At 52.5% G+C, this 52468-nt stretch carries 44 protein-coding genes and 15 tRNA genes; 4 read left to right on the top strand and 55 right to left on the bottom strand.

The window, feature by feature from the left end; all coding sequences use genetic code 11:
• Positions 1-502: 502 nt before the first annotated feature.
• Positions 503-1930 (bottom strand): alanine/glycine:cation symporter family protein, encoded by a 1428-nt coding sequence (locus FYJ65_RS07505; protein WP_154554713.1) that lies wholly within the window; start codon positions 1928-1930, stop codon positions 503-505.
• A gap of 264 nt (positions 1931-2194) precedes the next feature.
• On the opposite strand from FYJ65_RS07505, the gene cyaB reads away from it, so the two are divergent.
• Positions 2195-2791, top strand: coding sequence for a class IV adenylate cyclase (gene cyaB, locus FYJ65_RS07500; protein WP_154554712.1), 597 nt, complete (start codon positions 2195-2197; stop codon positions 2789-2791).
• 384 nt (positions 2792-3175) lie between these two features.
• On the opposite strand, the gene ftsH is transcribed toward cyaB, so the two are convergent.
• Positions 3176-5014, bottom strand: a complete 1839-nt coding sequence (gene ftsH, locus FYJ65_RS07495) for an ATP-dependent zinc metalloprotease FtsH (protein WP_154554711.1) — start codon at positions 5012-5014, stop codon at positions 3176-3178.
• 194 nt (positions 5015-5208) lie between these two features.
• On the bottom strand, positions 5209-6822 hold the full coding sequence (gene pckA, locus FYJ65_RS07490) for a phosphoenolpyruvate carboxykinase (ATP) (protein WP_154554710.1): 1614 nt from the start codon (positions 6820-6822) through the stop codon (positions 5209-5211).
• A gap of 165 nt (positions 6823-6987) precedes the next feature.
• Here pckA and FYJ65_RS07485 point away from each other — a divergent pair, with 165 nt between their 5' ends.
• Entirely contained in the window at positions 6988-7935 is a 948-nt protein-coding gene (locus tag FYJ65_RS07485) for a LysR family transcriptional regulator (RefSeq protein WP_154554709.1), read from the top strand.
• 70 nt (positions 7936-8005) lie between these two features.
• Here FYJ65_RS07485 and FYJ65_RS07480 read toward each other — a convergent pair whose 3' ends face one another.
• From FYJ65_RS07480 to FYJ65_RS07410, 15 genes are all read right to left on the bottom strand, one after another.
• Positions 8006-9454, bottom strand: a complete 1449-nt coding sequence (locus tag FYJ65_RS07480; RefSeq protein WP_206157358.1) for an aminoacyl-histidine dipeptidase — start codon at positions 9452-9454, stop codon at positions 8006-8008.
• A 122-nt stretch (positions 9455-9576) separates the two neighbouring features.
• Positions 9577-10338 (bottom strand): class I SAM-dependent methyltransferase, encoded by a 762-nt coding sequence (locus FYJ65_RS07475; protein ID WP_235898233.1) that lies wholly within the window; start codon positions 10336-10338, stop codon positions 9577-9579.
• A 22-nt stretch (positions 10339-10360) separates the two neighbouring features.
• On the bottom strand, positions 10361-11908 hold the full coding sequence (panF, locus tag FYJ65_RS07470) for a sodium/pantothenate symporter (protein ID WP_154554707.1): 1548 nt from the start codon (positions 11906-11908) through the stop codon (positions 10361-10363).
• Positions 11898-12179 carry a YhdT family protein gene (locus FYJ65_RS07465; RefSeq protein WP_206157357.1) on the bottom strand — a complete coding sequence of 94 codons (282 nt, stop codon included), beginning with the start codon at positions 12177-12179 and terminating at the stop codon, positions 11898-11900. The genes panF and FYJ65_RS07465 overlap by 11 nt, the downstream gene beginning before the upstream one ends.
• 896 nt (positions 12180-13075) lie before the next feature.
• Entirely contained in the window at positions 13076-13720 is a 645-nt protein-coding gene (gene rpe / locus FYJ65_RS07460; RefSeq protein WP_154554705.1) for a ribulose-phosphate 3-epimerase, read from the bottom strand.
• A complete protein-coding gene (rsgA, locus tag FYJ65_RS07455; protein ID WP_154554704.1) occupies positions 13708-14577 on the bottom strand; it encodes a ribosome small subunit-dependent GTPase A in 870 nt (289 codons plus the stop codon). The genes rpe and rsgA overlap by 13 nt, the downstream gene beginning before the upstream one ends.
• A gap of 3 nt (positions 14578-14580) precedes the next feature.
• Entirely contained in the window at positions 14581-16359 is a 1779-nt protein-coding gene (gene pknB, locus FYJ65_RS07450) for a Stk1 family PASTA domain-containing Ser/Thr kinase (RefSeq protein ID WP_154554703.1), read from the bottom strand.
• Positions 16352-17095, bottom strand: a complete 744-nt coding sequence (locus FYJ65_RS07445) for a Stp1/IreP family PP2C-type Ser/Thr phosphatase (protein ID WP_154554702.1) — start codon at positions 17093-17095, stop codon at positions 16352-16354. The genes pknB and FYJ65_RS07445 overlap by 8 nt, the downstream gene beginning before the upstream one ends.
• Before the next feature lie 16 nt (positions 17096-17111).
• Complete coding sequence (gene rsmB / locus FYJ65_RS07440; RefSeq protein ID WP_154554701.1) at positions 17112-18383, bottom strand: 16S rRNA (cytosine(967)-C(5))-methyltransferase RsmB; 1272 nt, start codon at positions 18381-18383, stop codon at positions 17112-17114.
• Positions 18384-19100: a zinc metallopeptidase gene (locus tag FYJ65_RS07435; protein WP_235898232.1), complete on the bottom strand. Its 717-nt coding sequence runs from the start codon at positions 19098-19100 to the stop codon at positions 18384-18386.
• Between the two features lie 3 nt (positions 19101-19103).
• The gene (gene fmt, locus FYJ65_RS07430; protein ID WP_154554700.1) at positions 19104-20039 is read right to left on the bottom strand and encodes a methionyl-tRNA formyltransferase; all 936 of its coding nucleotides are present in this window, start codon (positions 20037-20039) and stop codon (positions 19104-19106) included.
• Complete coding sequence (def, locus tag FYJ65_RS07425) at positions 20040-20549, bottom strand: peptide deformylase (protein ID WP_154554699.1); 510 nt, start codon at positions 20547-20549, stop codon at positions 20040-20042.
• An 8-nt stretch (positions 20550-20557) separates the two neighbouring features.
• Positions 20558-22567, bottom strand: a complete 2010-nt coding sequence (gene priA, locus FYJ65_RS07420; protein ID WP_154554698.1) for a replication restart helicase PriA — start codon at positions 22565-22567, stop codon at positions 20558-20560.
• A gap of 3 nt (positions 22568-22570) precedes the next feature.
• Positions 22571-23581, bottom strand: coding sequence for an aspartate--ammonia ligase (asnA, locus tag FYJ65_RS07415; protein WP_154554697.1), 1011 nt, complete (start codon positions 23579-23581; stop codon positions 22571-22573).
• A 23-nt stretch (positions 23582-23604) separates the two neighbouring features.
• A complete protein-coding gene (locus tag FYJ65_RS07410; protein ID WP_154554696.1) occupies positions 23605-24189 on the bottom strand; it encodes an epoxyqueuosine reductase QueH in 585 nt (194 codons plus the stop codon).
• A 76-nt stretch (positions 24190-24265) separates the two neighbouring features.
• Between FYJ65_RS07410 and mnmL the strand changes: the two genes are divergently transcribed.
• Positions 24266-25168 (top strand): tRNA modification radical SAM protein MnmL/YtqA, encoded by a 903-nt coding sequence (mnmL, locus tag FYJ65_RS07405; RefSeq protein ID WP_154554695.1) that lies wholly within the window; start codon positions 24266-24268, stop codon positions 25166-25168.
• Positions 25169-25227: 59 nt separating this feature from the next.
• Here mnmL and FYJ65_RS07400 read toward each other — a convergent pair whose 3' ends face one another.
• From FYJ65_RS07400 to FYJ65_RS07275, 26 genes are all read right to left on the bottom strand, one after another.
• The gene (locus tag FYJ65_RS07400) at positions 25228-26688 is read right to left on the bottom strand and encodes an N-acetylglucosaminidase (RefSeq protein ID WP_154554694.1); all 1461 of its coding nucleotides are present in this window, start codon (positions 26686-26688) and stop codon (positions 25228-25230) included.
• A 19-nt stretch (positions 26689-26707) separates the two neighbouring features.
• On the bottom strand, positions 26708-27292 hold the full coding sequence (locus FYJ65_RS07395) for a thymidine kinase (RefSeq protein ID WP_154554693.1): 585 nt from the start codon (positions 27290-27292) through the stop codon (positions 26708-26710).
• Positions 27293-27421: 129 nt separating this feature from the next.
• Entirely contained in the window at positions 27422-30040 is a 2619-nt protein-coding gene (locus tag FYJ65_RS07390) for a rhodanese-like domain-containing protein (RefSeq protein WP_154554692.1), read from the bottom strand.
• 259 nt (positions 30041-30299) lie between these two features.
• The gene (locus tag FYJ65_RS07385; protein WP_154554691.1) at positions 30300-31040 is read right to left on the bottom strand and encodes a TVP38/TMEM64 family protein; all 741 of its coding nucleotides are present in this window, start codon (positions 31038-31040) and stop codon (positions 30300-30302) included.
• A gap of 179 nt (positions 31041-31219) precedes the next feature.
• Positions 31220-31295 (bottom strand) — tRNA-Phe (locus FYJ65_RS07380).
• Positions 31296-31315: 20 nt separating this feature from the next.
• Positions 31316-31392, bottom strand: a tRNA-Ile gene (locus FYJ65_RS07375).
• 14 nt (positions 31393-31406) lie between these two features.
• Positions 31407-31483, bottom strand: a tRNA-Pro gene (locus FYJ65_RS07370).
• A gap of 25 nt (positions 31484-31508) precedes the next feature.
• Positions 31509-31584, bottom strand: a tRNA-Trp gene (locus tag FYJ65_RS07365).
• Positions 31585-31591: 7 nt separating this feature from the next.
• Positions 31592-31685: transfer RNA gene (locus FYJ65_RS07360), tRNA-Ser, on the bottom strand.
• Positions 31686-31701: 16 nt separating this feature from the next.
• A tRNA-Ser gene (locus tag FYJ65_RS07355) sits at positions 31702-31790 on the bottom strand.
• Between the two features lie 17 nt (positions 31791-31807).
• Positions 31808-31883: transfer RNA gene (locus FYJ65_RS07350), tRNA-Lys, on the bottom strand.
• 4 nt (positions 31884-31887) lie between these two features.
• A tRNA-Gln gene (locus tag FYJ65_RS07345) sits at positions 31888-31962 on the bottom strand.
• A 48-nt stretch (positions 31963-32010) separates the two neighbouring features.
• Positions 32011-32087 (bottom strand) — tRNA-Arg (locus tag FYJ65_RS07340).
• 3 nt (positions 32088-32090) lie between these two features.
• Positions 32091-32164: transfer RNA gene (locus FYJ65_RS07335), tRNA-Gly, on the bottom strand.
• A gap of 8 nt (positions 32165-32172) precedes the next feature.
• Positions 32173-32247, bottom strand: a tRNA-Gly gene (locus FYJ65_RS07330).
• A 4-nt stretch (positions 32248-32251) separates the two neighbouring features.
• A tRNA-Tyr gene (locus FYJ65_RS07325) sits at positions 32252-32336 on the bottom strand.
• 10 nt (positions 32337-32346) lie between these two features.
• Positions 32347-32421: transfer RNA gene (locus FYJ65_RS07320), tRNA-Thr, on the bottom strand.
• Positions 32422-32437: 16 nt separating this feature from the next.
• Positions 32438-32514: transfer RNA gene (locus FYJ65_RS07315), tRNA-Asp, on the bottom strand.
• 4 nt (positions 32515-32518) lie between these two features.
• Positions 32519-32594, bottom strand: a tRNA-Val gene (locus FYJ65_RS07310).
• A gap of 126 nt (positions 32595-32720) precedes the next feature.
• Positions 32721-33359: a YigZ family protein gene (locus tag FYJ65_RS07305; protein WP_154554690.1), complete on the bottom strand. Its 639-nt coding sequence runs from the start codon at positions 33357-33359 to the stop codon at positions 32721-32723.
• Positions 33360-33361: 2 nt separating this feature from the next.
• Entirely contained in the window at positions 33362-34789 is a 1428-nt protein-coding gene (hslU, locus tag FYJ65_RS07300) for an ATP-dependent protease ATPase subunit HslU (protein ID WP_154554689.1), read from the bottom strand.
• A gap of 18 nt (positions 34790-34807) precedes the next feature.
• Entirely contained in the window at positions 34808-35353 is a 546-nt protein-coding gene (gene hslV / locus FYJ65_RS07295) for an ATP-dependent protease subunit HslV (RefSeq protein WP_154554688.1), read from the bottom strand.
• Positions 35354-35380: 27 nt separating this feature from the next.
• Complete coding sequence (gene topA, locus FYJ65_RS07290; protein WP_154554687.1) at positions 35381-37486, bottom strand: type I DNA topoisomerase; 2106 nt, start codon at positions 37484-37486, stop codon at positions 35381-35383.
• A gap of 54 nt (positions 37487-37540) precedes the next feature.
• Positions 37541-38401, bottom strand: coding sequence for a DNA-processing protein DprA (gene dprA, locus FYJ65_RS07285; protein WP_154554685.1), 861 nt, complete (start codon positions 38399-38401; stop codon positions 37541-37543).
• Between the two features lie 12 nt (positions 38402-38413).
• Positions 38414-39940 carry a YifB family Mg chelatase-like AAA ATPase gene (locus tag FYJ65_RS07280; protein ID WP_154554684.1) on the bottom strand — a complete coding sequence of 509 codons (1527 nt, stop codon included), beginning with the start codon at positions 39938-39940 and terminating at the stop codon, positions 38414-38416.
• Positions 39941-40116: 176 nt separating this feature from the next.
• Positions 40117-40449: a YraN family protein gene (locus FYJ65_RS07275; protein WP_154554683.1), complete on the bottom strand. Its 333-nt coding sequence runs from the start codon at positions 40447-40449 to the stop codon at positions 40117-40119.
• 152 nt (positions 40450-40601) lie between these two features.
• On the opposite strand from FYJ65_RS07275, the gene FYJ65_RS07270 reads away from it, so the two are divergent.
• Complete coding sequence (locus FYJ65_RS07270) at positions 40602-41585, top strand: hypothetical protein (RefSeq protein ID WP_154554682.1); 984 nt, start codon at positions 40602-40604, stop codon at positions 41583-41585.
• Positions 41586-41594: 9 nt separating this feature from the next.
• Here the strand turns inward: FYJ65_RS07270 and FYJ65_RS07265 are convergent, their stop codons facing one another.
• The 11 genes from FYJ65_RS07265 to FYJ65_RS07215 form a co-directional block, all read right to left on the bottom strand.
• Positions 41595-42428: a Cof-type HAD-IIB family hydrolase gene (locus tag FYJ65_RS07265; RefSeq protein ID WP_154554681.1), complete on the bottom strand. Its 834-nt coding sequence runs from the start codon at positions 42426-42428 to the stop codon at positions 41595-41597.
• 135 nt (positions 42429-42563) lie between these two features.
• On the bottom strand, positions 42564-44552 hold the full coding sequence (locus FYJ65_RS07260; RefSeq protein ID WP_154554680.1) for a bifunctional 4-hydroxy-3-methylbut-2-enyl diphosphate reductase/30S ribosomal protein S1: 1989 nt from the start codon (positions 44550-44552) through the stop codon (positions 42564-42566).
• A 109-nt stretch (positions 44553-44661) separates the two neighbouring features.
• Positions 44662-45192 carry a DUF6382 domain-containing protein gene (locus tag FYJ65_RS07255; RefSeq protein WP_154554679.1) on the bottom strand — a complete coding sequence of 177 codons (531 nt, stop codon included), beginning with the start codon at positions 45190-45192 and terminating at the stop codon, positions 44662-44664.
• Positions 45193-45213: 21 nt separating this feature from the next.
• Positions 45214-46029 carry a hypothetical protein gene (locus FYJ65_RS07250; protein ID WP_154554678.1) on the bottom strand — a complete coding sequence of 272 codons (816 nt, stop codon included), beginning with the start codon at positions 46027-46029 and terminating at the stop codon, positions 45214-45216.
• Complete coding sequence (locus FYJ65_RS07245) at positions 46004-47326, bottom strand: DUF5702 domain-containing protein (protein ID WP_154554677.1); 1323 nt, start codon at positions 47324-47326, stop codon at positions 46004-46006. The genes FYJ65_RS07250 and FYJ65_RS07245 overlap by 26 nt, the downstream gene beginning before the upstream one ends.
• Entirely contained in the window at positions 47316-47648 is a 333-nt protein-coding gene (locus FYJ65_RS07240; protein WP_154554676.1) for a hypothetical protein, read from the bottom strand. Before FYJ65_RS07240 ends, FYJ65_RS07245 begins: the two co-directional genes overlap by 11 nt.
• 2 nt (positions 47649-47650) lie before the next feature.
• Positions 47651-47803 (bottom strand): Flp1 family type IVb pilin, encoded by a 153-nt coding sequence (locus tag FYJ65_RS07235; RefSeq protein ID WP_154554675.1) that lies wholly within the window; start codon positions 47801-47803, stop codon positions 47651-47653.
• A 33-nt stretch (positions 47804-47836) separates the two neighbouring features.
• The gene (locus FYJ65_RS07230; protein ID WP_206157356.1) at positions 47837-48862 is read right to left on the bottom strand and encodes a type II secretion system F family protein; all 1026 of its coding nucleotides are present in this window, start codon (positions 48860-48862) and stop codon (positions 47837-47839) included.
• A gap of 17 nt (positions 48863-48879) precedes the next feature.
• Positions 48880-49623 carry a type II secretion system F family protein gene (locus FYJ65_RS07225; protein ID WP_154554673.1) on the bottom strand — a complete coding sequence of 248 codons (744 nt, stop codon included), beginning with the start codon at positions 49621-49623 and terminating at the stop codon, positions 48880-48882.
• Positions 49610-50836, bottom strand: coding sequence for a CpaF family protein (locus FYJ65_RS07220; protein WP_154554672.1), 1227 nt, complete (start codon positions 50834-50836; stop codon positions 49610-49612). The genes FYJ65_RS07225 and FYJ65_RS07220 overlap by 14 nt, the downstream gene beginning before the upstream one ends.
• Positions 50837-50975: 139 nt before the next feature.
• A complete protein-coding gene (locus FYJ65_RS07215) occupies positions 50976-51824 on the bottom strand; it encodes a hypothetical protein (protein ID WP_154554671.1) in 849 nt (282 codons plus the stop codon).
• Between the last annotated feature and the right edge of the window lie 644 nt (positions 51825-52468).

The following is a 52468-nucleotide window of genomic DNA, read 5'->3' as shown; positions in this document are numbered from 1 at the left end:
GACGATGGAATAAGGGTTTGCGAGCGGTGAAGCACCACGTCGTGCCGCTCGTATTTCCGTTCGGGGCCGTGGACGTGGTGCCCCGTGACGAAGGAATAAGGGTTTGCGAGCGGTGAAGCACCACGTCGTGCCACTCGTATTTCCGTTCGGGGCCGTGGACGTGGTGCCCCGCGACGATGGAATAAGGGTTTGCGGGTGGTGAAGCACCACGTCCCACCGCTCGAAACCCTATCCGACCCTGAGGACATGGTGCCCCATGACGAAGGAATAAGGGTTTGCGGGCAGTGAAGCACCACGTCCCACCGCTCTTCCCATTTCTATAATTTCAAAAAGAAAGAATTGACGACGAACTCTCCTTCTTCTCCCTTTCGTCGTCAATTCTAACTATATATGCAAAAAGACGGTCACCCTTGATTGATATGTACCCTCCCTCCTGGGTGTCCAGGAAAGAGGGTACATATCACTAGGGAAACCGTCTTTTCTTTTATAATGTTCAGAATTCCTATTTCCAGAAATCCGTATCCTGCTTCAGCTCGATATCTGCAGCCACGAAATGCGGATCCTTTCCTTCCGCCTTCTGCTTCTGGTAATCCCGCAGGCATTTTACCGCGGTTCCGCCCAGCAGCAAGATGGTCGGCATATTCGTGATAACCATCAAGCCCTGCATCATATCTGCGGTGTTCCATACCAGTCCCGCCGAAGCGATGGAACCCACGAATACCAGTGCGGTAGCGAAGAGACGGAATGCCAGCAGCTCGCCCGGCTTGATGTCTCTCTGAATGATGAACCGGATGCATCCTTCACAGTAGGAATAGTTTCCGATCAATGTGGTGAATGCGAACAGGCACATTGCAAATGCGATGAAAATAGGACCGAATTTTCCAAGTGTGGATGCGGTAGCCGCCTGAACGTATCCCGCTGCATCCGCACTTCCATCCGCACCCAGATAATTCTGCGGAATGATGTTGGTGCTGAGGCACATGAACGCAGTAGCGGTGCAAATCAGCATGGTATCGATGAATACGGACAGCATCTGAACCAGACCCTGCTTTGCCGGGTGGGAAACGTCCGCCGTTGCCGCCGCATTCGGTGCGGAACCCATACCGGCCTCATTGGAGTAGAGACCTCTCTTGATTCCGAACATAATGCAGGATCCCGCAAAACCGCCGAAAATTGCCTGGAAATCAAAGGCATTCTTGAAGATGCCGGCGAACATTGCCGGAACGTTTCCGATATTCAGTACCAGCACAATCAGAGAAATTGCCACATATATAATGCCCATCACCGGAACCAGAACGCCGGTTACCTTTACCAGACGGTGTGCACCGCCGATGACAACGGCACCGAACAGCGCGGCCAGGATGACCCCGATGATTGCCGGTGTGCGGTCCCCGTAGAAGCTGAACACCTTGAAGGTGGACTGCAGGTTGAACGCCGCCAGCATGTTATATCCAATCGCATAGGTGAAGATAATCAGTACGGAGAAAATCACGCCCAGCCATCTTGCGTTCAGCGCATCTCTCATGTAGAACGCCGGTCCGCCATAGCTGGAGCCGTCCGCATTCTTCTTTTTGTAGATCTGCGCCAGCGTGGACTCGATGAAAGCAGACGCTCCGCCCAAGAAGGCACTGAGCCACATCCAGAAAATCGCACCGGATCCGCCGCAGATTACCGCCGTTGCCACACCGATAATATTACCGGTACCAACTCGGGATGCGGTGGATACCATCAGCGCCCCGAAGGATGAAATGCCGTTCTCCGTCTTCGGCTTTTCCGTAACCACCCGAAGACAATCCTTGAACATCCGAATCTGAACACCGCCGGTACGAATCGTGAAATACAGTCCGCCCACCAACAGGATCACCGGAAGAATGAATGGCTGGTACAGAAAATTGCTGACCGCCAAAACCACGTTATTAATTGCTTCCATAAAATCATTCTCCTTCACATATAATTTCGAAGTAAATTGTAAAAAACAACACGTTTATTTTACATGAATCTTTTTTGTTTGTCTATAATTCTATACAAGAAATTTAAAAATTGTATGAGCAGTATACAATTTCTACCGTAATTTCACCCATTTCCCATGAAAGAAAGATTGAATCCGTCGGGTTTTCCGTTTATCCTATATATGTTGATGGGTTTGCGGGAAACTGCATTCTCCGCAATTTAAGAAAGGAAAATCGGCAATTTAATGAAAGAAATCGAACTGAAAGCACAATACGACAGCTCGAAACGACCGGAGCTGGAACAACATCTGAAGGAGCAAGGCTTCCAAGAAATCCGCGCCTTCACTCAGCAAGACGAATACTTCAACCATCCGAAACGGGATTTTAAGAAGACGGATGAAGCCCTGCGAATCCGTCGGGAACAGCATAACGATGGAACCTCCCATTGCTGCATCACCTACAAAGGTGCCAATGATTCCCACATCGGTCAGAGCCGCCGAGAGTTGGAAACCCGGGTGGAAGACGAACACAAAATGCGGCAGATTCTGCTGGCGCTGGGTTTTCGCTCCGCTGCGGAGGTGAAGAAGCGCCGGAAAGAATACAAGAAAGAGGACCTTACCGTCTGTCTGGACGAACTGGACGGACTGGGAAACTACATTGAAGTCGAGATTGTCCTTCCGGAAAACCGATTAAATGTGAAAACTGCCACAGAAAATCGCCTCCGGGAATTTCTTTCTGAACTGTCATTTATCCAACCGGTCATCGAGCCTCTAACATACCTAGAACTGGTAATGGGGTTTCGAGGGGGCTCCGCCGCCGAAAACGCCTCTCCGAACGACTAGAAATTATTTACAAAAAATGCTTTTCAACGGAAATTGTTTTCCATTGTTTTTTTCACAGCCGGGTCAAAAACTCCGGCTGTTCTTTTTTGCTCTTACCTGTTCTTTACAATTTATTAACATTCCGCAAAGTCAGTTTTTTCAACGGATTGGGAATTTTCCACAAGAATTCGAAAAATTGTATACAATCTCGTGAACAACTGATTGTGGATAACTAAAACCTCGGATACCCTTTGATATTCGCCTTTGAGCGTCTTTTTTTCTTTTGTCAAGAAAACTTTTCCACAGATTTGGAATACTTTACCTCCGTCATTTTGTTCTTTTCAAAAAGAAGGCGGATTGTTTCGATTTTGAAACAATCCGCCCTCTTTCGATTTGAAAGCGTTTCTAAATTTCAGCTGCAGGAGCCCCATCTTCATTTAGAATCTTCATAAATTCCTCGCCGGTAATGGTCTCCTTCTGGTACAGGTACCGTGCCAACTCATCTAATTTTTCTCGATTTTCCAGCAGAATACCGGCTGCCTTTTCATGCTGCTGACGCACCAGCGCTACCACCTTTTCGTCGATCTTCTTCTGGGTCTCCGCCGAGCATGCCAGGGAGGCATCTCCGCCCAGGTATTGGTTGGACACCGTCTCCAACGCCACCATATCGAAGTCCGAACTCATTCCGTATCGGGTAATCATGGCACGGGCCATCTTGGTGGCCTGCTCGATATCGTTGGAGGCGCCGGTGGTCACATCCCCGAAGACGATTTCCTCTGCTGCCCTGCCGCCGGTAAAGGTGGCAATTCGGTTCTCCATCTCCTTCTTGGTCATCAGGTAGTGATTTCCTTCCTCTACCTGCATGGTGTATCCCAGCGCTCCGGAAGTTCGCGGAATGATGGTAATCTTCTGAACCGGTGCAGAGTGGCTCTGCTTTGCGGCCACCAAAGCATGACCGATTTCATGGTAGGAGACGGTCCACTTCTCCCGATCCGTCAGAATGGCATTCTTCTTCTGATATCCGGCGATAACCACTTCAATGCTTTCCTCCAGATCCGCTTCCGTGGCAAAGTGACGCTTGTCCCGAACCGCCCGAAGTGCCGCTTCGTTTACGATATTGGCCAGCTCCGCACCGGAAGCACCGGAGGCCATCCGAGCGATTTTCTCGTAATCCACATTCGGCTCCACTTTAATCTTCTTGGCGTGAACCCGCAGAATCGCTTCTCGTCCCTTCAGATCCGGAAGTTCCACCGGTACTCTCCGGTCAAACCGTCCCGGTCTCGTCAGTGCCGGATCCAGGGAATCCGGACGGTTGGTCGCCGCCAGAATAATGACGCCGTTGTTTCCTTCGAATCCGTCCATCTCCGTCAGCAGCTGATTCAGGGTCTGCTCCCGCTCATCGTTTCCGCCAACCTGGCCCTCTCTCTTTTTACCGATGGTATCGATCTCGTCGATAAAAACAATGCACGGAGCCTTCTCCTTCGCCTGCTTGAACAAATCCCGAACCTTTGAGGCACCCATGCCTACGAACATCTCCACGAATTCCGATCCGGAAATGGAGAAGAAGGGCACATTGGATTCCCCCGCTACGGCTTTTGCCAACATGGTCTTACCGGTTCCCGGAGGACCCACCAGAAGCACGCCCTTCGGCATAGAGGCACCGATGGTCTTGTATTTATTCGGGTCGTGGAGATAATCCACGATTTCCTGTAGATTCTCTTTGGCCTCATCCTCCCCGGCTACATCGGAGAACTTGATGCCGTTGGTGGACTGCACGTATATCTTCGCATTGGACTTACCCATTCCGAACATCATGGAACCGGCACCGCCGCCGGACTTATCCATCAGGCTCTTCTGCATCCGCTTGCCCAGCCACATGAAGAGCAAGATTGGTAAAATCCACGTCAACAGGAAGCTTGCCAGCGGAGACATGGTTTCGTTAATCTCCCCGGAGAACTTGGCTCCGGATTCCGACAGCCGGTCAATCAGCTCTGGATCGTTCATCTTTGCGGTTTCGTAGATCTTGTCGTCATCCTTCAAAGTAAACACGATTTTATTTTCCTGCACCTCCACCTCTTTCACCTGCTTTTTTTCGGTCTGGGAGATAAAGGTGCTGTACTTCACATCTTGAATCTGCATCTTCTGAATATACGGTTTCAGAAAAATATTGATGCACAGAAGTACCATCAATGCACCAATCCAGAAATTAATCACCGGTTTCTTCGGTGTTTTTACCTCGTTCATAATCTACCTCATTTTCTGTGCGAATTAGCACTCTACGTATGAGACTGATAATAGCACATCGATTGCCGTAATTCCACGACTTCACCAACTCTTCATAGGAAAACTACCCAATCGACGAAGAGTAATTCTCCAACAGAAAAAGGAATCCGATTTACACCGGATTCCCCTTTCCTTATCCACCATTTGTTTTTTCGTTACATTGCGGCCGCTTCATCCTCGATGTTGTCTACATGCGGTCCGGCAGCGGCGATTTCTTTCTTCATGTCCGGATACTTTTTTTCAAAGTTGTCCTGGAACATTTTCGCCAATTCTCTGGCCTGAAGATCGTACGCCTGCTTATCCTTCCAAGTATCTCTCGGATTCATGATTTCTGCCGGTACATCCGGGCAGCTCTGTGGAATGTCCAAATTAAAGAGGGCGTCGTGAACGTACTCCACATCGTCCAGCTTTCCTTCCAGAGCCGCATGAATCATTGCCCGGGTGTACTTCAACTTCATTCTGGAACCGGTACCGTACGCACCACCGGTCCAGCCGGTATTCACCAAATATACTTTTGTGCCATATTTCTCCAGACGCTCGCCCAGCATCTCCGCATAGCATTCCGCTCTCAGCGGCATGAACGGTTCCCCGAACAGTGTGGAGAATGTCGGCTGTGGTTCCTTGATGCCCCGCTCCGTGCCGGCCACCTTTGCGGTAAAACCGGTGACGAACTGGTACATGGCCACATTCTTGGACAGTCTGGAAATCGGCGGCAGTACGCCAAAGGAATCCGCCGTCAGGAAGATTACCACCTTCGGGATTCCGCCCTTTCCCGAAATCTCCGCATTATCGATAAAATTAATCGGATATCCCACACGGGTGTTCGGCGTCAGCTCCCGGTCGGAATAATCCGCTTCTCGGGTCTCGTGATCCAGAACCACGTTTTCCACCACCGAACCGAATCGAATCGCATGATAGATTTCCGGCTGCTCCTCTTCTTCCAGGTCGATGCACTTCGCGTAGCATCCCCCCTCAATATTGAACACACCGTCGTCGGACCAGCCGTGTTCGTCATCCCCGATCAGCTTCCGCGCCGGATCCGCCGACAGGGTTGTCTTTCCGGTTCCGGACAATCCGAAGAATACTGCCGTCTCCCCAGTCCCCGGATCCATATTGGACGAGCAGTGCATCGGCAGCACGTTGTCTTCTACCGGCAGCACGTAATTCATGATGGAGAACACGGATTTTTTAATCTCTCCCGCATAGCTGGTTCCGGCAATGATGACAAAGTGTGCCTCGTAATCGATGATAATCGCCGCTTCCGAATGAATGCCGTACTTCTTCGCATCGCACTTGAACCCCGGCACCGCCAGGATGGTGAAATCCGCCTCGCCGTATTCCTCCAGCTGTTCCTCCGTCGGACGAATCAGAAGGTTGTGGATGAACAGGTTCTGCCACGCTTTCTCGTTGATGACCCGAATTTTCCGGGTGTACTTGCTGTCTGCACCGGCAAAACCATCGAAAACGAACACTTCTTTCCCGTTCAGATACTCAATCATATCCCCCTTAATCCGGTTAAAAATTCTCCGGTCAATCGGGCGATTGACGCTTCCCCAATGAATCCGATCGTGCACCGCCGGGCTGTCTACAATGTATTTATCGTAAGGAGATCGGCCGGTATACTTTCCCGTTTCCACCGAAAGGGCGCCCGTCGAGGACAAGGTCGCTTCCCCCCGCTCCAGGGATTTCTTCACCAGTCTTGCCGCGCACAGATTGTGGTGCACCTGACTTGCCTGAATACCCAGCTGATCGATTCCGTACATTTCCATAACTCTCTTCTCCTATAAAAAAACCTTATATCTTCCAACCATTTCCGACAATGCGAGGAATTCGCTATGCCGGCTCACTTGTAAAGTATATGTAAATATTGTATTATAATCAAATACTTATATTTTTATATAAACTATAGTTTTGAAGTTATATAAGGAGAAGCCATGTTTCAGGGAATGGAATATGTATATGAAGTTTATAAACAGAAGAGTTTTTCCAAGGCGGCGGCCAAGCTGTACATCTCTCAGCCTTCGCTGAGCGCCAATGTGAAGCGGATTGAGAAGAAGGTGGGATATCCCCTTTTCGACCGCAGCACCAAGCCCTTGGAGCTCACCGAGTGCGGCAAGCAGTATATCCATGCGGTGCATCAGATTATGACCGCCACCACGGAATTCGAGACCTTCATCAATGACTTTGGGGAACTGCGCACCGGCTCCCTGCACTTCGGTGGGAGCAACTTCTTCTCCTCCTGGGTGCTTCCGCCCTTGCTCGCCCGATTCTCCGCCAAATATCCGGACCTGGAAATCTCCCTGGTGGAAGCGAAATCCCGGGAACTGGTGAAGCTGCTTCAGGACTCCCAGATTGACTTTATCCTGGACAACAAGGAACTGGACTTGAAGGTCTTTGACCGGCACCAGGTGGGTCGGGAAGATCTGGTCCTGGTGGTGCCCAAAAATTTCGCCATCAACATGGGACTGCGAGACTATCAAATTCCTCAGAAGGCCATTCAGGACGGGTCCTTCCGTCAGGATGAATATCCGGCCGTGAATCTCGCTCTGTTCCAAAAGGAGCCCTTCATCCTGCTCCATTCCTTCAACGATACCGGAAACCGCGCCCGGCTCCTCTGCCAGGAATACGGATTTAAACCTCGCGTTGCACTGGAACTGGATCAGCAGCTCACCGCCTACAACGTGGCCGGCTCCGGCCTGGGAATTGCGTTCACCGGAGAACTCCTGATCGGCAGAGCCACCCCGGATCCCAACCTGGTGTATTACAAGCTGGCGGGCGAGAATATCACCCGAAATCTGTACTTCTATTGGAAGAAGGGCCGGTACCTCACCCAGGCCATGCAGGTCTTCATGGACACCATCGTGCGCCACACCCACTTCTAGACACATGAAAAGAGAGTGCATCGCGAAGATGCACTCTCGATTTTTTTACCCGATTCGTATTGTCGAAATCCTATTTGCAGGCAGCCAGGATTGCCTTCAGGTATTCCCATGTTCTTGCGGTGGATGGGATGGACAGCTTCTCGTTCGGAGAGTGAACTTCCATCATCTCCGGTCCGATGGATACCGCGTCGATGGCACCCCACTTCTCCGCCCACTTTCCGCATTCCAGTCCGGCATGAACCGCACCCACTTCCGGCTTTTTGCCGAAGTGCAGTTCGAAGGCATCCACGCAGATGTCCAGCAGTGTGGAGTGGTTGTTGAACTCCCATGCGCCGTAATCGCCGGAGAACTCGCACTTGCCGCCGTATGCTTCGGAAACCATCTTTACGCGCTGGCACAGGTTCTTCTTGCGGCTGTCCACGGAAGAACGGATCATCGCACCGGTCTGCATGGTGTCGCCTTCCAGACGGATGAATCCAATGGACATGGATGTCTCTACGATGCCCGGAAGCGCTACGCTCATGTGGTGAACGCCGGTCGGAATCACGAAGAGATACTTCATCAGGTTCATCTGACACTCATCCGAAACGACTTCGGTTTCCATCTCGCCGACTCTCTCCATGGTGATTTTCAGGCCCGGATCCGCGATTTCGTACTCTGACTTCAGCTCTGCCGAAACTTCGCGCATTGCCTTCTCAAATGCGATGCAGTCATCCGGATGCACCAGAACTTCACCGGATACCTTATTGCAAATTGCGTTGGTAACGGCACCGCCGGTGAGGCGGATGATGTTCATTCTTGCTTCTTTCAGGCAGTCCAGGAAAACACGACCGGTCAGATCGATGGCATTGCCTCTCTCTTTGTCGATATCCATTCCGGAGTGACCGCCCTGCAGTCCGTCCAATGTGTACTTGTAGCAAACGCCGGACTTCGTTACTCTCGGAGTCTCAAATGTTGTAATGCAATCTACCGCACCGGCACAGCCTACGGTGATAACGCCTTCGGACTCGGAATCGATGTTGATAATTCTGCGAGCGGAAATCTTAGAAGGATCCAGGCCTTCTGCGCCCAGCATACCGATTTCTTCATCCACGGTAATCAATACTTCCAATGCCGGGTGGCTCACCTGATCCGAAGTCAGTACAGCCAGTGCCATTGCGATTGCGATACCGTTATCCGCACCCAGAGTCGTTCCTGCTGCGGTTACATAGTTTCCGTCTACGTAGATTTCCAGCGGCTGGGTTTCGAAATCGTGTTCGCAACCTTCTGCAACAGCGGCAACCATATCCATGTGGCCCTGCAGCATCACCGGTTCAGCGGTCTCATATCCCGGAGTCGCGCCTTTATAAATAATCACGTTGCCCAGCTCATCCTGGTAGTATTCCAGATTGTTTTTCTTCGCAAAATTCACCAGATATTCGCTGATCTTTGCGTTGAACTTGGATGCACGCGGAACTGCGCTAATCTCATCAAAGTACTGGAATACACTTTTTGGCTCCAGCATACTTACATCACTCATTACCATAATCCTCCTTGTTCCATTTGGAATAAATCATCAACAATATTATACATTTTTTATACAAATAAACAAGTCGATTACTATAATTTTCTAAATAACAATTATTGATTTTCCGCTTCGGACTAATCTCTAGGTAAAAGAATGCAGTCGTACCGCACGGCTTTTCCGGAGATGGAATACCCCGGTTTGCGCCCCGCCAGCCACGGTCCCTTCAGCGGCCGCTTGATGAGGATTTTCCTCGGGCCGGCCGCAATCGCGGCGTTCAGCAGGGTCTCCTCCTCCATGCAAGGGGACTCCAACCGGTGAATCAGCTGGAATTTCTTCTTCACCAGGGCGCTCTTCTGCCGTTCCGGGAACATGGGATCCAGCAGCACCAGGTCCGGAATACCCCCGATGGAATCCTCCGCCCGATTCATTGCCTCGATACTGTCCCCCACGTGAAGCTCCATGCGGGAAACCGGCTCCCGAAGCTCCGGCACCTCCCGGGCCCGCTCCATGGCATCCAGCAGCAAAGCAGCAATGACCGGGTTATACTCAAAGAGGTGTACTCGGAATCCGGCCGCCGCCAGGAGCAGGGAATCCTCCCCCAGCCCGGCGGTGGCATCGATGGCCACCGGACGCTCTATGCCCTTCATTCGGCCTGCTTTTACCAAAAACTCCCGGTTCAGATTGGAGGGGCGAAGCCGCGGAATCATGTGGGTGAAATCCCCTCGCACCGACAGCTTTCCCTGAACCAGGGAAAGGCCCCCTTCGTCCGTCTGCAGGTGGAGCCGGTCCGGAGACAGCTCGGCGGCATCCGTAACCACCGGGAGCCGCAGCATTTCGGCCCAGCGCTCTCCCGCCGCCGTATATTCTTTGGATGGAATAAACAGTGTTAAATTCATCGTTATAATCCTGTTCTAATTATTAAAAACACTTCTCCAGCATGTCCTCGTCCGGCACTTCCTGCGCAGTCGCACTGCCCACCGCGAAATACACGATTCCGCCCAGCACCAGAGCCGCCACGATTTCGTGGATACCCAGCGGCAGTATTTTTACCCGGTTGAAAAAGACAAAGGTAATCAGCCCCACGGTAGTGGATGCCAGGCAAGCTTTGCTGTTTCCTTTCCGCCAGTACAGACCGCCGATAATCGGCCAGAAGAACGTGGCCTCCAGGCCGCCGAATGCGAAGAGGTTGATCCAAGCGATTACGTCCGGCGGGTTCAGCGCAATCAAGCAGGTAAGGATTCCGATCACCGCCGTAATGCCAAAGCTGATTTTCGGCACGTTGGCCGCCGCTGCCGGATGCGTCTTCATCAGCTCTGAGGAAACGTCCCGAACATCCTCTGCCTCCGGGCACACCTTCCGCTTCACGATGTAATTCAAATACAGATCCTTCAGAATCGTGGCCGAGGAAAGAATCAGCAGGGAGTCCACCGTGGACATCACCGCCGCCAAGGGTGCCGCCAGGAAAAATCCCGCGGCCCATCCCGGCATGTATTTCATCACCACGTACGGAATCACCTGATCCGTGCTGGCCAGATTCGCGTTCTCCACCAGGGGATACGCCAGCGTTCCCGCCAAATGCATGCCGATCATCAGGATGCCAATCACCACCGTTCCGTAGATTATCGCCCGGTGCATGGAACGGGTATCCTTGAACCCCATGCAGCGCACCGCCGTCTGCGGAAGCCCCAGCACCGCAATGCCCACCAGCACCCAGTAGGAAACCATATACCCCGGCTGAAGGACCGCAATGTCCTTCCCGTAGGCGCCCTTCCCCATCAGGTCCCAGCCCGGATTGGACACGTTCAGCTGATTCACGATGTCTTCCATGCCGCCGCATTGGCGAATGATAAAGAACAGCATCAAAAACGTTCCGCATGTCATCACGATTCCTTGCAGGGTATCCGTCAGCACCACCGCCCGGAATCCCCCAAAAGCAGTATATAAAACCACCACCGCGCCGAACAGAAGGAGTCCGGCCCAATAGGGAACGCCCGTCACCGTCTGAATCAGGGTGGCTCCGCCGATAAATTGCCCAATCATCTGGGTGATGAAGAACACCACCAACGCCAGGCCGCAAAGGACCACCACCGCCCCGGATTGATACCGGGCCCTCAGATAATCGGAAATGGTTACCCCCTGAATCCGCCTGGAAATCAGCGCAAATTTCTTTCCCAGCACGCCCAGCGTCAGGAACGTGGCGCCAATCTGCACCCCGGCAATCCAGGACTGGGAAAGGCCGAAGGTGGATGCCAACCCCGGTCCTCCCAGGAAGGAGCTGGCGCTGGTATAGGTAGCCACTAAAGTCATGGCCAGGACCAGTCCGCCCATGCCTCGAGATCCCACGAAATAAGAGCTGAGGAAATTTTCCTCCCCCTCCGTCTTTCGGTTGATGTAAATTCCGATTCCCAGATTAATCAAAAGGTAGGCACTCAGAATTGCCAGCACGATTAAATGCTTACTCTGCATGATGGGCACCTCCCTCCGATTCTTCATCCAGGTCAAAGTCCACGAAGACTTTGCGCACCAAGAAGATTACTCCCACAACGGCAATTACGAACACCCCCGGAGTGCTGAGCACCCACCACAGGGGGAGCCCCAGTACCCGGACGCTGCAGCCGGACAGGCCGTAGGCGCAGCCCACATTCCACACAAAACAGATCAGAAAGAGGATAATAGTTGCTTTCGCTTCCCGACGGATCTGTTTCTCCTTTTCACTTTTGGACATCTTGTTATTCATTTTTTCTCCTTTCGGTATAGTTTCAACAAAGAATACCATCCGCTGACTATTTTCCCATTATTTCGGCCCGTTGTAAAGAAAAAATAATTCCTTGCATCTTCCTCATTAAACATCTGAGCTAAAAACAGCTCGATTCTAATTGTGTTATCTGCACCGTTCTGCTTCATTCCCATATGCCTAGATTTTCGAGGGCAGTTCACGCTTTTTGGTTCTTCACTTTTTTCTCGGGGATTGCCTTTTGTATAAGGTAAACATTCTTTTCTTAATGATGGACATGAGCGTGTTGGCGTCGACCTCCCCGCAAACCTTTGGAGCACCGTCTGGTCACGCCAACAATTGAATCTCGTTAGCAGGTATCCGGCGCAAATGTTGGCGTGGGCATGCCCGCAAACCCTTGGAGCACCGTCGGGGCATGCCAACAATTGAATCTCGTTAGCAGATATCCGGCGCAAATGTTGGCGTGGGCATGCCCGCAAACCTTTGGAGCACCGTCGGGGCACGCCAACAATTGAATCTCGTTAGCAGGTATCCGGTGCAAAGGTTGGCGTGGACATGCCCGCAAACCCTTGGAGCTCCGTCGGGGCACACCAACAACCGAATCTCGTTAGCAGGTATCCGGCGCAAATGTTGGCGTGGGCATGCCCGCAAACCCTTGGTCCTCCGTCAGGACACGCCAACATGCTCAGGATTTTCCCGGCCCGCCGGCGCCCAAGAATGAAAGAACCTGCATCCGGAAAGCAATCTCAGCTTGACGATGAGATTGCTTTCCGGATGCAGGTTTGCTCTTTTGCTAAAATCCCCGAGAAAAAAGTGAAGAACCAAAAAAACGGGAGCACCACATATTCGTGTGATGCTCCCTGTTATTGCATACTTCCTTAGCGCCGGTGCATTCTGAATTACTTGCCCAGAACCGCTATGGCTTCCTTCCGGTCCTCTGCCTTGAATACTGCCGATCCGGCAACAAGGATGTCGGTGCCGACGGATTTCAGCTCTTCGCAGTTCTGAAGGTTTACTCCGCCATCCACTTCGATGACGAAATCGTACCCGTTTGCCTTCCGGATTTCATCCAGGCGGCGAATTTTGTCCAGTGCTCTCGGAATGAATTTCTGTCCGCCAAAACCCGGGTTCACGGACATAATCAGAATCATGTCCACTTTGTCCAACACATCCTCCACCATCACGATAGGGGTGGCCGGATTCAGGGCAACGCCGGCTTTCACTCCGGTGCTGTGAATATGCTGAATCGTCCGGTCCAGATGACGGCAAGCCTCCTGATGAACGGTAATGAATTCCGTGTTCGGTGTCACGAAGTCCTCGATGTATCGATCCGGATCCTCGATCATCAGATGTACATCATATGGAATGGTTGCCACATTATTCAAACTTTTCATCACGCCGGCTCCGAAGCTGATGTTCGGAACGAAGGCGCCGTCCATAACGTCCACATGGATGTAATCTGCGCCGAATTCACATATTTCCTGTACATCCGCTCCCAGTTTGGAAAAATCTGCCGATAGAATTGATGGTGCTACTTTTGCCATTTCTGAACCTCTTCATACATTTTTAAATAACTGTCGTATCTCGTCCGGCAGATTTCGCCCTCTGCCAGGGCTTCCTTCACGCCGCATGCCGGCTCGTTAATGTGCACGCAGTCGCCGTAGCGGCAATGAGCTCCGGGTTCCCGGAATTCCGGGAAGAAATTCCGAAGCTCCCGAGGATCCATCTCCGGCAAATCCAGAGACGTAAATCCCGGCGTGTCGTACACATAGGTGGCGTGATCCAGTGGAAAAATTTCCACGTGCCGCGTGGTGTGCTTTCCCCGGCCGGTCTTCTCGCTGAGGTTTCCGGTCTCCGCATCCGCATCCGCAATCAATGCGTTCAGCAATGTGGATTTGCCCACGCCCGACGGACCCGCCAGAGCCACGCTCTGTCCCGCAACGGCCTTGCGAAGGTCGTCCACACCCTCTCCGGTGACGCTGCTGATGGGATAGACTGGATACACCTCCCGGTACATATTCTCCAGCTCTCGCATCCGCTCTTCCGATGCCAAATCCGCTTTTGTAAAAACAAGAATCGGCCGAATCCCGGTAATCTCGCAGTACACCGTCAGCTTGTCCACCGCCAGGGGAATCATCTCCGGCGTTTCTGCCGAAGAGACGATGACCAGCGTATCCAAATTGGATACCGGCGGACGCTTTAGAATATTCCGGCGCGGGAGTACTTTGGTGATAATACATTCCCCATCTTCCGGACGAATTTCATATTCCACCTCGTCTCCCACATAGATGGTATCCTTCTTTCGGCGCTTCAGATTTCCCCGAGCATTTCCTTGAATGATTTCTTTTCCGTCGGAGACGTAATAGAAGCCCCCGATTCCTTTTACCACTTTTCCAATCATATGCTAATCGTCCACCGAATTGCTGCCGTTGTCGTCGCTGTCGGTATTCGACGGCTTCTTGTTCGGCTTCTTGTTGTCGTTGGTCTTCGGTGCGCCCTTGCTGACCTCGATGTCAATCTTGGTACCCTTGTTCAGCTCGGTATTTGCCGCATACTGCTGCCACATTACGTAGCCGCTGCCGTATGCATTGCTTTCCTCGTAGGTTACCTTGCCTACCTTGAAGCCCGCACTTCGGAGCGCCTGCTTCGCCTCGGTCAGGGTTCGTCCGGTAATGGACGGCACAGTGGACTTCTGAACGCCCTTTCCGTCGCTGACCACGATGTTCACCTGAGTGCCGTGATCGGCTTCCTCGCCGCCGCTCGGATCCTGGGAAATGATGGTGCCTGCCGCTTCCGTGGAAGTCTGCTGTTTAATCGTACCCAGCTCGTAATCCGAAGACTTCAGCATCTCTTCCGCTTCGCTTTCGTTGTGGCCCACCAGATTCGGCACCGTTCCGGCCTGCGGTCCCTTGCTCACATGAACGGTGATGGAAGATCCCTTCTTCGCTTTCGAACCGGACTCCGGATCCTGCTCCGCAATCTGACCCTTGGAGTAGTCGTTGGAATAGACCTCCTTACCCTCCTTCAGCTTAAAGCCAGCCGCTTCCACTTCCTTCTTGGCTTGTTTTACCGTCATTCCGTAGAGGTCCGGAACGTCCTTCTGACCGGAGAAAAGGCCGTTGAATCCGGCAACCGCAACGCCCAGACCCACTGCCAGTACCGCGGCTATCGCAATCAGGATGCGGCGCTTCTTCTGCGCTTTGGTCAGCTTCTTCTTCGGTTTTTTCCTCTTCTTTCGGGATTTCCGGTCGTAGGACTCATCGTCGTCCTCATCCTCGTAATCCTCGTCCTCGTCGGTCTGACCCTTCCGGCTCTGTTCCACCTGTTCGGAGGCTTCGTTAAAAATAGAATTACCTACCATACGGGTAACGAATTCAATATTGTTCAGCTCTTCGATCAGCTCATCCGCACTGCTGTAGCGGTTCGTCTGGAACTTGCTGGTGGCCTTCAGCACGCACTGCTCCAGTGCCGGCGGAATACCGTCCACCAGCTGGCTCGGCGGCGTGATCTCTTCGTTGATGTGCTTGAGGGCAATAGTTACCGGATTATCTCCGTCGAACGGAACCTGTCCCGTGAGCATCTCGTACATAACGATTCCCAAGGAATAGATATCCGAACGCTCGTCCACGTAATTTCCCCGCGCCTGTTCCGGCGAGAAATAGTGAACCGAACCGATAATTTTGCTTCCGGTGGACATGGTGGCATCGTTCACCGCTTTGGCGATTCCGAAATCCGCCAGCTTCACGATTCCATCCGTCGTAACCATGATATTGTGCGGCTTTACATCGCGGTGAATGATTTTGTTCCGGTGCGCCACCCGAAGTGCCGCCGCCACCTGTTTGGTGATCTCGATGACACGGCGATAGTCCATCGGTGCTTCTTTCGCGATAATCTCATTCAGGGTCTGACCTTCTACCAGTTCCATCACGATGTAGTTGATGTTTCCTTCTCTGCCTACATCGTATACCCCGACGATGTTCTGATGAGCCAGTCCCGCTGCTGACTGAGACTCCCGCTTGAAGTTCTCTACAAACGTCGGGTCCTTCGTAAATTCCGGCCGCAGAATCTTGATGGCGATAAATCGGTTCAGCAGTTTGTCCTTTGCCTTATACACAACGGCCATGCCGCCGTCTCCGATTTTCTCCAGCAGTTCATATCGACCCGCCAGCAATCTGTTACTCATAATTGTCCTCCACCATACTTACACAAATAACCGAGATATTGTCGTTTCCACCGTTTGCATTGGCCCGATCCACCAATTCCTTGGCACAGGCCTTCATATCATCGGTAGAAGTCATCAATTCCAGAATTTCCTCTTCCGATACTTCGTCGTACAGCCCGTCGCTGCAGAGCAGAATTCGATCCGTGGGTTCAATATAAATATTGAAGCAGTCCGGATTGTTGTAGGAATTCGCTCCGATGGCTCGAGTGATTACGTTCTTCTTCCGATGGTGCTCCGCCTCGCTTCGGGTAATTGCACCCATCATAACCAGATCGTTCACATAGGTATGATCCACCGTAATCTGATGAATTTCCTTTCCGTGAATGAAATACACCCGGCTGTCTCCCACATTCGCGATGTAGAGAATCCGGTCTCGAACGTAGGCAAATACCAATGTGGTGGCCATTCCGGCACACTCCGGAACGGAATGGGCCATCTGCTTAATGGCTTCGTTCACGTAATCCACCGCATCCTCAAAGTACCGAAATATCCGGTCGGATCCTTCCAGCGCCTCAATGGGGTTGTTCTCAAAATATTCGCTCACGATATCCAGCGTCCTATTGCTGGCAATCTCTCCGGCCCGGTTTCCGCCCACGCCATCCGCCAGCATAAAAACATTATGCCGCGTCAGCACGCGAATCGCATCCTCGTTCTGGGTTCGCTTTTTTCCTTTGTCTGTATAATATCCTATTTCCATTATTTTCCCCGTCAATTTACTCCGGCTTCTCCAGTACGGTATAGAAAAAGCCAGTCTTATTATACGGTAAAATCAGCCTTTTTTCAATAACCCGACTGTCCGGCATGCGTTTTTGGAATGCCTCCACGACTTTTTCATTCTCTTCTTTATTAATTGTGCAGGTGGAATACATCACTCTTCCGCCCGGTTTTGCATATTTCCACGCGTTTTCCAGAATCCGCCGCTGAATCTTCACCAGACCGGCGTACTCTCCGGTATGATCCCGAAGCTTGATTTCCGGCTTCACCGGGATGGTTCCCAGCCCGGAACACGGTACGTCCGCCACCACCGCATCGTAGCAGCCTTCCAGCTCCGGATAGAACACGGTCGCGTCCTTCACTGCGGTCTCCACGGAATGAAGGCCCAGCCGCTCCGCATTTCTCCGAATCAGCTCCGTCCGATGGGGATGAATATCCCACGCTTCCACTGTGCCGCAGTCCCCCATCCGTTCAGCGATTCCCGTGGTCTTCCCGCCGGGTGCCGCGCACATATCCAACACCTTAGATTCGGCTTTCGGCGCCAATGCCTGAATCGCCATCTGAGAGGAAATGCCCTGCACCGAATAGTGCCCCCTTCGGAACAAATCGTTCTGAATCAAGGCGCCTCCTTCCGTCAAGATGCCGCTGTCGCACTCCGCCGAAGGCGTCCCTTCAATCTCCAGCTCCCGGAGCTGCTGCAGAAGCGCTTCCCGGTCCTGTTTCAGCGGATTGTTCCGAAGCGCTACGGGCACCGGCCGATTAAAGGCGTCCAGAATTCGGACCCCCTCTTCCGATCCGTACTGATCCAACATCAGCTTCACCAGATTCTCCTGACAGGAATACCGAACGGCCAAAGCGTGTCGGTCGCTTCCGCCCGGCAAATTCATTTTTTTACCGCCCCGAAGATAGCTTCGGAGGACGCCGTTGATAAAACCACGGTTGGGTCTGTCTACGGCGCCGGTCAGCTCCACGATTTCGTTGACGCATACCGCATCCGGGATGCTGTCCACTTCGTTCAGGAGAAAAATTCCCATGCGAAGAAGAACCTTCGTCCGGCTTTTCATGCCCCGGAGTCCGTTCCGGCAAAGGCCGGCAATGACGTAATCCAGAGCCATGGAGCGACGAAGGATTTCTTTCACAACATAACGAACAAAGCCGGGAGAACAGTTTTTTCCGTCCTCCAGGGCTTCGTTCATCGCAATATTCGAATAGGCTTCCTGAGAATAAATCTTTCGAAGCGCATTATAACTCACTCGAAAATCTTGGTTCATCTATCTGTCATTACTTCCGCGGATCAGCAGAATCCGGATAAGAGATGCAACGGCGGTTGCCAGCGCGGCCACGTACGTCATCGCCGCAGCGTGAAGCACCTTGCGGCTTCCGCTGTAATCGAAATCGCTCACCATGCCGATGGAGGTCATCTGCTTCAACGCCCGATTGCTGGCATTCAGTTCTACCGGCAGTGTTACCAGGTGGAACAGGATTACGAATACAAAGCACAGCGCTCCCAGATTAAACAGCAGGGAGCCGTACCGGCTGGAGGTGGAGAAAATCAATCCCAGCATGATCAGCGGCCAGGAGAAGGTGGACGTCAAGTTCACCAGCGGAACGATTCCGTTCCGGATTCGTACCGGCGCATAATTGGTGGCATGCTGAATCGCGTGGCCCACCTCGTGACAGGCGATGCACATGGCCGCAATGGAATCCGTGTGGTATACCGCCTGAGACAGGTTTACCGAGTTGCTTCTCGGGTCGAAATAGTTATTCAAATCGTCGCCGCCGTTCAGGATATTGATTGGCACGCCGGACAGCCCATTGGCATCCAACATCATCCGGGCCGCTTGGGCACCGGTTAGGCGCCGACTGTTCTCCACTTGAGAATATCTGGAGTACGCCCGCTTAATTCTACCCTGGACAATCATGGTAAAAATCATCGCCGGAATCAGTACAATCATCGAGCTGTAATATCCCATTCCTCCGTAGTACATAGTCTATTCTCCTTTCGTCAGCCGATCTCCCACGGACACGCCCGCGCCCCGCAGAAAATCTCCTGCACTCATTCGTTTCTTTCCCTGCAGCTGGACTTCCAGAATCCGAAGTTTACCCTTGCCGCAGTCCACCGTGAAGGATTTTTTGTCCACCGCGGAGATTACACCCCCGTCGTGGGTACCTTCTTCTTCCGACACTTCCGCCCGGAAGAATTTAATCTGCTTCCCGTTAAGGAAACTGTACAGCGCCGGCCACGGGTCGTAGGCCCGAATCTTTCGTTCCTCCGATACCGCATCTCCGCTGAAATCCGTCAGTCCGTCTTCCTTCCGAATCATCGATGCATAGGTATGTTCTTCCTCGTTCTGCGGACTATAGACGGCCGTTCCGTTCACAATCTCCGGAATGGTCTTCACCAGAAGCTCCGCCCCCAGTACCGACAGTTTATCCGCCAGTTCATGGATGGTCATGCCTTCGATGTTCATTTCCGCTTTGGAAATCATATCTCCCGTATCCAAGCCTTTGGCCATCTTCATGATAGTCACACCTGTGGTCTTATCCCCCTGAAGGATGGAGTACTGCATCGGCGCCGCACCCCGAAGTTTCGGGAGCAGGGATCCGTGCACGTTGATGCAGTCATATTTCGGTGCATTCAATACCCGTTCCGGAAGCAGCTGGCCGAAGGCCGCCACCACGATGAAATCCGGTTTCAGGGCTTCCAACTCCTGCATGAATTCTTCATCCTTGCGAATCTGCTGCGGCTGTGCCACCGGAAGTCCGTGCTGCAGCGCGCATTCTTTTACCGGGGAGAAGGTAACCTTGCCCCGATTGCCCCGGCGGTCCGGCTGGGTGACCACCATCGGAATCTCGCAGCCGCATTCAATCAGCTTTTCCAATGAAGGCACCGCAAACTCCGGCGTTCCCATAAAAACAATCTTCATCTACCGCTCCTCTTCTTCCTGTTTCTTCAGGATTTCCGCATATTCCTCGTTGGTCATCACGTTGTCCGAACGGTCGGTATAGAGAATTCCGTCCAGGTGATCGTATTCGTGACAGATGCAGGTAGCCGCAAAACCGTCAAAGACCAGATCCTGCATTTCGCCTTCCGCATCCAGTCCCTGAATGCGAACCTTCTCCGGACGAACCACGTGTCCGATGTATCCCGGCACGCTGAGGCAGCCCTCCATGGAGTCCTGCTCCCCTTCCTTCTCCAGAATTTCCGGATTGATGAACACGTAATTGTGTTCCGGATCCTCCAGTTCCGGACGGCACACGAACATCCGCTTCATGATTCCAATCTGAGGCGCCGCCAGGCCTACGCCGTCGGCTTCGATCATGGTGTCGATCATGTCACGGGTCACGGTCTGAATGTGCTTCGTCACCTCTTTCACCGGTTTGCATTTCTTTGCGAGGATCTCGTCCCCTTTCTCTACGATTTTACGAATAGCCATTGTTCCTCCTACACGATGCCATACGGATTGACATCAATTTCAATATATATTGTCGACTTCTGCTGAATCATCCAATCCCGATACCACATGTACATCTGAATGAATCCACTGCGGGACCCTTTCGGCGCTTTGATCAGAAAGGTCACCCGCTTCCGTTCCGTATTCCCCCGGAGCACTTCCTCCCGAGGCCGGTAAATCATGGACTTATCCGGCAGATTCTGCATATTTTCCAATTTCCCTTTAAAATCCTCCGCATACTCCATTGCGGTCCGATTCCCCGGTCGGTATTTTTCCCCTTCTGTAAAGGATACCGCAATTAAATCGGAGTATGGTGGATAATTCATGATATTTCGGTGGAGTAATTCCGACTCATAGAACCCGTCGTAATCCCCCTGAGCGGCAAAAGCGATGGCTTCCGCCTCCGGATTGTAGGTCTGAATCACCACCCGGCTGGATTCCGAACTCCGCCCCGCTCTTCCGGACACCTGGGTCACCAGCTGGTAGGTGCGCTCCGACGCCCGGTAATCCGGGATGTTCAGGGAAATGTCCGCATTCACGATGCCCACCAGTCCTACATTCCGAAAATCCAGACCTTTTGCCAGAATCTGAGTGCCGATGAGAACGTTCGTCCGTTGGTGCACAAAATCCGACATGGTGCGGTCGATTTCCTTCTGGTTCTTCGCCGTATCCAGGTCGAACCGCGCCACCTTGTATTCCGGAAACATCTCCTGCACCACTTCCTCCACCTTCTCGGTGCCCACGCCCCCGTACCGAATATGAGGGCTTCCGCATTCCGGACATTTCTTCGGCAGCGGAAATTTCTTCCCGCAATAGTGACACACCGCCGCATTCTCTCGCTTGTGGTAGGTCAAGGAAATCCCGCAATCGTCGCACTGATAGCGGTATCCGCACTCCACGCACTGAATCTGAGGCGCGTATCCCCGCCGGTTCAGGAACAGGATTACCTGCTCCCCCTTCTCCAGGCAGTACCGCATCTCCTCCTGCAGCCGCAGGCTGATCATCTCATTCCGACCCCGAGCCACCTGTCCTCGAATGTCCTCGATTTCCACATCGGGCAGACGGCTTTTTCCCACCCGGTTCTTCAATTCAATCAGGTGATAAATTCCGACGGATGCACGGTAAAAAGAAACCACGCTGGGCGTCGCACTTCCGAGAACCACCGTGGCACCGAAAGTCCCCGCTCTCTTATACGCCACATCCATGGTCTCGTATTTCGGGTTGTGGTCGGATTTGTAGGTGGATTCGTGTTCCTCATCGATGACCACCAATCCCAGATCCGTGACCGGCGCAAAAATCGCCGTCCGGGCACCCAGAATCACCTTGGCCGAACCCTTTCGAATCCGAAGCCAGTTCTCCAGCCGCTTCGAAGTGGTCAGCTTGCTGTGCAGGATGGCCACGTTCTCCGCACCGAAGCGATTCTGAAACCGCTTCTCCATCTGCATGGCCAGAGCGATTTCCGGCACCAGCACGATGGCACTTCTGCCTTGGGCCAGCGCATGCTCCACCGCATGCATGTAAACTTCCGTCTTCCCGCTTCCGGTCACCCCCTTCAGCAGAAACACGTTTTCCTTTCGACGATCCAGGGACTCGTTAATCTGCTTCACCGCAGATTCCTGCTCCTCCGTCAGCTCCCAGGGCTCTTCCCGGAGTGCCGGTGCCTTCACCAGCTTCTCCTTTTCCCTTTTTCCGCCCACGGTGAACATCTTGACCCCGTCAATATACTTGATGCCGTACCGCCGCCGCATCCAGATGGCGGTATCAATCATCTCTTCGGAAAGAGAGCGCCTCTTGTCCACAGATTCGATTTCCCGAATTTTGTTCTCCGGAAGATCGGTTTCCACGCCGGTTTCGAATACGTACGCATCCACCGGCTTCTTTCTGTTACTGAACAGGGCGCTGACTTTATCACCTACCGCCACCGAATCCGGTGCGCGGTAGGTGAAGTAGGTATCTGTTAATTCACTTTTATTATCGATTACAACATTGATGTATTGCATTTCTTACAGTAGGAAAATATTGTGCTCTGCGCACTCCTCAATCATGTCTTCCGGCCATACCGATGCCTGTACCTCTCCGATGTGCGCTTTCTGCAAGAAGAACATGCACAGACGGCTCTGACCGATTCCGCCGCCGATGGACAGCGGATACTTTCCGGTGATGACACCTTGATGGAATGGCTGCTCCATACGGTCTTCTTTTCCGTCAATCTTCAACTGACGCTTCATGGATTCTGCATCCACACGGATTCCCATGGAAGAAATCTCGAACGCTCTGTCCAGGACATCGTTCCACACCAGGATATCCCCGTTCAGTTCCCAATCGTCGTAGTCCGGTGCTCTTCCGTCATGCTTCTCACCGGAAGCCAGGACGCCGCCGATTCTCTTGATGAATACGGCACCGTGTTCCTTAGTAATCAGGTCCTCCCGTTCCTTCGGGTTCTTGCCCGGATAACGATCCTCCAGCTCTTGAGAATCGATGAATGTAATCTCGTTCGGAAGCTCAATCTGAATATCCCGGTAGAGACGGTTTACATAATCGCCCAAGTTCTTCAGTGCGTGGTAAATCGTCACCACGGTTTCTTCCAGATATTCTTCCGTCCGCTGCTCTTTGGTGATTACCTTCTCCCAGTCCCACTGGTCCACGTAAATGGAGTGAAGGTTATCCAATTCCTCATCTCTCCGAATGGCGTTCATGTCGGTATAGATGCCGTGACCCGGCTCTACTTCATACTTGTACAAAGCCATTCTCTTCCACTTTGCCAGGGACTGCACGATTTCCACCTGGCGCTCGTTCATGTCCTTAATGGTGAAATCCACCCGGCGTTCCACACCGTTCAGCGTGTCGTTGAAGCCCGTTTCCGGGAATACGAACAGCGGCGCGCTCACACGGCGAAGCTGCAGTCCATAGGCCAGCTCCTGCTGGAAGTAGTCCTTAATCTTCTTGATGGCTCTCTGAGTCTCCTTCAGGCCCAGAATCGGCTCATAGCCTTCCGGAATAATTACGTTACTCATAGTTGTTTTTCTCCTTGTCCCCTTCATAACCTTTTTGCATTAGCGTACCTTGCATAGTCGCATCCGCAGAATCGCTGCCGATACAGACCATACTTCTTTGAAAGTTCCACACTTCTGCCAAAACCGTTCTTCTTCTTAAAATCAATCGGCAGGTAACAGGTGCCCGACTCTGCGGCAAGTTCTTCTCCCGTCTTCGTGAGAATGTCGTAATTCTTGTGCGGGCTCACCGACATGGTGGATGTCCAATAATCTGCATTTCTTGCTTTTGCCACACGAGCCGCCTCTTCATATCGGAGCCGGAAGCACTCTTCGCAGCGCCGCCCGCCTTCCGGTTCATCCTTCAGCATCGCCGTTCGCTCCAGATATTTCTCCGGTTCGTACCGTCCCTCCAGATAATGCACCAAAGTCCGGTCCTTGTACTCTTCATTAAAGAGACGGAGGAATTTCTCCAGATTCTCTTTTCGAAGATAATACTCTTCCGAATCCGTGATATTTGGATTATAATAGAACACGGTCACATCGTAGTCGAATGCGGTTCGCTCGACACAGGCTGTAGCACAGGGGCCGCAGCATGTGAGGAGAAGAAGCGTTGGTTTCTCTTCTGGCATGAATCTGTTTCCCTTTCAAATAATAAAAGTAATTATATCACGTTGCCCTTTGTGTAGCAACGATTTTGGAGGAAACATGCAAGGCGGAGAACGATATTTTTCTATAAGCAATTATTTCAAACAAACCTTTGGCGAAAAAACCATCAAGCTCTCTCTGGATGCGGGATTCACCTGCCCCAACCGGGACGGCACCCTGGGCACCGGGGGCTGCGCCTTCTGCTCCTCTTCCGGTTCCGGCGAGTTCGCCTCATCCATCTCAGAGCAGATTGAACTCCTCAGCGAGAAATGGCCCAACGCTCGGCACATCGCCTATTTCCAGAACCACACCAACACCTACGCACCGGTGTCGGTTCTTCGAAAATACTATTACGATGCTCTTTCGGATCCCCGAATCGACGGCATCGCCATCGCCACCCGGCCGGACTGCCTGGGCGAGGACGTGCTGGATCTGCTGGAAGAAATCAACCGGGAACACTTCCTCTGGGTGGAACTGGGCCTTCAGACCATTCACCCCAAAACCTCCGAAGCCATGGGCATCGGTTACTCCCTGGACACTTTCCACGAAGCGATCACCGAACTCCACCGGCGGGGCATCCGAACGGTGGTTCACGTCATCCTGGGGCTTCCGGGGGAAAGCCGGCAGGACATGTTCGATACCGTGTCCTACGTGGCCCGGCTCCACCCCTTCGGCATCAAACTTCACATGCTGAACATCGTCCGGGGCTCCCGTCTGTACGACACGATGCCGGATTATGTACCTTTCCGCTCCATCGAGGAATACTGCGAGCTGGTGGTGGACCTCCTGGAAATCATTCCGGAAGACATCACGGTGCACCGCCTCACCGCTGACACCCAGCGCGGCCTTCTGGTGGCGCCGGAATGGAGCTACCGAAAGCGCACCATTCTGAATCGAATTAACCTTCGTCTCAAAGAACGGGATACCCGCCAAGGGGCTAAATGCGGCGTGCACAATCAATAATTCACTCACAAAAATAGGTTCGGCTCCCCGGAAACGTCCGGAGAATCGAACCTGTTTTTTTATTTCGGCAACTTCGTGGAAGACGGCATACTCTTGTACACCGGAATCTCGAATACCAGCTTCTCGCCGGTGAGGCCGTAGGCTTTGTAGGCCTTTGCCATGGACTTGGATTCCGTGTACGGTGCCGTGATGTTGGTCATGTACTGATGGGTGCCCGCCCGCAGCCATCCGTTCTTCACGTTGAACCGCTGGTAGTAGATGGTGTTCTGCCCCCGGTTGATGTAATCCTTTGACAGCACCTGAGCGCCGCCGTACACCGCTTTTGTGCGGGAGGTCCAGCCCTTCCGATAGGCGTACTTCAAGCCTTTCATCACCGGATTGGATCCCGAGGAAGCGCCGATGTTGTACGGATTGTACACCGTCTTTCCTTTCATCCGGTATCCCCGAATGGCGATGCTTCCGCCGCCGGTTTCCTGCCGAGCCCGAGATGCCAGGAAAATCGGACTCACCTTGTACTTCTTGCCGGCGCTCACGAACAGAGACGGAGAGAAGCCTCGCTTCGGCAGCTCCGTTCCGCTGAGGACTTTATTCACCGTGCCCGTGTTCTGATAAGAATGGTAATTCAAGGACAGGTACATGTAGATGTTCCGGTCGTTCAGGAAATGACGGGGATCCATGTAGTAGGACACCACCTTTTTGTTGGCGTTGAACCAGGTGGAGCCGTCCTTGGCGATGTACTTTCCGTTCCGGTAGCTCTTCCGCCCCTTGTCCCGATAGGATTTCGGGTAGGATTTGTAGATCAGAGAGACCCCGTCCCGGGTTTCCCGGGACAGCACCGTGCTGTAGCTCAGGTTGACCTTCTTCGCCCGAAAAACCCAATTCGGATGCTCGTTATGAAGTTTCTTCAAAGATTTCCGATAGGATGCCGGGAACCCATGAGACTTCAGGTAAGCGTCGTAATCGGAGGTGCTCACCTTCGTCAAGGAATCCGCGATGACATAGCGGTACTTTCCGTTCACCAAAACCTTATCCCACCATGTCTTGGCCCCCTTGTACCGAGACCGAAGGCGCACGGACACCACCGTCCCCTTGGACAATTTTCCCTTTGCCTTCATGGATGTTTTCGGCCCGATTCGAGCAGGCACTTTACGGGAAGCCCGGCCCAGCACCGCCTGATAGCGGATGCCGTCCACCCGCTTGGCCAGCACGTAGCCTTTCTTCTTTCCCACGCCGATGCGGTACCAGTGGTACCGGGAATCCGTCCGGGTTCGATGGGTATAGACCTCGTAATAAACGGTAATTTTCGTATTGTTCCGAAGGGTTCGGATTTTTTTCGATGAGGTGGATGCCTTTTCCCGCAGCACCGTCCCTGCCTTCGCATTGATGGACGCGGTGGCATTCCCAGGTTTTGCTTTTATCGCGGCACGGGAAAAATTCGTTCCCGCCATCCACAGGCAGAGGAACATCATGCCGATTACCATCATTCGAATTCCACCCCCGCGTTCTGCGAATCGCCGCACGCCTGTCTCCTTCCTCGAACTAGTCGTCTGCCGACAACCTTCCGTCGTTGTAATGCTTTCGGCACAGAGAGGCGTACATGTCGTTGCCGCCGATTGCGATCTGATCTCCCTGCTTGATAATCTTTCCGTCCTGAATTCGGGCCACCATGGTGGCTTTCCGACCGCACCAGCAGATGGTCTTAATCTCTTCAATCTTGTCTGCGTACACCAGGAAATAGTAGGATCCTTCGAACAGCTCATTCTTAAAATCATTTTTCAGTCCGTAGGCCAGTACCGGCACGTCGAAGCTGTCCACGATTTCCGCCAGCTCCTGCACGTGATGCTTCCGGAAAAACTGGCATTCGTCCACCAGCACGCAGTCAATCTGATGCCGCATGTTCTTCTCGATGAACAGCGTCATGATGTTCGTATCGTCATCCACCGTATAGGCCTTGTGGCTCAATCCCACCCGGGAGGTCACCATATTCCGCTCGTAGCGGTCGTCCACCTCCGGAACCAAGCACATCACTCGCTTGCCCAGCTCCTCGTAGTTGTTGGCCACCTTGATGATCTCCAGGGACTTTCCCGCATTCATCGTACTATATCGATAATACAGCTGTGCCATTTCGCTCTCCTTATCCTGCTTAATATCTGCTTATTTTACCACGAATGCCCCGGAATGGGAACTTCATTTCTTGACGAAAGGAAAAGCGGGAATGCTTCTGCACCCCCGCTTAGATAATCATTTATGATACTACTTCCAAGTATCCATTCCACCCTGCAGGCAGATGATTCTGCTTTCGTCCACACCATTCTTCACCATGATGTTCCGAGCTGCATCGGCCTTGGCATTACCGGTATAGCATACCAGAACGTAGAGACCGTTCTTGTTGTCGTTTACGGCCTTCATTACTGCCGCTTCATCATCGGACGGAGTGGATACCGCGTTGGAGATGTGTCCATTACCGAAAGCGTCTTTCGCTCTTACGTCCATAACGGTGAATACCTTCTGACCGTCCACATCGGCCTTCAGGTGCTCCGGTGTGATTCCGTTTGCGAAGTTAAACTTGCCGGTAGAAGTGTGCTTTGCCACAACGTAGCTTGGATATTTTGCATTCCATGCCTTCATGCCGCCGGCATCGGACTGCTTGGAATCATCTCCGCCCAGAGTCTGGATGTTCGCATTCTTGATTCCGTTGTTCATCAGAAGTCCGGTTGCTACCTTGGCATATCTGTTGCCGGAGTAGCAGATAACGATGTACTTTTTATCCTTGCCGTACTTGTCTACAGCAGTCTTTACATTCGCTGCTGCAGCTGCGGAATCTCCGTTATTTACAATTCCATCCACATCAGCAGATACGGCACCCGGAATATGTCCCTGGATATATCCGCCACGGCTTGCATCGTCCGTCTTTCTGGTATCCAGAATTACGTAAGAAGAATCCTTCATCTTGCTGAATGTTGTGTCGGCGTTGGTGTAGTTGTAGTGATCCAACGCTTCACCGGCACTTCTCCATGCACCCATACCACCGGTCAGGATGGAAATGTTGGAAACCTTTACGCCATTCTCAACCAGAACTTCTGTCGCAGCTTTCGCATAACTGTTACCGGAATAGCAGATGATGATGTACTTTTTATCTGCACCTTTCTTCTCTACAACGCTCTTGATATTGTTGTCAGAGTCGGCCTTGCTGATAGTACCGGATACGTATCCGTCCATGTCTGCAGATACCGCTCCGCCAATGTGTGCATCCTTGTAGTCGTCTGCTTTTCTTGCATCAAGAATAACCGTATTTTCGTCAGACTGAGCTGCCTTCACACCATCTACATCTGTGTAGTTGTAAGCAACTACTTCATATCCGGCAGCTTTCCATGCCTTCATTCCACCGTCGGAAGACTTTCTGGCCTTGTCTCCACCCAGTGTGAAGATGTTGTCATTGCTTACGCCTAAGCTTCTAAGCTCGGCAGAAGCAGCCTGTGCATATCCGTTGCCGGAGTAGCAGATTACTGCATACTTCTTGTTCTTTCCATACTTGTCAACGACAGCCTTAACGTTTGCTTTAGACTGTGCTTCTGTAATGGACTTACCAACAAATCCATCCATGTCTGCGGATACTGCACCGGCAATATGTCCTTCTGCATAATCTGCAGCTTTTCTTACATCCAAGATAACATAATTATCTGCATTGTCCTTCAGAGTCTTCGCAGAAATATAGTTATCTGTCTGTGCAGTATATGTAATGGTTACAGTCGTACCCTTTGCCGGCATGTTCTGTGGAACGAACGGCTCTGCCCATGTCTTGAACTCGTTAGTAACAACGCCTGCGTAGCAGGATGTGTTGCAAGTCAGGCATCCGGATCCAGCGTTGTGGTTATTTGCAACGTTGGAATAAATCATGCTGAAATTATCGTTATCTTTTGCACCCTTCAGTGTTTCAACCATTTTGATGGTCTGATTTCCATTCTGAATGTTGATATCGAACTTAGTGTAGTTCTTGTTACCAATACCGGACTGCGCCAGTTCATCAATAGTCTTGTTGCCAGCCTGTGCAACTTTTGCATCCGTCTTGAAATTTGAATTTGTATTCCAAGCCTTTGCAGAAATCTTACCGAGAGCTGCATTCAGCTCTGCCGGGGTTGCATCGGTTACAAAATAAGATGTTTTTGCTGCACCGCCGTTCTTATATACAACGTAGTGCATGCTCTTTGCGTCTGCATTATTTACAGTAGCAGTTACTGAAACGGACTTATTCGCTTTGTCTACTTTAATTCCGGATACGGTTACTGCACATGTAGCCTTCTTGCTGCCACCCTTCTCGGTTGCAGTAATAGTAGCCTTACCTGCCTTCTTTGCAGTTACAATACCCTTGCTGGTTACAGTTGCAACAGAAGTATTGGAAGACTTCCAGGTAACGCCCTGATTGTAGAATCCTGCGGATCCCTTCACGGTTGCCTTCAGCGTAGTCTTATCGTTCGGGAAAAGAATTGCAGAAGTCTTACTCATTTTTACGTACTTGGCCTTCAGATTCGTTACTTTAATCTTGATGGTCTTCTTTGCTCTTTTATTCTTCTTGGAGGTTGCTGTAATCTTTACAGTTCCCTTCTTCTTTCCGGTTACGTAGCCGGATTTGGAAACGGTGGCAACCTTCTTGTTGCTGCTCTTCCATTTAACGGACTTGCTTGCCTTGGAAGGTTTTGTTTTATAAACAGATACCTTTACTTTACCCTTGATATCCACTGTAGTAGAAGTGGCCTTGAGGTAAATCTTCTTCGGCTTCTTTGTTGCCGCATTAGCGGTAACGGATGCCATCGCCATGGACAGTGCCACGCACAGTGCCAACATGACGGTGAACATTTTCTTCGAACGTTTCATGTTCAAATTCCTCCTTCGTTCATCAATACTATACAATTAATTGAAGGGGCTCCCCCCTTTGCGGCATTCCAAAAGCGGAATCCGTACGCTATAATTATAACTATTTTTCAACGAAAAATAAATTATAGTCCGGTTGTTTTTGTGATGTATAGCAACAATCTATAATCTGCTGTCTTATTATTGATATTTCCTATACTTCAATCCTCAAAAACACCCTCCACGACATCCTTCGTGGAGGGTCTCGATGCAAATAATCCTGCTACGCTTGCGGAGTTTCATCGTTTCCGCTGATATCCTTGTGATTTGCCATCCACACCTGACGAATCAGGGTAACCAGAATCGCCAGTGCGAAGAGGCACAGCAGTCCGATAAAGAGCTTCTGCGCTCCGCCGGTGAGCATTCCGCCCACATAAGAATACACGATGCTGGCCGGCAGCTGGCCGAGGCCGGTTGCCAACATGAATCCGCCGAAATCCATTGCGGTCAGACCCGCCGCATAGCTGACGATATCAAAGGAAATAAACGGAAGCAATCGGGCAATCAGAATGCACTTTTTGCCGTATTTATCAAAAAACTTCTCGATGGACAGAAGTGCGCCCTTCGTACACAGTTTTTCCACCACGTCTCTTCCCAGGATTCGAGCAATATAGAAGCATACTGCGGCACCCAGCATAGCGGACGCCCAAGACAAGATGCATCCTTGCCACCATCCGAAGAGGTTCGCGTTGGTCAACGTAATGAAGAATGCCGGCAGCGGTGCTGCGATGGACTGGAACACCATCAGGAAGGCTGACACCAGCATCGCCCATTTTCCGTACTTCGCAATGAAGTTTCTCATCTGATCGAAGTCGCCGGACTTGAACATGGCAACCACGTTGTTAATCCAAGTGTGTACCGACGGCACTGCAAAATAGATTACAACGCACGCGATGAGAAGTCCCACCAGGACGATTTTTCCGGTATGCTTCTTCTTTGGAGCATTCACTTCTTTCTCGTTCATCTTTCTATTCCTCCTAAACTCATAAAACAATCATACTGATTAATTGTAACGGCTCTTCACAAAAATAACAAATAGGAATCGACTTTGTTTTCGGTGCGGAACTATTGATTATACCAATACCTCGCCCAAATATACCGCAAACGGGCAAAAGAAAAACGGTATGCAATGCATACCGTTCGTGGTGCCCAGACTCGGAATCGAACCAAGGACACAGGGATTTTCAGTCCCTTGCTCTACCAACTGAGCTATCTGGGCATATTACCTTATTCAATAAATGGTGGGCCATCAGGGACTTGAACCCGGGACCTGCCGGTTATGAGCCGGATGCTCTGACCAACTGAGCTAATGGCCCATATGTTGGGTGAATGGTCGGGGTGGCAGGATTTGAACCCGCGGCCCACTGGTCCCAAACCAGTTGCGCTACCAAGCTGCGCTACACCCCGATATTTAGTACAGTCCTTAGTAAATTGGCAGGGGCAGTAGGATTCGAACCCACGGCACGTGGTTTTGGAGACCACTGCTCTACCAACTGAGCTATACCCCTAAAATTATGGCGGAGAAGATGGGATTCGAACCCATGCGGCCCTAATAACGAACCCTAACGGTTTAGCAAACCGTCCTCTTCAGCCTCTTGAGTACTTCTCCAGATCATGTGCATTCTTGGCGGAGAGGGTGGGATTCGAACCCACGGTCCCTTTCAGAATCACTGGTTTTCAAGACCAGCTCCTTAAACCACTCGGACACCTCTCCGGATGTTTTAAGAGTAATGGTGACCCATCGGAGACTCGAACTCCGGACACCTTGATTAAAAGTCAAGTGCTCTACCACCTGAGCTAATGGGTCGCAATGGCTGGGGTAGCAGGACTCGAACCTACGAATCACGGAGTCAAAGTCCGTTGCCTTGCCACTTGGCTATACCCCATAATCAAGTCGGTCTGCTATACTCTCTCTGTTTCTTTAAAAAAAATAGTGGTGAGCCCACAGGGATTCGAACCCCGGACACACGGCTTAGAAGGCCGTTGCTCTATCCAACTGAGCTATGGACCCACATGGAGCGGATGATGAGAATCGAACTCACGCTATCAGCTTGGAAGGCTGAAGTTCTACCATTGAACTACATCCGCATAAAAGATGGAGCGGAAGACGAGATTCGAACTCGCGACCCTCGCCTTGGCAAGGCGATGCTCTACCCCTGAGCCACTTCCGCATATTGGTCGAGGGAGATGGATTCGAACCATCGAAAGCACAGCTAACGGATTTACAGTCCGCCCCCTTTGGCCACTCGGGAATCCCTCGATAAAATTATTGGAGCTGATGGAGGGAATCGAACCCCCAACCTGCTGATTACAAATCAGCTGCTCTACCGTTGAGCCACATCAGCTTATTGTTATAAAAAATGGCGACCGGGAACGGGCTCGAACCGTCGACCTCCAGCGTGACAGGCTGGCATTCTAACCAACTGAACTACCCGGCCAAAATGGTGGACGCTATAGGGCTCGAACCTATGACCCTCTGCTTGTAAGGCAGATGCTCTCCCAGCTGAGCTAAGCGTCCATACATCAGTCTGTCACTCATTATAGCAAACTTTCTTGCTGAGTGCAACTCTTTTTTTCAGAAACTTTTGAAAAGTTTTTCGTTTTCTTTACGTTCCTGACGACAAGCAATATATTACCACAGCATCTAATTGCTGTCAACGATTTTTTCGGAAATTTTTTCGTTTTTTTTCGACAGCAACTCGCAGGTACCCGAAGTGATATCGTTGAAAGTCTTTATTACCAAGCCTTCCGCCTCGGTTTTGCACCCTATGGTGACCTTCACTTTATCCATGTATTCCGTATGGATAATATGGAAGTCCCCCTGTTGCTCCGCATTATTTATTTTTGCCAAATGAGAATAGTCCAGCAGATACTCCATTACGTATCCGTCGGTTACGGTGCAGATGCCGGCTGCCTCCAACCCTAATTTGGCGGATCCGGAATACGCCCGAACCAAACCGCCGGTTCCCAGCTTTACTCCGCCGAAATATCGGGTCACCACAACCACCAGATTGGTCAGGCCCTCTTCCACCAGCATGCGAAGAATGGGCGGCCCTGAGGTGCCCTGAGGCTCCCCGTCGTCGCTCATCCACTGCAGCTCCTGTTTTTCCCCGATTACCACGGCAGGGACGTTGTGCGTGGCATCCTTGTATTCTTCTTTTATCATGGCAACGTACGCCTGCGCCTCCTCGTAGGAATCTACGGGAGACACATGCGTAATAAAGCGGGAACGCTGGATTACCTGTTCTGCTTCTGCTTCTTTGTAAACGGTTTTATAGCTCATAATTACAAAATATACTTATCTACATCCACTTCGCGGATTTTTTCTTTGAACTTCTCCTGTACCATTTCCCGGTCTACCAGAACGTGGGTGATGTCCGGATTCGGAAGCTCGTAGGAAACATCCTCCAGAAGAGTCTCCATGATGGTGTACAGTCTTCTGGCACCAATATTTTCCGTCTCCTCATTCATCAGAAAGGCCATTCCGGCGATTTCGTCAATGGCATCATCGGTGAACTCCACCTGAACTCCTTCCGTCTCCAGAAGGGCTTTCTGCTGCTTGATTACGGCGTTTTCCGGCACCGTAAGAATCTGCTTGAAGGCTTCCTTGTCCAGGTTCTTCAGCTCCACTTTAATCGGGAAACGGCCCTGCAGCTCCGGAATCAGATCCGACGGCTTGGATACGTGGAACGCACCCGCACCGATGAACAGCATATGGTCCGTCTTAACCGGGCCGTGCTTCGTATTGACCACGCTGCCCTCTACAATCGGCAGAATGTCCCGCTGTACGCCTTCTCGGGATACTTCGCCGCTGGCGGTCACGGAACTGCCGGAGGCGATTTTGTCAATCTCATCGATGAACACGATGCCGTTCTGCTCCGCATTCATCAGCGCCTCGTCCACCACCTGATCCATATCCAGCATGCTCTGAGCCTCCTGCTCCCGCAGGATTTTTCTGGCTTCCTTTACCGGCAACTTCTTGTGCTTGGTCTTCTTCGGCATCATATCCCCGAAAATATTTCCGATGGCGATGCCCATGCCTTCGTTCTGCATGTCCAGCTGGTTGGTGTTCGGCGTCACTTCCACATCGATTTCCACCAGCTCGTTCTCCAGCTTTCCGTCTCTCAGCTCACGGCGAACTTGCTCCCTTGCCATGGCAATATCGTCTGCCGGCTTGGCGTTCTCCGCATTCTGCTTGTTCTCGTACTCCTCCTTCTGGCTGGTATACCCACCGCTGTTGAGGATGAAGTCAAAGGGATTGCTGCTCTCTCCGGACTTCTTCTTTTTCTTAGCATCGGGAACCAGCGCTTCCAGAATCAAATCCTCTGCACGCTGATCCGCGATATCGTATTTCTCATCGATGTGCTTCTGCTTCGTGATGCGAACGGAGGCTTCCACCAGATCCCGAATCATGGATTCCACGTCGCGGCCCACATAGCCCACTTCGGTGTACTTTGTCGCTTCCACTTTAATAAAAGGAGCTTCCATAATCCGCGCTAACCGTCTGGCGATTTCCGTCTTACCCACACCGGTCGGACCCATCATCAAGATGTTCTTCGGTGTAATCTCTTCCCGCATCTCATCGCTGAGCTGGTTCCGGCGGTACCGGTTCCGCAGTGCGATAGCAACGGACTTCTTGGCCTCATCCTGTCCGATGATGTATTTGTCCAGTTCTGCTACAATTTCTTTCGGTGTCATATTCTTGATATTCATAGTACCGGGCACGCCTCCTTACAGTTTCTCCACGGAAATGTGGTCATTGGTATATACGCAAATGGAGGACGCGATTTCCAGGGATTTCCGCACGATGGATTCCGCATCCAGTTCCGTATTGTCGTACAGAGCCCGTGCGGCGGAGTACGCAAAATTTCCGCCGGATCCGATGGCAACTACATCCATATCCGGAACGATTACTTCGCCGTTTCCGGATATGACCAGCAAATCGTCTCGGTCCATTACGATCATCAGCGCTTCCAGGCTGCGAGCTCCTTTATCGGAACGCCAGATCTGTGCCAGATCCACCGCGGCCCGCTTCAGATTTCCGCTGTGCTCTTCCAGCTTTTTTTCGAACTTATCCGTAAGGGAAAAAGCATCCGCCACAGAACCGGCAAAACCGGTGAGTACGCGGTCGCCGTATATTTTTTTTACCTTCTTGGCGTTGTTCTTCATGATGGTGGTTTCACCCATGGTCACCTGTCCGTCTCCGCCGATGCAAATGTCTCCGTTGGGACGACGCACTGCGCAGATGGTGGTGGCATGAAATTCGATTTTACCCATTGTTATATCCTTTCTATACCCCTAAAATTATTCTTCTCTGTAGTCGCATTCGCTGCTGGAACACTTGTACCGATATTTTTTCGTGGTGTTTTCCATCAGCAGGGAACCGCACTTCGGACAGGTCCGGTCGATTGGCTTGTTCCAGAATACCACGTCGCAGTCCGGATAACCGCTGCAGCCGTAGAAAATCCGGCCCTTCCGGGAACGCTTCTGCACGATTTCCTTTCCGCATTTCGGACATTTCACGCCGGTTGGAATCACGATGGCTTTGGTGTTGGTGCATTCCGGATAACCGGTGCACGCCAAGAACTGACCAAAACGGCCTTCCTTAATCGCCATCGGTTTTCCGCAGAGTTCGCAGACCTCATCACTGAGCACCACTTCCTGCTCGATTCGCTCCACCTCCGCATCGGCCCGGTCCAATTCCTTTCGGAAATTGCCGTAGAACCCGTCGATGGTGTTTTTCCACGGAAGCTTCTGAAGCTCCACGGAGTCCAGGTTATCTTCCATCTGGGCGGTGAACTGGGCGTCCACGATATCGGAAAAGTATTCCGACAGAATTTTTGTGACATCAAAACCCAACTGGGTCGGCATCAGGGATTTCTTCTCCTTCTTAATGTACCGCCGAGTCCCCAGGGTGGTGATGATGGTAGCGTAAGTGCTCGGCCGGCCGATGTTCAGCTCTTCCAGGGTTTTTACCAGGCTGGCTTCCGTGAACCGCGGCGGCGGTGTGGTGAATTTCTGTTCCGTAATCACGTCCTGCGCCTGCAGCTCCTCGCCTTCTTCCAGCGCCGGAATATTCATACCGTTCTCGCCGGAGGATGCCGGATAGATTTTCTTCCACCCATCAAACTTCGGTGTGGAACCGCTGGCCTTCAGCTCGTATTTGCCATTTTTGATTGCCACCGAAACGGTATCGCTTACCGCCGGTGCCATCTGAGATGCCACGAACCGCTGCCAGATCAGCCGATACAGCTTGTACTGTTCCGGCGTCAGGGATTCCTTCAGCATCTCCGGATCCAGCGTCACATCGGACGGACGAATGGCCTCGTGGGCATCCTGAATATCCTTGTTTTTCTTGTTGGTGAACTTTCCGGAACCGATATATTCTTTTCCCATATTGGCTTCGATGAACTCGTGGGCCTGGCTTCTGGCACCCTCCGCCACACGAACGGAGTCGGTACGGATGTAGGTGACCAGACCGCGGGAACCCATGCCTTTGATGTCCACGCCCTCATAGAGTTGCTGTGCCACCTGCATGGTGCGGCGAGTCGGGAAGTTTAATTTAATGGATGCATCCTGCTGTAATGTACTGGTGGTAAAAGGAGGATACGGATTGGTCTTCTTGTCCTTCCGGATCACCTTTTCCACATGGTACGGGTTCTCCTGCAGTTCGATTTTCACCTTTGCGGCGGCTTCGCCGTCCGGAATATGGATCTTCTTTCCGCTGCGCTTTGCCACCTGCGCCTTGAAGCCTCCGCCAAAATCCGCGAAAATGTTCCAATACTCTTCCGGGATAAAGTTCAGAATCTCCGTCTCTCGGTCGCAGATGATCTTCAGGGCCGCCGACTGCACTCGGCCGGCAGAAAGTCCCCGGCGCACCTTTTTCCAGAGCAGCGGGCTGATCTGATAGCCCACCAGACGATCCAGCACTCGCCGGGCCTGCTGGGCATCCACCAAGCCCATGTTGATGGCTCTCGGATGTTTCAGGGCTTCTTTTACCGCCTCCTTGTTGATTTCATTAAATTCAATTCTGCATTCCGAGGTTGGATCGATACCGAGAAGATGGGCGATATGCCAGGATATTGCCTCCCCTTCCCGGTCCGGGTCCGTTGCCAGAAGGACGCGCTTCGCACTTGCGGCTTCCTTCTTCAGTTCCCGAATGGTCGGGCCCTTGCCCCGGATGTTGATGTACTCCGGCTCGAAATGGTTGTCCACATCCACCGCCAGCCGGCTCTTCGGCAGATCCCGAACGTGACCCACGGACGCGATGACTTTATAACTGGATCCCAGATATTTTCCGATAATCTTTGCCTTGGATGGAGACTCCACCACCAGCAGAGTTCGGGCTCTGGGTTTGGTTATTTTCTTTGTTGTCTTTTTGGTTGTTTTCTTCTTTGCAGCTGTTGCCATTCATTATCTCCTCAAAAATATTTTACAACAGTTTATAGCATACCCCCAAGAAGGCTAATTTGCAAGGTGAATTTTTCCTCCGTGGCTGATGACTATGCCTTTAATTTCAAGCACGGTTATTATAGCACTGATTTTTCCAATGTTTTTGTTCATTATATGTGCAATTTCATTCACATGAATTCCATTATTCCGCTTCACGATTTCCAATATCGCCGTCTCGTCACCGCCTAATGCAATTTTCTTTTCACTCTCTTCCGGCAACTCAAGGCCCATATCCAGGAGTACATCCTTCACCACCACCAGGGGCACCGCGCCGTCTCGAATCAGCAGATTCGTTCCGATGCTGAACTGGCTGTTGATGTTTCCCGGCACCGCATACACCGTCCGTCCCTGTTCGCCGGCAAACTGAGCGGTAATCAGGGATCCGCTGGAAGATCCGGCCTCCACCACGACCACGCCCTCGCTGAGTCCGCTGATAATTCGGTTTCGCGCCGGAAAGGAGTATTGGTTTCCGCTAAAATCATTTTCGTATTCGGAAATAACCAGTCCTTTTTCGGTGATTTCTTCCTGCAGGGGTTTGTTTTTCACCGGGTAATTTCGATCCAATCCGGTGCCCAGCACGGCGATGGTGCTGCCTCCCACTTCCAGCACCCCGGTGTGGGCAAAGGTGTCGATTCCGCTGGCCAATCCGGACACCACCGCCAGCTCCGTCTTCCCGAAATACTTTCCGATCATCAGCGCAGTCTGCTTTCCGTACAGTGAATAGCGGCGAGATCCCACCACCGCCACCTTCCGGCATTCCAGCAGTTCCGGGTTTCCTCTGCAAAAAAGTTTTTTCGGCGGATTCGGAATCTGCCGCAGGAGCTCCGGATACAGCCGGGAATCCCGGTCGATTTCAAAATCTTTTTTTATCATATTACGCCTCCTTCAATAAATATCCTCCGGCGCCGTCCGGTAACTCAGGGCTTCCAGAATATGCTCGCCTTCAATGCATTCCGACTGCTCCGCATCCGCGATGGTGCGGGCTACCTTCTGCACCTTTATCCAGGTGCGAGGCGACAGTTTCAGGTTGGTATACGCATTCTGAAGGATTTTCCGGCCCTCCGCCGAAATCTCCAGCTGCTGCACTTCCCGGTCCTCCAGCAGGCCGTTGGGCTTTTCCTGCCCCCTCGCCGCCGCAAAATCAATCGCTTGCATCACCATTTTCCGCATCTCTTTGGAGGAAAGGTTCTCATCGGGTTTTCGATTCAGCTCATCGTAGTGCACCTTCTCCATCTGAATCAGCATATCCATGCGCTCCAACATGGGACCGCTGAGCCGCTTTCGGTAATTCTCAATCTCTCCCGGCGAGCACCGGCACTCTCGCTCCGGATCTCCCAGATACCCGCAGGGACAGGGATTCGTTGCCATGACTAACCGAAAATCGCTGGGAAACCGGTACGCTCTCCCATGGCGAAAATGGGTGATTTCCCCCTCTTCAAGGGGAATGCGCAGGGCCTCGATGTTTTCCCTTTTGAATTCGCCCACTTCGTCCAGAAAAAGCACCCCGTTGTGAGCCATGGTGATTTCCCCCGGCACCGGGTAACTTCCGCCGCCCAGCAGTCCGGCCTTTCCGATGGAATGGTGGGGGTGCCGGAACGGCGGCGCCGATATGATTTCCTGTCCCTTCTCCAGTTTGCCCGCAATGGAGTAAATCATGGTGGTTTCCACCATCTGCTGCCGGGTCAGCGGCGGGAGGATGGAAGGAATGCGCCGGGCAATCATGGTTTTGCCGCATCCGGGACTTCCCATCATCAGGAGTCCGTGGTGGCCGGCCACCGCAATCACGGCCGCCCGCTTGGCGTTTTCCTGGCCGCTGATATCGCTAAAATCCGCATATTCCGTTTCCCGGATTGCCGGCCGGACGCGTTCGCCCTGTGACGGGATTTTTTTACCCTGAACCGCATCCAGGCATTCTTGAAGATTTCGGACCGCCAAAAGCTCCGGCCCGGCGCTCCCGCCTTCCCGCGCCAGCTCCGCTTCCGCTAAATTCTCCGCCGGCAGAACGACCCGCCGAATCCCCGCTTTTTCCATTCCCAGAATCATGGGCAGCACGCCTTCCACGCGGCACACGTCCCCCTGAAGGGATATCTCTCCAATAAAACCAATTTCACGAAGGGCATCGGCGTCCGCGTATCCCATGGCGCCCAAAATTCCCATGGCAATGGCCAGATCCAGATGGCTCCCGTTTTTGCGGATGCCCGCCGGAATCAAATTCACGGTCACCCGTCGCCGGGGATACTCGAAACCGGAGTTCAGGAGGCCGGACTTGATGCGCTCTCGGGATTCCATCACCGTGGTGGATGCCAGCCCCACAATGTTGATCTGAGGAAGTCCCGGACCGATATCCGTCTCCACTTGCACCGGAATTCCTTCGATGCCCTCGCAAACTGCTGTATATACTACACTTATCATTTTGTCCTCCTTTGTTGATTTGAATGATTTGAGCGCGCTGCGTGCTTTGTGCGCTGCTGCAATTCGGGCGCTCCGCGCGATTTGAGTGATTTGAGTGCTCTACTATATGGGCGCTCCGCGCGAGTTTAGCGATTTGAGTAATTTGAGTGATTAGGGTGTTCCAATTACATTGTCCGTCATATGCAATTTGAAATCTGATTCACTTCGATTTCTACTACATCAAATTGGACCCGTACGTTCTCCAATCGATTCATATGCATATAGTACCGGGCCGCCGCCTGCATCCGCCGGAGCTTCGTTTCATTTACCGCCTCTGCCGGATACCCGAAATCGTCCCCTCTCCGGGTCTTCACCTCCACGAAATGAAAGCAAAAATCCTTTTCCGCAATAATATCAATCTCCCCGGAGCGGCATCGAAAGTTGGTTTCCAAAATCTGAAACCCATCTTCCGCATATACTCTTTCCGCCATCTGTTCTCCAATATCTCCTAGTTTTTTACTGCCAATCATAGTTCTCCTCCTGTCAATCTGTCGCACGTCCTGTCAGTCTGCCGGTTGAGTCGCCGCATGTCCCGTCGGTCTTCCGGTTGAGTCGCCGCTGCTTGGTCCGTTTGATTCTTCCGCCTGTTGGTTCTTCCTTTGTACCATATTCCGGGAAGGGGATGTGGCGTTTCGAGCAAAAAGGACTTTTCGCCCGGGAAAAAGTACCAAAATGGGGCATTTGTAAACCGGGCGCCCGGCGGGCCGGCCGGGAGGAAGGCGGCCCGGCCGCTAGAGTTCGCGCTCGAAATCCGAATTCATTGGCTTTCATGGGAGGCGAGCGCGAACCGAAGAAGCCGACCGGCCGGGTTCAGAAGAGTCCGGCCGCCAAAGTTCGCGCTCGGAAACCGAATTCATTGGCTTTCACGGGAGGCGAGCGCGAACCGGAGAAGCCGGACGGCTGGATTCAGGAGGGGCCGGCCGCCAAAGTTCGCGCTCGGAAACCGAATTCATTGGCTTTCACGGGAGGCGAGCGCGAACCGGAGAAGCCGGACGGCTGGATTCAGGAGGGCCCGGCCGCTAGAGTTCGCGCTCGAAATCCGAATTCATTGGCTTTCACGGGAGGCGAGCGCGAACCGGAGAAGTCTCCCGGGCAGATTCCGGGCTGCCCGACCGCCACAGTTCGCGCTCAGAAACCGAATTCATTGGCTTTCAGAGGAGGCGAGCGCGAACCGGAGAAGTCTCCCGGGCAGATTCCGGACGGTCCGACCGCTAAAGTTCGCGCTCGGAAACCGAATTCATTGGCTTTCATGGGAGGCGAGCGCGAACCGGAGAAGCCGAACGGCTGGATTCAGGAGGGCCCGACCGCTAAAGTTCGCGCTCGGAAACCGAATTCATTGGCTTTCATGGGAGGCGAGCGCGAACCGGAGAAGCCGGACGGCTGGGTTCAGAAGAGTCCGGCCGCTAAAGTTCGCGCTCGAAAACCGAATTCATTGGCTTTCACGGGAGGCGAGCGCGAACCGGATGACTCTGCCGGCCGGCCGAACGGATTCAGGACCGGCCGGCCTGTCAGCCGGGGCTTCAAAAAACAAAAAACTTTGAATCGGCGGACCGAAGCGTCCGCCAATTCAAAGTTTTTTTCATTACATATTATATCCTATTTATAAGGAAGAAACTTACAGTTTCTCTCCCAAAGCGAAGCGGCGGATGGTCCGACCCACTCCGTCCTCGTCATTGCTTTCCGCTACGTAGTCCGCCGCCGCCTTCACATCGTCCCAGGCGTTGCCAACGGCCACGCCCATGCCGGCATAGCGAATCATGGGAATATCATTTCCCGCATCGCCGAAGCTCATAATCCCTTCCCGGGGAATTTTCAGTTTCCGGGACAGAATCTCCAGGGCATGGGCCTTGCTGGAATTGATTCCGCCGATTTCAATGTTATTTTTAACGGACGACACCACATTGCAGTCCGGAAGAGATTGGATTCTCGGACGCATTTCTTTTAGGCGATCATCCCCATAAAAAAAGAAATTGATGTTTTCCAGAATTTCACGGTTTTCTCGCATGAAACCGAAGATATCCGGAATCGGGGTACGGGTGGTCATCACGTATTCCTTGTTTCGGTAGACGCTGCCGTTTACCCGAATGTCCTCGTAAAGGGCTTCGGAAATATAGGGCTTCCCGTGACAGAAGGCCTCTACCATCAGATGTTCTTTTACAGCCAGGTCGATGGCCCGGTCCACCGTGGTGGGGGTGATGTAGCTGGAATAGATGAATTTCCCGGTGGTAAGATCGGTGATATGGGCGCCGTTGGAGGAGATGGCGTACTGAAGGCCCGGAATCGCCAGGACTTCTTTCGGCAGGGCATCGAAGGCTCGGCCGGAGGCCACCACTACCTGAATTCCCGCCTGTACCGCTGCTTCCAGGGATTTTCGGTTGTAATCGGAAAGGCGGTTGTCGCTGTTCATCGTCGTTCCGTCCAGATCCAGTGCAACTAAACGAATATCCATATCGCTTTCTTTTCTCCTTTCAATACGGCTTTTGCATTCGAGGGAAAAAGTCCCGGCGTCCCCATGCAAATGCCGTCGTTCAAAAAACAGGAAAAAGACCACCGTGCAATTACGGTGGCCTTTCGAACAATCAGACTATTCCTCGTCCTGTGCTTCCTCTGCTTCATCGTTGTTCAATGCAGCTTTGATGCTCAGGCTGATTCTCTTTCTGTCAGAATCGATGTCCATGATCTTTGCGGTGATTTCCTGACCCAGGCTCAGCTCGTCGGAAACGTTCTCAACTCTCTTGTTTGCGATTTCCGAAATGTGAACCAGTCCGTCCAGACCTGCTTCCAGTTCAACAAAAGCACCATACTCTTTGATCTGTACAACCTTACCGGTGATGATTCCACCGATCTGGTATTTCGTACCAACCTGAGACCATGGTTCCGGTGTTGTCTGCTTCAGACCCAAAGAAATCTTACCCTTCTCTTCGTTGAGGGACAGAATCTTAACATTGATGATGTCTCCGATGTTCAGGACTTCCTGAGGGTTCTTCAGCTTGCCCCAAGAAATTTCAGAAATGTGCAGAAGACCATCAACGCCACCGATGTCAACGAATGCACCGTAATCGGTAAATCTCATAACCTTACCTTCTACGATGTCGCCAACATTCAGGTTTGCCCATACTTCAGCAACCTGCTTATGCTTCTCTTCAACTAGTACAGCTTTTCTGGAGAATACCGCTCTGTTCCGCTTGTTGTCAACTCTCAAAACCTTGATATCAACAGTCTGGCCGATGAAATCATCGACGTTCTCTTCTGTGACAAAGGTGTCAGCGAGCTGGGACATCGGTACAAATCCGGTAACTTCCTTGTAAACTGCAATTACGCCGCCATTAACTTTCTTGCTAAGTTTAACGGAGAGCGTCTCCTTGTTCTCCATGGCTTCGTTGAGTTCTTTGTAATTCTCATTAATTTCCAGTTTCTTCTTGGAAAGAAGAATTCCGCCATCGTTGTCGTCCGTCTTCATGACTTTGGCCTGAACGGTGTCTCCCTCCTGGAAAACGTCCTTCAGAGACTGACCCTCTTCCAGGGATACTTCAGCCTTCTTCAGGATTCCGTCCTTCTTGCATCCGATGTTAACAATGACTTCATCTTCTGTTACCTGATGCACCTTACCTTCAACAACATCTCCCAGTCTTGGCAGACGCAAAGAATTCTCAATGTCATCCATGAAATCCAGCATTGGATTCTTTTCTGTGGTGTTTGTGACATTTTCGCTCATACTAGCAATAACCTCCTTAATTATCCATTCAGGTGTCGATGCACCCGCGGTTATACCTATTTTATTATATTTTGCGGCTTGTTTCAACTGTAAATCTGAAATATCTTGTATAAGAATTGAATTTTTACAATTCTCTTTCGCGATTTCGAATAATTTCCGCGAGTTGGAGCTGTGCCGGTCGCCGATGACCACCATCAATTCTACTTTTTTGGCCAATTCCCGACAAGCATCCTGACGCTCCCTCGTCGCACTGCAAATGGTGTTGTACAGCTCGTATTCGCAATTTTTGTCCTTAAAAACACCCAGAATCTCTTCCAGGATTTCCACCTTAAAAGTAGTCTGACATACAATCACCGGTTTCCGGCCCGTCTGAAACAGTTCCGGGTGGTTCCGGATCAGCGCCTCTGCGTCCTCTCGGCTCTGCAGAATGTACCCCCGGTAATCGCACCAGCCGTTGGTGGCAATGACCTCCTGGTGCTCCGGATTGCCCACGATGATGATGCCCTTTTCCTCGGCGTGCGCTTTGTGGACGATATCATGAATTTTTGTCACAAAAACACAGGTGGAGTCCACCAGGGCAACCCCCTTCTCCGCCGCCGTGCGATAGAACGATTCCGGTTCTCCGTGGGAGCGGATGATCACCACATCCCCCTCCGAGGCTTCCTCGATGTTCTGAATCATTCCCACACCCTTCTCTTCCAAGGCGCCGGTTACCGACCGATTGTGAATCAGCGGTCCGCAGGTGTACAGGGGACGCTTCTCCCCCTTTTCATTTTTCTCAATCTGTTCCATGGTCAAATCGATGGCTCGCTGCACGCCAAAACAGAAGCCCGACCGATCCGCGCGGATGATTTCCATTTCCGATTTCCTCCTACATCCATAATAGATTGATTATATATGAAGGAGGCTTTTTTTGCCACCGATTTTTGCAAATCGGCCGCTGTTCTTCCGCCGGTTATTCTTCCGATTACTCTTCCGCCGAGCCTTCGCAGCGAATCCGGGCAGCCTGAATCAGATCCCGCAATTTCTCCGGGTCATTGCTCTTCTGCAGGAGGTACCGCATCTGTTCCAGCAGCCCCTTCTCCTCCGGGACGCCGGGGTTCAATATTTTTTCTATCAAAATCAGCCATTTTCGCAGGAACGGCTCCCCCTTCACATCGGGATAAAACAACAACCGCACGGTTTTCCGACCGATCCGATGGTCCTTCCAATAGATCAATTCTGGCTCCAGCATGTACCGCTCCGCGGGAATCAGGTGATTTTCGTTCTCTTCATTTATGTCGTACAGGAGCTCCAGCAAACGGAACTTTTCCGGGGAAGGAAGGCGCTGCGCCATGCAGCGCCGGTAGCCGTTCTGCTCGTAGGACAGGTCGTAGACGCCCGCATTCCGAGAAACCACCATCCGCAGGAAGGTCCCCGCATAATCCTGAATCAAAATCTCAATCATGTACTCCGGAATGGAGTGGCCTACAATCCGCCGGCTGAGCCGCTCTTCCATAGTGTCCTCCTTTCTTTTCCCCTACCCGCCGCACTTGCTGCACGGGGTGTATTTCCGCTCCTTCGCCACATCCTTTTCAATTTCGATGCACCGCCGCTCCAGTACCCGGCATCCGGGCAGGTGATACCGAGAACCGTATTCCGGAAATACGTACACCCTGGTTCCGGACGCCGCCTCCTTGCTCCGGCAGACTCGGCATCCCGTATATTTTCTTTTGACCGATTCCGTCAGTGCCACGGCTTTGGTTTCCGACCGGACGAAAGTGCAGTTCTTGTTGTGGTACTTCTCCCCATCCTGGGGAAAAATAAAGACGCCATCCGCCAGTTCGTTCCGGAATTCCGCCTCCGTCATGGCTTTGCAGTTTCGAACCTGCCCCACATAGGCCCGAGTCATCAGCGCGGAATCGTACCGGGATTGACTGAGGATTCCCAAAGGATTCCGGGTTTTCATGTCCAGCTCCAGGTTCAGGTAAATCAGCTCGTTCAGGCCGTTTCGGTTCTTGCGAAAGCCGTACTCCAGAATCCGATGGGAATCCAGGATGGGGTGATTGTCCCGGGTTCGCTCGGCCACCTCCAGCGGAATCAGGGGCTGCCCTTCGCTGACCACCGCTTCGATGCTCCCCTTCCGAAATTCCGTGGCGGTGATAAAAGCCGCATCCTCGATGCAGGAATAGTACAGAACGATAGAGGACAGCACAATCATGGCGATGAGAAGCACGGGAAGGGTGATGGCCGCCTCCACGACATAGCTTCCCCGCCGGCAATCTCCCCGCCGACGGCCGGTGAAAGGATTCCGGGATTTCCGCCTCTCCTTACCGATATTCTCTGCTGTATGCATATTTTTTTCCGTTAACATGAATCGCAAAACTCACCCCTCCGTAATATTCCGCCAGGTTAAAATCCCGGTAATACCGATATTTCATGTTAATCTGCACCAGGTCCATGAGGCGGCGCAGCCGGGTTTCCTCCGGCAGGACCAGAATCATGATCATCAGGTACTCTTCGTAATCCAGCCCTTCTTCCACCACTTTTCCGGCAGACTTCCCGGCCGCCTCCGACACCTCACCTCCTTTCTCCTTCAGCAGCTTCCGGGAATCCTCGTCTAATTTTTTTTGCACCTCCTCGTCCTTCAGAATTCCCTCAATGCCCGTGTTCCAGGTGGCCGCGGTTTTCATCACCGGCACCCGCCTGCCCGCCAGCAGATTTTCCACGTCCTTCTCCGACTCCAGCGCCGCCCAGGCTTCCATGAGAATGCCCTGAGTCACCACCCCCATGGGGCCCGGCGAGATGATTTCCGCAATCGCCGTCACCACTTCCACCTTCTCCGGATCCTTGTACAGATAGGCCAGATTCAGCCCGTTCCGAATCAGAAAAAGGCGCCGCCGGCAGCTTTTCAGGTTGGTCTCGTCGTTCGCCGCCCCTTTGAGAACGTACTCCCATTCGTTTCGAAAGTAATGTTTCTTGCCGTCCGCCGTTCGGCGATAGCTGTTCATGTACTTTCTCATAAAAACAATTTCCATCGGGACGTTCTTTACCGATCCGCCGCCGGGCGAAACGAATTTTCCGGACTTCAGCGCTTCAATCACCGAATCCGGGGAAAAAGAACTTTCTCCTTGGGCCGAAGGCAGAGTGTGAAGCACCACCGGATTTTTGATTTCCCGAGGAAGGTTCTCGGCCTTTTGCGCCCCTTTATTCCCCGGCTTCTCGGACGCCGCAAGGTCCCCCCGGTCCTTTCTTTTTTCCTTCTTCAACAACACTTCCAGGGACTCCGTCCCGAAGCTGTTGGCCATGGCTCTCCGAAAATTCTCCGGTTCCGACAGCTCATAGCCGTTCAGATCCGCCGTGGCCGACAGGCTGCGCACCTGAAGCCGATTGCTCAGGGAATAATGCATGTAGTATTCTAATTTTCTTGCCACCTCCGGATTGTTTCCGTAGAATCCCATGATGCCGTAATCCCGGAGGAGGTGCCGGTCGTATTCCGACAGGATTCCCCGGGTCCACACGTTTCCGTAACTCCGGCAGATGCTGTTCAGCGTCATCTGCCGGATTACTATAATAGAAGAAAGAATCGCCATGCTAAGGGATACCGAAATCATCGCCATCAGAACGGTGGCAGAGCCTTTTCTATTCTTCATGAAGCACTTCCTTTGCTCGCACCAACAAATCCTCGTTAAACTCATAGGACCGAATTTCCAGCCGGCATTCCGGCCGCGTCCGCAGAATGCCCGCCGGCGCCATCCGGACGCTTTCGCTCTTCCGGTATACTTTTATCACCGCTTCCCGGTCCGAATCCCAGCGCCGACAAGCTTCCTTGTGACCTTTCACCCCGGTTGCCAGAATGTTAAGATAGAATACAAAGAGATTTAGAATTAGCAATACCGCTGCGGTAATCAGGGGAATGGCCACGGCCGCCTCCACAAATTCATTTCCCCGGCGACTCTTCAGAATCCCTTTCATGGTCAGAACTGGCCCGCGTCCAGCTTGGAGAACACCTCGTTGACGAACGCGGTAATCTGGGATTTGAAAATAATTCCCAGGGCCACCGCAATGGCCACCAGTATGGCTACCTGCACCATTTCCATTCCTCGCTTCTGTTTCAACAATTTCATCATCGCAATTACCTTCCTTTCAAACAAATCATTTCCTCACATCACCAGAATCGCCGGCGCCATGGTCACCACAATCAGCAGGATCAGCAGCAGGCCCAGGGGCCCGGCCATTTTGGTATCGATGGCTTTGCCCTTCTCCGCCGCCACGATTTTACGTTCCTCCCACAGAAATCGGCTCTCCCGGCTGAGACTTTCCACCACGTCGCTTCCCCGACGTTCGTTTTCCAGCAGAATGGTGGAAATTCGCAGCATTTCCTTTACGTTGTGCATTCCCGCAAAATGATTCAGCAGCATGGCCGTACTCACCCGGTGGTCCCGATGTCCTCGGTACAGCTCCACCATCTCGTTTTCGAAATCGCTTCGGGCCTCTGCCGGAATCATAGAATAGCTCTGGCAGATCCGGTCAAACGCATCGCTGAGAATCACCCCGGCATAGAGCATCATCACCAGCTGATTCACGAATCTGGGAAGTCCTCGAAGAAGGCCGTCGTCGCCCTTTTTCTTCTTACGGGGAGCCAGGCGGCTGTAGAGCGCCATTCCAACCAACAGACAGTACATTCCAAAAATGGTCAGCTCTTCGCTGCGGCCCGGATCCCCCTTCTGCCAGGTGATGGGGCTGCCATCGGAAAGCTCCGACGGAAAATCAATCTTTTTGCCCGCAGACGATTCGATGTCGGAAAGAATCCGGCCCAGCTCCATCTCCCGGTTCTGCTTCACCTCCTTTCGCCGGTCTTTCTTCCCGGCGTTCCGGCTTTCCTCCATCTCCTTCAGGGAACGCTTGGAAATAATCACCTCCTTCTCCAGCACTTCGTCCTTTCCCTGAATCCGCACCCGCACGGGGTACTCCTCGTAGGAATTGAGGGACCGCCGCTGAATCCCCGTCACGTTGCCGCTTCCGTCCACGATGTATTTTCCCGATTCCAGGCCGCTTTTTATCACAAAAGAAGCCAGGAAAAGGGCACACACCAACGTAATTCCATAAAGCTGCCGAAGCAGCGACGGGTCCGCCCGAATCCGCCGAAGCATCTCCCGGATCCACCGAACGACCTTCGATTCTGCCATTTGCTGTATTTTTTCATTCATATCTTCACCTTTACAATCCGCTGCACCAATTCATAAATTCCAACATTCGCCCCAATCATTCCCGTCATAATCAGCCGCCCCCGAATGGTTTCGTACATGGGGGCAATATAATCCGGCGAGGCCAGGTTCAGAAAAAGAATCACCACCACCGGTGCCAGGAGGATGATCAACCCTTCCTGCTCCTTTCGCCGAATCAACTCCCGAATCTCCCGCTCGATGGTCATTTTGTCGATGATCACCATGGCGGCTTGATTCATGGCCCGAATTAGGCTGGCACCGGTAATCTTGCAAGTGGCATAAATGGTCACGAAATCAATCACATCCTCCTGCCCGCTCAAGGCGGCCAGGTCCGCCAGCACATCCACGTCATCTTCGTTGCCGTGCTCGATTCGCTGATGGACGAGTTTCATTTCCCGCACCAGAATGGCATCTTCATCGTAAATATCCACCATCCGGGGAATCGCTTCCTCGATGGAATCTTTCATGGACCGCCCGGCGCCGATGGAAGTGGCGGCGATGAACAGGAAATCCTTGAACTGCATCAGGTACTCCCGCCTTCTTCGTTCCTTTAATATCTCCACGGCGAATTTCTTCAGCCTCGGCAGAAAGGGGATAATCACTGCGCCGAACAGGATGTTTCGGTAGAACAACAGGGCCACCAACAGGGCGACCGTCCCGGAAACCCCGTAGAACACCGCGTTTTCTCTCCGGGACATTTCATAAATTCTAAAGTCGGTCATTCATGCCACCTCTTTTTAGGTTATCCCGATGCAGCAGCGCATTCCCGGTTCGAACCAGTGCTCCCGCCCCATCAATACGATACAGATAATTGATGTTGTATTCCTTTCCGTCGAACCCCGCCAGCTCCGCCACTTCCATCACCCGCCGGTTCCCATCGCCGTCCCGCTTCAGGTGCACGAAAATCTCAATGGCATTGGCAATCTGATTCCGCACCGTGTACACCGGCACCTGGGCGCCCATCATGTACATGGTCTCCAGACGGTTCAGCATGCCCCGAATGGAATTCCCGTGGCCGGTGGAAATGCTCCCGGAATGGCCCGTGTTCATGGCCTGAATCATATCCAAAACCTCTCCGCCCCGCACTTCCCCCACGATAATCCGGTCCGGCCGCATCCGCAGGCTGGTGCGAATCAATTGGTCCATCCGCACCTCTCCCTTCCCGATGGAATTGGCGCTGCGGCACTCCATCTGCACCCGGTTCTCCAGGTGATTCAGCTGCAGCTCCGCGGAATCCTCAATGATCACCACCCGCTCCTCCGGATGAATGTAGGATGCCAGCGCATTGAGCATGGTGGTTTTGCCCGAGGATGTTCCGCCGCTGATAAAAATATTGTATCCGCACTCCGTCAGCGCACACAGGTCCTCCTTGCACTCCTCCGTCAAGCTCTTCCGCTGCACCAGCTCTTCCATGGTAATCATGGATTCCGCGAATTTCCGGATGGTGAGAGACGGTCCGTTCAGCGCCACATTCCGAAGCACCCCGTTGATTCGGTACCCGCTAGGCATCCGCGCGTCCACGATGGGATTCGCTTCGTTGATCTCCCGGTGCACGTCCGATGCCAGCATACGGATCACCCCCTCCAGTTCCTCTGCCGAAATAAACGCGTTGTCCACCGCCTGCACCTTCCGGTTCTTCTCCACAAAAATATGCTCCGGCCCGTTCACCATAATCTCGTTGATGGCCGGATCCTCCAAATATTCCTGCAGGATTCCGTACTTACTCCGGAGGCGAAGGTACACCGCCCGCACCATATCGCAAATCTCCCAATACTCCACCCGGCTGGCCAGCTCCGACCCGAAAAACTCATCCTCCACATATTTCAGCAGCCGCTCCGCATCCTCCGCCACCTCCGAGTGGGACAGCTTCTTCCGCAATTCCCGGATAAAACCATCCAGCTCCCGGCTGTACTTTTCCGTCACTTCCTTTAACATCGCATCTCCTTTGCTGTGTCTTGGTGCGGAGCACTTGTCCTGCAGTGTGCTCCGCCTTTACTCGGTGCTTCGCACTCGGCCTGCGTTGTGCTCCGCCTTTACTCGGTGCTCCGCACTCGGCCTGCGCTGTGCTCCGCACTCACGGCGTCTCCAAAATTCCTTGTACCAGCCGCGCCGCATTCCGAATCTCCCCGGCCCGCTCCGGCACCACCAGCGACGTCTTCGGAAAATACTCCCGCATATCTTCCTCCGCCATGTAGATGCACCACTCGGAATTCTTCATCACCTCGATGTTCCGTTCCGAGAAGCAATCCCCCACGCTGCACACCACTGCCGAAAAATACCGTCCCATCTCCCGAATCAGCTCCAGACATTCCCGCCCCGGAATCTTCATCAGCTCGTTCATTCCCCGCGGCATTCGAACCCGAAACACGTTCCCCCTCTCCCGCCGAAAAAACACCTCCACCGGAATGTTCTTCCCGCTCTGAAGGTAGTACACCAGCTTTCGAAAGGTATTTCCCGATTCTTCCGGCTGCCCCTCCCGATAAAAATACGTTAAATCCAGCAGCAGTACCCGTTCTTCCAGGCGTTCTCCCAATTCCAAGGCCACCTGCTCCGCCAGCCGGTGTCCCAGATCCGTGCGCTCCACCGCACCCACGGTAACGATGCGGTCCTCTCCCCTTCGCAAATCTCCTTTTCCCGTCCAGAGAAAGGCACACAGCCGCAGGTCCGTCAGAAGCTCATCCACGCCGGCATACTTGAACAGCACATAGGGGCCCTTGCCTTCTATCTCCCGCCGGCACTCCGAGCTCAGCAGCACCATGCCTTCCCGTAGCTTGCCTTCGCCCACATCCGTCACCAGGAGCGTATCCTCTTCCATCCGGAAATTATCTTCTATTATCACGTACAGGTTCCACCGGCTCCGGCGAATTCGCTTCGCCAACGCATCCCGGTATTCCCGATCCTTCATCACCAATTTCAATCTCATCGCTTCGTCCTCTCGCTCCGTGCCCGCCTTCCGTTCTGCGCCTCCGGCGGCAGTCGGCGCGGGTTGTATTCGCCGCCCCGCCTCTTTGTGCACCTACTGTACCACAAAAAAAATTCCCCTTCAGTACACATTTATTATCATCCGGCTTGCTTTTAAACCGGCGGCTCAGGACTTGGTGCACGATAACCCGCAAAACCTTGTACCTCCGTTCCCGGTGCACCAAGTCCCGAAGGGTTTTCGGCCCGCCAGGGGCACGGGCTTGGTGCACGATAACCCGCAAACCCTTGTGCCTCCGTTCCTTTTGCACCAAGTCCCGAAGGATTTTCCACCGTCCGACGGTCCGGACTTGGTGCACGATTACCCGCAAAACCTTGTACCTCCGTTCCCGGTGCACCAAGTCCGGAAGGGTTTTCGGCCCGCCGGCGGCCCGGACTTGGTGCACGATTACCCGCAAAACCTGTTATGAAGTGACCGTTGTCAAGAGACGATTACAAGAAAGTTTCTTCTCTCGGCATGGCACATTTGTATTTTCTTGACAGCATCTGGAAAGAGCTTTGATTTAACAGTTCCCGGCATGTGGCCACTCTGTTATTCGTGGATTGGTTACCTACAGGCTAATGGTCCGCCGTGAGCCCTGCGATCTT

Origin of the sequence: Mogibacterium kristiansenii (assembly GCF_009695905.1) — a bacterium.
GTDB lineage: Bacteria > Bacillota > Clostridia > Peptostreptococcales > Anaerovoracaceae > Mogibacterium_A > Mogibacterium_A kristiansenii.
This window is presented reverse-complemented; position numbering and strand designations above follow the sequence as displayed.

Bases quoted from the DNA above. Each gene is read 5' to 3' on its own strand.
- FYJ65_RS07505 (WP_154554713.1), bottom strand. From the start codon at position 1,930: ATGGAAGCAATTAATAACGTGGTTTTGGCGGTCAGCAATTTTCTGTAC.
- cyaB (WP_154554712.1), top strand. From the start codon at position 2,195: ATGAAAGAAATCGAACTGAAAGCACAATACGACAGCTCGAAACGACCG.
- ftsH (WP_154554711.1), bottom strand. From the start codon at position 5,014: ATGAACGAGGTAAAAACACCGAAGAAACCGGTGATTAATTTCTGGATT.
- pckA (WP_154554710.1), bottom strand. From the start codon at position 6,822: ATGGAAATGTACGGAATCGATCAGCTGGGTATTCAGGCAAGTCAGGTG.
- FYJ65_RS07485 (WP_154554709.1), top strand. From the start codon at position 6,988: ATGTTTCAGGGAATGGAATATGTATATGAAGTTTATAAACAGAAGAGT.
- FYJ65_RS07480 (WP_206157358.1), bottom strand. From the start codon at position 9,454: ATGAGTGATGTAAGTATGCTGGAGCCAAAAAGTGTATTCCAGTACTTT.
- FYJ65_RS07475 (WP_235898233.1), bottom strand. From the start codon at position 10,338: ATGAATTTAACACTGTTTATTCCATCCAAAGAATATACGGCGGCGGGA.
- panF (WP_154554707.1), bottom strand. From the start codon at position 11,908: ATGCAGAGTAAGCATTTAATCGTGCTGGCAATTCTGAGTGCCTACCTT.
- FYJ65_RS07465 (WP_206157357.1), bottom strand. From the start codon at position 12,179: ATGAATAACAAGATGTCCAAAAGTGAAAAGGAGAAACAGATCCGTCGG.
- rpe (WP_154554705.1), bottom strand. From the start codon at position 13,720: ATGGCAAAAGTAGCACCATCAATTCTATCGGCAGATTTTTCCAAACTG.
- rsgA (WP_154554704.1), bottom strand. From the start codon at position 14,577: ATGATTGGAAAAGTGGTAAAAGGAATCGGGGGCTTCTATTACGTCTCC.
- pknB (WP_154554703.1), bottom strand. From the start codon at position 16,359: ATGAGTAACAGATTGCTGGCGGGTCGATATGAACTGCTGGAGAAAATC.
- FYJ65_RS07445 (WP_154554702.1), bottom strand. From the start codon at position 17,095: ATGGAAATAGGATATTATACAGACAAAGGAAAAAAGCGAACCCAGAAC.
- rsmB (WP_154554701.1), bottom strand. From the start codon at position 18,383: ATGAACCAAGATTTTCGAGTGAGTTATAATGCGCTTCGAAAGATTTAT.
- FYJ65_RS07435 (WP_235898232.1), bottom strand. From the start codon at position 19,100: ATGTACTACGGAGGAATGGGATATTACAGCTCGATGATTGTACTGATT.
- fmt (WP_154554700.1), bottom strand. From the start codon at position 20,039: ATGAAGATTGTTTTTATGGGAACGCCGGAGTTTGCGGTGCCTTCATTG.
- def (WP_154554699.1), bottom strand. From the start codon at position 20,549: ATGGCTATTCGTAAAATCGTAGAGAAAGGGGACGAGATCCTCGCAAAG.
- priA (WP_154554698.1), bottom strand. From the start codon at position 22,567: ATGCAATACATCAATGTTGTAATCGATAATAAAAGTGAATTAACAGAT.
- asnA (WP_154554697.1), bottom strand. From the start codon at position 23,581: ATGAGTAACGTAATTATTCCGGAAGGCTATGAGCCGATTCTGGGCCTG.
- FYJ65_RS07410 (WP_154554696.1), bottom strand. From the start codon at position 24,189: ATGCCAGAAGAGAAACCAACGCTTCTTCTCCTCACATGCTGCGGCCCC.
- mnmL (WP_154554695.1), top strand. From the start codon at position 24,266: ATGCAAGGCGGAGAACGATATTTTTCTATAAGCAATTATTTCAAACAA.
- FYJ65_RS07395 (WP_154554693.1), bottom strand. From the start codon at position 27,292: ATGGCACAGCTGTATTATCGATATAGTACGATGAATGCGGGAAAGTCC.
- FYJ65_RS07390 (WP_154554692.1), bottom strand. From the start codon at position 30,040: ATGAAACGTTCGAAGAAAATGTTCACCGTCATGTTGGCACTGTGCGTG.
- FYJ65_RS07385 (WP_154554691.1), bottom strand. From the start codon at position 31,040: ATGAACGAGAAAGAAGTGAATGCTCCAAAGAAGAAGCATACCGGAAAA.
- FYJ65_RS07305 (WP_154554690.1), bottom strand. From the start codon at position 33,359: ATGAGCTATAAAACCGTTTACAAAGAAGCAGAAGCAGAACAGGTAATC.
- hslU (WP_154554689.1), bottom strand. From the start codon at position 34,789: ATGAATATCAAGAATATGACACCGAAAGAAATTGTAGCAGAACTGGAC.
- hslV (WP_154554688.1), bottom strand. From the start codon at position 35,353: ATGGGTAAAATCGAATTTCATGCCACCACCATCTGCGCAGTGCGTCGT.
- topA (WP_154554687.1), bottom strand. From the start codon at position 37,486: ATGGCAACAGCTGCAAAGAAGAAAACAACCAAAAAGACAACAAAGAAA.
- dprA (WP_154554685.1), bottom strand. From the start codon at position 38,401: ATGATAAAAAAAGATTTTGAAATCGACCGGGATTCCCGGCTGTATCCG.
- FYJ65_RS07280 (WP_154554684.1), bottom strand. From the start codon at position 39,940: ATGATAAGTGTAGTATATACAGCAGTTTGCGAGGGCATCGAAGGAATT.
- FYJ65_RS07275 (WP_154554683.1), bottom strand. From the start codon at position 40,449: ATGATTGGCAGTAAAAAACTAGGAGATATTGGAGAACAGATGGCGGAA.
- FYJ65_RS07270 (WP_154554682.1), top strand. From the start codon at position 40,602: ATGTGGCGTTTCGAGCAAAAAGGACTTTTCGCCCGGGAAAAAGTACCA.
- FYJ65_RS07265 (WP_154554681.1), bottom strand. From the start codon at position 42,428: ATGGATATTCGTTTAGTTGCACTGGATCTGGACGGAACGACGATGAAC.
- FYJ65_RS07260 (WP_154554680.1), bottom strand. From the start codon at position 44,552: ATGGAAATCATCCGCGCGGATCGGTCGGGCTTCTGTTTTGGCGTGCAG.
- FYJ65_RS07255 (WP_154554679.1), bottom strand. From the start codon at position 45,192: ATGGAAGAGCGGCTCAGCCGGCGGATTGTAGGCCACTCCATTCCGGAG.
- FYJ65_RS07250 (WP_154554678.1), bottom strand. From the start codon at position 46,029: ATGCATACAGCAGAGAATATCGGTAAGGAGAGGCGGAAATCCCGGAAT.
- FYJ65_RS07245 (WP_154554677.1), bottom strand. From the start codon at position 47,326: ATGAAGAATAGAAAAGGCTCTGCCACCGTTCTGATGGCGATGATTTCG.
- FYJ65_RS07240 (WP_154554676.1), bottom strand. From the start codon at position 47,648: ATGAAAGGGATTCTGAAGAGTCGCCGGGGAAATGAATTTGTGGAGGCG.
- FYJ65_RS07235 (WP_154554675.1), bottom strand. From the start codon at position 47,803: ATGATGAAATTGTTGAAACAGAAGCGAGGAATGGAAATGGTGCAGGTA.
- FYJ65_RS07230 (WP_206157356.1), bottom strand. From the start codon at position 48,862: ATGGCAGAATCGAAGGTCGTTCGGTGGATCCGGGAGATGCTTCGGCGG.
- FYJ65_RS07225 (WP_154554673.1), bottom strand. From the start codon at position 49,623: ATGACCGACTTTAGAATTTATGAAATGTCCCGGAGAGAAAACGCGGTG.
- FYJ65_RS07220 (WP_154554672.1), bottom strand. From the start codon at position 50,836: ATGTTAAAGGAAGTGACGGAAAAGTACAGCCGGGAGCTGGATGGTTTT.
- FYJ65_RS07215 (WP_154554671.1), bottom strand. From the start codon at position 51,824: ATGAGATTGAAATTGGTGATGAAGGATCGGGAATACCGGGATGCGTTG.